General features: G+C 62.5%; 60 protein-coding genes and 1 tRNA gene. 32 read left to right on the top strand and 29 right to left on the bottom strand.

Annotation, left to right across the window (positions count from 1 at the left end; translation table 11 throughout):
- On the bottom strand, window positions 1-1449 hold a 1449-nt coding region (locus JST30_12265; GenBank protein MBS1715099.1), incomplete at its 3' end, for a hypothetical protein.
- Between the two features lie 104 nt (window positions 1450-1553).
- Here JST30_12265 and JST30_12270 point away from each other — a divergent pair.
- Entirely contained in the window at window positions 1554-2405 is an 852-nt protein-coding gene (locus tag JST30_12270) for an alpha/beta hydrolase (GenBank protein MBS1715100.1), read from the top strand.
- Here JST30_12270 and JST30_12275 read toward each other — a convergent pair whose 3' ends face one another.
- The 3 genes from JST30_12275 to JST30_12285 all read right to left on the bottom strand — a co-directional run bounded on the left by JST30_12275 (window position 2406) and on the right by JST30_12285 (window position 4812).
- A complete protein-coding gene (locus tag JST30_12275; protein ID MBS1715101.1) occupies window positions 2406-3026 on the bottom strand; it encodes a hypothetical protein in 621 nt (206 codons plus the stop codon).
- A gap of 40 nt (window positions 3027-3066) precedes the next feature.
- Window positions 3067-3492 carry a hypothetical protein gene (locus JST30_12280; protein MBS1715102.1) on the bottom strand — a complete coding sequence of 142 codons (426 nt, stop codon included), beginning with the start codon at window positions 3490-3492 and terminating at the stop codon, window positions 3067-3069.
- Between the two features lie 114 nt (window positions 3493-3606).
- Window positions 3607-4812, bottom strand: coding sequence for a hypothetical protein (locus tag JST30_12285; protein MBS1715103.1), 1206 nt, complete (start codon window positions 4810-4812; stop codon window positions 3607-3609).
- Between the two features lie 127 nt (window positions 4813-4939).
- Between JST30_12285 and JST30_12290 the strand changes: the two genes are divergently transcribed.
- From JST30_12290 to recO, 7 genes are read left to right on the top strand one after another with little or no spacing between them, the layout of a single operon-like run.
- Window positions 4940-5458, top strand: coding sequence for a hypothetical protein (locus tag JST30_12290; GenBank protein MBS1715104.1), 519 nt, complete (start codon window positions 4940-4942; stop codon window positions 5456-5458).
- Between the two features lies 1 nt (window position 5459).
- The gene (locus JST30_12295) at window positions 5460-5663 is read left to right on the top strand and encodes a hypothetical protein (protein MBS1715105.1); all 204 of its coding nucleotides are present in this window, start codon (window positions 5460-5462) and stop codon (window positions 5661-5663) included.
- Entirely contained in the window at window positions 5650-6627 is a 978-nt protein-coding gene (locus JST30_12300) for a hypothetical protein (protein MBS1715106.1), read from the top strand. The genes JST30_12295 and JST30_12300 overlap by 14 nt, the downstream gene beginning before the upstream one ends.
- Window positions 6627-7574 (top strand): hypothetical protein, encoded by a 948-nt coding sequence (locus JST30_12305; protein ID MBS1715107.1) that lies wholly within the window; start codon window positions 6627-6629, stop codon window positions 7572-7574. The genes JST30_12300 and JST30_12305 overlap by 1 nt, the downstream gene beginning before the upstream one ends.
- Window positions 7571-8536, top strand: coding sequence for a hypothetical protein (locus tag JST30_12310; GenBank protein ID MBS1715108.1), 966 nt, complete (start codon window positions 7571-7573; stop codon window positions 8534-8536). The genes JST30_12305 and JST30_12310 overlap by 4 nt, the downstream gene beginning before the upstream one ends.
- Window positions 8537-8540: 4 nt before the next feature.
- Window positions 8541-9305 (top strand): hypothetical protein, encoded by a 765-nt coding sequence (locus JST30_12315; GenBank protein MBS1715109.1) that lies wholly within the window; start codon window positions 8541-8543, stop codon window positions 9303-9305.
- Window positions 9295-10041, top strand: coding sequence for a DNA repair protein RecO (gene recO / locus JST30_12320; protein MBS1715110.1), 747 nt, complete (start codon window positions 9295-9297; stop codon window positions 10039-10041). The genes JST30_12315 and recO overlap by 11 nt, the downstream gene beginning before the upstream one ends.
- On the opposite strand, the gene JST30_12325 is transcribed toward recO, so the two are convergent.
- Genes JST30_12325 through JST30_12340 form a run of 4 tightly spaced genes read right to left on the bottom strand, consistent with a single transcriptional unit; the run spans window position 10038 to window position 14539 of the window.
- Window positions 10038-10835: an aldehyde dehydrogenase family protein gene (locus JST30_12325; GenBank protein ID MBS1715111.1), complete on the bottom strand. Its 798-nt coding sequence runs from the start codon at window positions 10833-10835 to the stop codon at window positions 10038-10040. The two genes, recO and JST30_12325, sit on opposite strands and share 4 nt — an antisense overlap.
- A 10-nt stretch (window positions 10836-10845) precedes the next feature.
- Window positions 10846-12360: an aldehyde dehydrogenase family protein gene (locus tag JST30_12330; GenBank protein ID MBS1715112.1), complete on the bottom strand. Its 1515-nt coding sequence runs from the start codon at window positions 12358-12360 to the stop codon at window positions 10846-10848.
- A 52-nt stretch (window positions 12361-12412) separates the two neighbouring features.
- Complete coding sequence (locus JST30_12335; GenBank protein ID MBS1715113.1) at window positions 12413-13777, bottom strand: hypothetical protein; 1365 nt, start codon at window positions 13775-13777, stop codon at window positions 12413-12415.
- Window positions 13778-13837: 60 nt separating this feature from the next.
- A complete protein-coding gene (locus JST30_12340; GenBank protein MBS1715114.1) occupies window positions 13838-14539 on the bottom strand; it encodes a copper homeostasis protein CutC in 702 nt (233 codons plus the stop codon).
- A 38-nt stretch (window positions 14540-14577) separates the two neighbouring features.
- On the opposite strand from JST30_12340, the gene JST30_12345 reads away from it, so the two are divergent.
- Window positions 14578-15786 (top strand): enterochelin esterase, encoded by a 1209-nt coding sequence (locus tag JST30_12345; protein MBS1715115.1) that lies wholly within the window; start codon window positions 14578-14580, stop codon window positions 15784-15786.
- Here JST30_12345 and JST30_12350 read toward each other — a convergent pair.
- Window positions 15783-16124 carry a hypothetical protein gene (locus tag JST30_12350; protein MBS1715116.1) on the bottom strand — a complete coding sequence of 114 codons (342 nt, stop codon included), beginning with the start codon at window positions 16122-16124 and terminating at the stop codon, window positions 15783-15785. The genes JST30_12345 and JST30_12350 overlap by 4 nt on opposite strands.
- A 101-nt stretch (window positions 16125-16225) precedes the next feature.
- Between JST30_12350 and JST30_12355 the strand changes: the two genes are divergently transcribed.
- Window positions 16226-16711, top strand: a complete 486-nt coding sequence (locus tag JST30_12355; GenBank protein MBS1715117.1) for a hypothetical protein — start codon at window positions 16226-16228, stop codon at window positions 16709-16711.
- A 74-nt stretch (window positions 16712-16785) separates the two neighbouring features.
- On the top strand, window positions 16786-17931 hold the full coding sequence (locus JST30_12360) for a hypothetical protein (protein MBS1715118.1): 1146 nt from the start codon (window positions 16786-16788) through the stop codon (window positions 17929-17931).
- A gap of 5 nt (window positions 17932-17936) precedes the next feature.
- Here the strand turns inward: JST30_12360 and deoC are convergent, their stop codons facing one another.
- A complete protein-coding gene (gene deoC / locus JST30_12365; GenBank protein MBS1715119.1) occupies window positions 17937-18851 on the bottom strand; it encodes a deoxyribose-phosphate aldolase in 915 nt (304 codons plus the stop codon).
- Between the two features lie 442 nt (window positions 18852-19293).
- Here deoC and JST30_12370 point away from each other — a divergent pair, with 442 nt between their 5' ends.
- A complete protein-coding gene (locus JST30_12370) occupies window positions 19294-19620 on the top strand; it encodes a PEP-CTERM sorting domain-containing protein (GenBank protein MBS1715120.1) in 327 nt (108 codons plus the stop codon).
- Window positions 19621-19643: 23 nt separating this feature from the next.
- Here JST30_12370 and JST30_12375 read toward each other — a convergent pair whose 3' ends face one another.
- The 4 genes from JST30_12375 to JST30_12390 form a co-directional block, all read right to left on the bottom strand.
- Entirely contained in the window at window positions 19644-20324 is a 681-nt protein-coding gene (locus JST30_12375) for a M48 family metallopeptidase (protein MBS1715121.1), read from the bottom strand.
- On the bottom strand, window positions 20321-20848 hold the full coding sequence (gene nusG / locus JST30_12380) for a transcription termination/antitermination factor NusG (GenBank protein MBS1715122.1): 528 nt from the start codon (window positions 20846-20848) through the stop codon (window positions 20321-20323). The genes JST30_12375 and nusG overlap by 4 nt, the downstream gene beginning before the upstream one ends.
- Window position 20849: 1 nt before the next feature.
- Window positions 20850-21080: a preprotein translocase subunit SecE gene (gene secE / locus JST30_12385; protein MBS1715123.1), complete on the bottom strand. Its 231-nt coding sequence runs from the start codon at window positions 21078-21080 to the stop codon at window positions 20850-20852.
- Between the two features lie 153 nt (window positions 21081-21233).
- The gene (locus JST30_12390; GenBank protein ID MBS1715124.1) at window positions 21234-22190 is read right to left on the bottom strand and encodes an ABC transporter substrate-binding protein; all 957 of its coding nucleotides are present in this window, start codon (window positions 22188-22190) and stop codon (window positions 21234-21236) included.
- 140 nt (window positions 22191-22330) lie between these two features.
- On the opposite strand from JST30_12390, the gene JST30_12395 reads away from it, so the two are divergent.
- Together JST30_12395 and JST30_12400 are read left to right on the top strand one after the other, a co-directional pair.
- Window positions 22331-23137: a dienelactone hydrolase family protein gene (locus JST30_12395; GenBank protein ID MBS1715125.1), complete on the top strand. Its 807-nt coding sequence runs from the start codon at window positions 22331-22333 to the stop codon at window positions 23135-23137.
- 38 nt (window positions 23138-23175) lie between these two features.
- A complete protein-coding gene (locus JST30_12400) occupies window positions 23176-23766 on the top strand; it encodes a hypothetical protein (protein MBS1715126.1) in 591 nt (196 codons plus the stop codon).
- Between the two features lie 9 nt (window positions 23767-23775).
- On the opposite strand, the gene JST30_12405 is transcribed toward JST30_12400, so the two are convergent.
- The gene (locus JST30_12405) at window positions 23776-24114 is read right to left on the bottom strand and encodes an MmcQ/YjbR family DNA-binding protein (protein MBS1715127.1); all 339 of its coding nucleotides are present in this window, start codon (window positions 24112-24114) and stop codon (window positions 23776-23778) included.
- 140 nt (window positions 24115-24254) lie between these two features.
- On the opposite strand from JST30_12405, the gene JST30_12410 reads away from it, so the two are divergent.
- Window positions 24255-25667, top strand: coding sequence for a M61 family metallopeptidase (locus JST30_12410; GenBank protein MBS1715128.1), 1413 nt, complete (start codon window positions 24255-24257; stop codon window positions 25665-25667).
- Window positions 25668-25669: 2 nt separating this feature from the next.
- On the opposite strand, the gene JST30_12415 is transcribed toward JST30_12410, so the two are convergent.
- The gene (locus tag JST30_12415) at window positions 25670-26140 is read right to left on the bottom strand and encodes a DUF1801 domain-containing protein (protein MBS1715129.1); all 471 of its coding nucleotides are present in this window, start codon (window positions 26138-26140) and stop codon (window positions 25670-25672) included.
- An 86-nt stretch (window positions 26141-26226) separates the two neighbouring features.
- Here JST30_12415 and JST30_12420 point away from each other — a divergent pair, with 86 nt between their 5' ends.
- Together JST30_12420 and JST30_12425 are read left to right on the top strand one after the other, a co-directional pair.
- Window positions 26227-27630: an MCE family protein gene (locus JST30_12420; GenBank protein ID MBS1715130.1), complete on the top strand. Its 1404-nt coding sequence runs from the start codon at window positions 26227-26229 to the stop codon at window positions 27628-27630.
- 15 nt (window positions 27631-27645) lie between these two features.
- Window positions 27646-28206 (top strand): 50S ribosomal protein L9, encoded by a 561-nt coding sequence (locus tag JST30_12425; protein ID MBS1715131.1) that lies wholly within the window; start codon window positions 27646-27648, stop codon window positions 28204-28206.
- Between the two features lie 4 nt (window positions 28207-28210).
- Here JST30_12425 and JST30_12430 read toward each other — a convergent pair whose 3' ends face one another.
- Together JST30_12430 and JST30_12435 are read right to left on the bottom strand one after the other, a co-directional pair.
- Complete coding sequence (locus JST30_12430; protein ID MBS1715132.1) at window positions 28211-29800, bottom strand: site-2 protease family protein; 1590 nt, start codon at window positions 29798-29800, stop codon at window positions 28211-28213.
- A 9-nt stretch (window positions 29801-29809) separates the two neighbouring features.
- Window positions 29810-30934 carry a 1-deoxy-D-xylulose-5-phosphate reductoisomerase gene (locus tag JST30_12435; protein MBS1715133.1) on the bottom strand — a complete coding sequence of 375 codons (1125 nt, stop codon included), beginning with the start codon at window positions 30932-30934 and terminating at the stop codon, window positions 29810-29812.
- 78 nt (window positions 30935-31012) lie between these two features.
- Between JST30_12435 and JST30_12440 the strand changes: the two genes are divergently transcribed.
- From JST30_12440 to trpS, 4 genes are read left to right on the top strand one after another with little or no spacing between them, the layout of a single operon-like run.
- Window positions 31013-31921, top strand: a complete 909-nt coding sequence (locus JST30_12440) for an HDOD domain-containing protein (GenBank protein ID MBS1715134.1) — start codon at window positions 31013-31015, stop codon at window positions 31919-31921.
- A 55-nt stretch (window positions 31922-31976) separates the two neighbouring features.
- Window positions 31977-33230, top strand: coding sequence for a diaminopimelate decarboxylase (gene lysA, locus JST30_12445; GenBank protein MBS1715135.1), 1254 nt, complete (start codon window positions 31977-31979; stop codon window positions 33228-33230).
- A 3-nt stretch (window positions 33231-33233) separates the two neighbouring features.
- Window positions 33234-33881: a site-2 protease family protein gene (locus tag JST30_12450; protein ID MBS1715136.1), complete on the top strand. Its 648-nt coding sequence runs from the start codon at window positions 33234-33236 to the stop codon at window positions 33879-33881.
- A 6-nt stretch (window positions 33882-33887) separates the two neighbouring features.
- The gene (gene trpS / locus JST30_12455) at window positions 33888-34895 is read left to right on the top strand and encodes a tryptophan--tRNA ligase (GenBank protein MBS1715137.1); all 1008 of its coding nucleotides are present in this window, start codon (window positions 33888-33890) and stop codon (window positions 34893-34895) included.
- Between the two features lie 3 nt (window positions 34896-34898).
- Here the strand turns inward: trpS and JST30_12460 are convergent, their stop codons facing one another.
- Both JST30_12460 and JST30_12465 read right to left on the bottom strand, forming a co-directional pair.
- The gene (locus tag JST30_12460) at window positions 34899-35768 is read right to left on the bottom strand and encodes a hypothetical protein (protein MBS1715138.1); all 870 of its coding nucleotides are present in this window, start codon (window positions 35766-35768) and stop codon (window positions 34899-34901) included.
- Window positions 35769-35780: 12 nt separating this feature from the next.
- A complete protein-coding gene (locus JST30_12465) occupies window positions 35781-36398 on the bottom strand; it encodes an HAD family phosphatase (GenBank protein ID MBS1715139.1) in 618 nt (205 codons plus the stop codon).
- A gap of 111 nt (window positions 36399-36509) precedes the next feature.
- On the opposite strand from JST30_12465, the gene JST30_12470 reads away from it, so the two are divergent.
- From JST30_12470 to JST30_12500, 7 genes are all read left to right on the top strand, one after another.
- On the top strand, window positions 36510-36962 hold the full coding sequence (locus tag JST30_12470; GenBank protein MBS1715140.1) for a DoxX family protein: 453 nt from the start codon (window positions 36510-36512) through the stop codon (window positions 36960-36962).
- Between the two features lie 173 nt (window positions 36963-37135).
- Window positions 37136-39439: a hypothetical protein gene (locus JST30_12475; protein MBS1715141.1), complete on the top strand. Its 2304-nt coding sequence runs from the start codon at window positions 37136-37138 to the stop codon at window positions 39437-39439.
- A 38-nt stretch (window positions 39440-39477) separates the two neighbouring features.
- Window positions 39478-40212 (top strand): hypothetical protein, encoded by a 735-nt coding sequence (locus tag JST30_12480; protein MBS1715142.1) that lies wholly within the window; start codon window positions 39478-39480, stop codon window positions 40210-40212.
- A 2-nt stretch (window positions 40213-40214) separates the two neighbouring features.
- Window positions 40215-41021: an SUMF1/EgtB/PvdO family nonheme iron enzyme gene (locus JST30_12485; protein ID MBS1715143.1), complete on the top strand. Its 807-nt coding sequence runs from the start codon at window positions 40215-40217 to the stop codon at window positions 41019-41021.
- Between the two features lie 14 nt (window positions 41022-41035).
- On the top strand, window positions 41036-41593 hold the full coding sequence (locus JST30_12490; GenBank protein MBS1715144.1) for a DUF1990 family protein: 558 nt from the start codon (window positions 41036-41038) through the stop codon (window positions 41591-41593).
- A 161-nt stretch (window positions 41594-41754) separates the two neighbouring features.
- Window positions 41755-41952: a hypothetical protein gene (locus JST30_12495; protein ID MBS1715145.1), complete on the top strand. Its 198-nt coding sequence runs from the start codon at window positions 41755-41757 to the stop codon at window positions 41950-41952.
- 54 nt (window positions 41953-42006) lie between these two features.
- A complete protein-coding gene (locus tag JST30_12500; protein MBS1715146.1) occupies window positions 42007-42786 on the top strand; it encodes a glucose 1-dehydrogenase in 780 nt (259 codons plus the stop codon).
- On the opposite strand, the gene JST30_12505 is transcribed toward JST30_12500, so the two are convergent.
- From JST30_12505 to JST30_12515, 3 genes are all read right to left on the bottom strand, one after another.
- On the bottom strand, window positions 42783-43430 hold the full coding sequence (locus tag JST30_12505; GenBank protein ID MBS1715147.1) for a PAS domain S-box protein: 648 nt from the start codon (window positions 43428-43430) through the stop codon (window positions 42783-42785). The genes JST30_12500 and JST30_12505 overlap by 4 nt on opposite strands.
- Before the next feature lie 135 nt (window positions 43431-43565).
- Complete coding sequence (locus JST30_12510; protein ID MBS1715148.1) at window positions 43566-44216, bottom strand: hypothetical protein; 651 nt, start codon at window positions 44214-44216, stop codon at window positions 43566-43568.
- Window positions 44188-44718: a PAS domain-containing protein gene (locus JST30_12515; GenBank protein ID MBS1715149.1), complete on the bottom strand. Its 531-nt coding sequence runs from the start codon at window positions 44716-44718 to the stop codon at window positions 44188-44190. The genes JST30_12510 and JST30_12515 overlap by 29 nt, the downstream gene beginning before the upstream one ends.
- 100 nt (window positions 44719-44818) lie before the next feature.
- On the opposite strand from JST30_12515, the gene JST30_12520 reads away from it, so the two are divergent.
- Window positions 44819-45232: a hypothetical protein gene (locus JST30_12520; protein MBS1715150.1), complete on the top strand. Its 414-nt coding sequence runs from the start codon at window positions 44819-44821 to the stop codon at window positions 45230-45232.
- Window positions 45233-45318: 86 nt separating this feature from the next.
- The gene (locus JST30_12525) at window positions 45319-46074 is read left to right on the top strand and encodes a hypothetical protein (GenBank protein MBS1715151.1); all 756 of its coding nucleotides are present in this window, start codon (window positions 45319-45321) and stop codon (window positions 46072-46074) included.
- Between the two features lie 82 nt (window positions 46075-46156).
- Here the strand turns inward: JST30_12525 and JST30_12530 are convergent, their stop codons facing one another.
- Window positions 46157-47971 carry a glycoside hydrolase family 32 protein gene (locus JST30_12530; GenBank protein ID MBS1715152.1) on the bottom strand — a complete coding sequence of 605 codons (1815 nt, stop codon included), beginning with the start codon at window positions 47969-47971 and terminating at the stop codon, window positions 46157-46159.
- Window positions 47972-48067: 96 nt separating this feature from the next.
- On the opposite strand from JST30_12530, the gene JST30_12535 reads away from it, so the two are divergent.
- Window positions 48068-48601 (top strand): GNAT family N-acetyltransferase, encoded by a 534-nt coding sequence (locus tag JST30_12535; protein MBS1715153.1) that lies wholly within the window; start codon window positions 48068-48070, stop codon window positions 48599-48601.
- Here the strand turns inward: JST30_12535 and JST30_12540 are convergent.
- The 4 genes from JST30_12540 to JST30_12555 form a co-directional block, all read right to left on the bottom strand.
- On the bottom strand, window positions 48598-49059 hold the full coding sequence (locus JST30_12540) for a DUF1801 domain-containing protein (protein ID MBS1715154.1): 462 nt from the start codon (window positions 49057-49059) through the stop codon (window positions 48598-48600). The two genes, JST30_12535 and JST30_12540, sit on opposite strands and share 4 nt — an antisense overlap.
- Before the next feature lie 126 nt (window positions 49060-49185).
- Entirely contained in the window at window positions 49186-49566 is a 381-nt protein-coding gene (locus JST30_12545) for a TfoX/Sxy family protein (protein MBS1715155.1), read from the bottom strand.
- 2 nt (window positions 49567-49568) lie between these two features.
- Window positions 49569-49949 (bottom strand): VOC family protein, encoded by a 381-nt coding sequence (locus tag JST30_12550; GenBank protein MBS1715156.1) that lies wholly within the window; start codon window positions 49947-49949, stop codon window positions 49569-49571.
- A gap of 18 nt (window positions 49950-49967) precedes the next feature.
- Window positions 49968-50462, bottom strand: a complete 495-nt coding sequence (locus JST30_12555) for a hypothetical protein (GenBank protein MBS1715157.1) — start codon at window positions 50460-50462, stop codon at window positions 49968-49970.
- Window positions 50463-50519: 57 nt separating this feature from the next.
- Between JST30_12555 and JST30_12560 the strand changes: the two genes are divergently transcribed.
- A complete protein-coding gene (locus tag JST30_12560) occupies window positions 50520-51374 on the top strand; it encodes a hypothetical protein (protein MBS1715158.1) in 855 nt (284 codons plus the stop codon).
- A 61-nt stretch (window positions 51375-51435) separates the two neighbouring features.
- On the opposite strand, the gene JST30_12565 is transcribed toward JST30_12560, so the two are convergent.
- A tRNA-Ala gene (locus JST30_12565) sits at window positions 51436-51512 on the bottom strand.
- Window positions 51513-51555: the final 43 nt, after the last annotated feature.

The following is a 51555-nucleotide window of genomic DNA, read 5'->3' on the forward strand; positions in this document are numbered from 1 at the left end:
GGCGCGGTAGACGTCTTCGGCTTCCTTAAAGCGGCCTTCCTTTAAGAGAAGCGCGCCAAGCGTGTGGCGGACCGGCTGGATCCAGTCCGGCGGTTCGGAGTAGTGCAGCGCGTCTTCGGCCTTGACGCCCGCGCGAAGGTGGGTGACGGCGCCTTCGACCGCGCCTTCCGCGACGAGGATCTCGCCGTTCATCAGGTGGGTGGCGACGACCAGGATGTCCGAAGCCTTGTTGTTCCCGAAGCCGGCACCCTTGAGCACGGGGTTCCGGCGGGCCATGTAGAACAACCGTTGCTCCTCACGGGCCTCTGCCGGCATCTTCTTCGCCGCGAAGGCCACGGCGCGTGCGGCATGGCGCAGGGCCCGGGAAAGAGGGAAGTGGTCGGGAAGCTCAGGGGAGGCGAGCACCTCGTCCCACTTGCCGAACCGGACGCGCGCTTCGAACGGCATCGCGAAGAAGCCGTCGAGGAACGGCGCCGCCGCCTTTTGGACGTCGGGCGGGACGGCCGCCACGAGTTGGTCGACCGCATCGATCGCAGATTGGCCCTGGCCGATCATCATCGCCGCGAAAGACAGCATGTGGTTGTTGTGGGCCATGTACATGCGGTAGATCGGGGCCGGCGTGTGGTTCGCGCGGTAGTCCTTGTCGACCCGCATCGCCCTCGCGTTGCTGTCGATCGCCTTGGCCCAGTCCCCCGTGCGCACATAGATGTGGGAGGGCATGTGGACGTTGTGGCCGAGCCCCGGTTGAAGGGTGAGGAGCCGGTCCGCGGCAGGCAAAGCCCGCTCGGGGTTCCGGCTCATTTCGAGGGCGTGGATGGTCAGGTGCAGGGCGAGAGGATGGTCGGGCTGGAGTTTGACGACCTTGGCGAGCGTCTCTACGATCTCCGGCGTTCCCGGGTAAGGCGTGCCGTCCGCGGTCCAGAGGTTCCACGGACGGAGGTCGGCCATGGACTCGGCGAAGAGGGCGCCCGCATCGGCGTCTTTCGGGTAGCGGTGCCAGACCTTCCGCATTTCAACGGCGAACGATTTGTCGAGCGGGTTGCGGTCGGCGGGCTGTGGCTGGGCGAACCGCACCGAAGCGGCGCGGACGAGGGCTTGATCGACGGGCCTGTCGTCCGCCATCGTCGCCCGGGCTTTGGCGAGGGCGTAGTAGGCTTCCTTTTCGTCCTCTGGCGGCACGGACATGTTGTTCATGTGCGGGCCGTTCGCCATCGCGAGACCCCACCACGCCATCGCGCACTCGGGATCGAGCTTGGCGGCTTGCCGGAACGAGCGCTTGGCTTCGCCGTGGTGGAAGGCGTAAAGCATATTGAGGCCCTGGTCGAAATACTTCTGAGCCAAGGGCACGGACGTGACGTGGCGGGTGTGCGGCCCGGTCCCTTCGAACAGCGGCACCGCGGGGCTGTCTTGGGCCGCGAGGAGCACGAGGGCTGAGATGAACGTGTTCATAGTCCTGTCCTTTACAGCATTGTAAACTTTCTTGGGCCTGTCCAGGACCTGACTTTAGTGTGTGCAAGTTTTTGACGAACGACGCGGGGCCGCTACAATAGGCCGTGCGTTTCTTGTTCGTCTTGGCGGCGGTTTGGCTTGCATGTCCGGTCCACGCCCAATGGGGCGTCGCCGAATCCCGCGACGTCGTCTACACCCAAGGCGGCGGCGCGCCCCAAAAGCTCGACCTCTTCGTGCCCGTTCCGATGACCGTCGCCAAACGGCCGGCGATCGTGTTCGTCCACGGGGGAGGGTGGAGCGGCGGCAGCAAGGCGGACTTCACCGACTGGGCGCGGTACTACGCGCGGAAGGGCTATGTCTGCACGTCTATCGACTACCGCTTAGCTCCGAGACACGTATGGCCGGCGCAGATCGACGACGCTCAGGCCTCCGTCCGCTGGATGCGCAAGAACGCGGCGGTATTGGGCGTCGACCCCGGCCGGATCGCGGCCCTCGGAGCTTCGGCGGGCGGCCATCTGGTCTTGCTGCTCGGGACGACCGAGACCCTGAACGACGCCGATCCCGATCTCCACGGCTACTCTTCGAAGGTCCAGGCCGTCGTCGACTACTACGGACCGACCGACTTCCGTTATCCGAAAGAGTGGGACCCGCTGGTGTGGGGGTTGATCGAATCGATGGTCGGGAAGCCGGTGACGGAATCGCCTTGGCTCTACCGGCAGGCCGCACCGTTGTCTCACGTCACGCCGGACGATGCGCCGATGCTCGTGTTCCAAGGGACGGTCGATCCGATCGTGCCGCCTGTCCAGAGCCGGCGGTTGGACGCCGTGCTGACGTCGCTCGGGATCGCCCACCAGTACAACGAGTTCCCTTACGAGGGCCACGGGTTCGGCACGCTCGAAGTGTTCTTCTTCTGTTTCTGGCAGACCGATCTCTGGCTGTCCAAGAACCTGCGCTGATCAATCGAAGTGCGTCTGGTTGCGGAGGAACTCGAACGTGCCTTCCTTGGGATAATCGTAACTCTCGCCGACGCCCCCGCCCGACCACTGGACCTTGCCCCAACGGTCCGACGCGAGCAGTTCCTTCAAGGCTGCGCGAGCGGTGTTCTCGTCGGGCACGGTCAGCTTCTCCTTGCGGAAAGCGCCGTTCTTCCGGCAATAGTCCACGTACTGCTCCACGGTCTCGGCTTTCCCGCTGAGCAAGTACGCGTTCCCGAGTTCGAACCAGACGCCGTCCTGTTGCGCCATCGGGAACTCTGGCCACGACGAGAGCGGCATCGAACGGTGGGGAAGCCGGATGACGCCTAACTTCGGGGCGCGCAGGGCCTTGCCGTTTCGCCCCGTGAAGAGGACGCGGCATAAGTGGCACGCACGGACGGCCGTCGCCATCGGCATGTAGTCGAGCTTTTGGCCACGGCCTCCCCGGACGGTCAGGTCGGCGACGGCCCTTTCTTCGCCCATGTCGATGTAGGCGTTCGCGGCCAGGGCGACGGACCCGCACGTCCACGACCGCTTCAGGAAGACGGTGTCGATCGGCCCGGACTGAACGGACAGGACGAGAGCGGCGACGAGCGGGGTCATCACCAGAAGGACGTGGCAATCTTCAACGAGGTTCTCGACGCTACTGCGCGGCCCACTGGCTCCAGACGCGGCCGACCTTGCCGTTGATGCCCGTCATCGTCTCCAGCTTTCCGGAGTAGTCGAACTTGGTCTCGACGTGGTAGTCCTTGGGGTTGCCCTTGCCCGTCGGGTCGTATTTGAAGTCCCAAAGGAACCAGTCGCCCTCGGTTTTACGGGAAATCTTGATCTTGTCCTCGATCTCGAGGAGCGTCGGCGTCTGGGTCAGGTACCAAGGATGGATCGGACGGCCGGACGGGTCGTTGCCGACGGTCTGCGTCTGCTCCTGCACCATCAACGACCGGAAGTACTCGCCCGCAGCTTGTTGGTCCTTGACCTCGTTCTTGGCCTTGTTGTCCATGAAGAACTTGAGGCCGACGATGGCCAGAACGGCGGCGACGACGTAGACGATGATGCGGGTGGTGTTCATCTGGCGGTCCAGGCGCATCTTAGCACCGCCCGTGCCGAGGACCGACCGTTCGTGAGAAAAACCGAAAGGGCCCGGCGTTTCCGGCCAGGCCCCTTTTCGTCCGGTCAATGGCCCTTAGTGCGCCATGTGGTTCAAGAGCTTCACGTAGCCGGCCCAGGCTTCGTCTTGGGTGGCTTGGATCTGGTCTTCGGGCAGTTCGAAGCCGAACTGGCCCGTGTCGCGAAGTTCGATGGCGTACGCGGGGACGTTGTACTGCGAGTAGATGTAGTCGTTGCTCGTACCGCTCGCCGTGTACAAGATCCACGAACACTGGCCCTGGTCATAGTTCCGGCCGAACGCGCTCATCGCCGTTTCCATCTCCAGGCCGTAGTTGTTGAACATGGTCTGGTCGGCGGGCCGCGTCGTCGTGTAGCTCCAGGGCCAGAGGATCAACTGGGAGAAGCTGTGGAAGTCGATGAACGCTCCGACTTTCGGCAGGCTAGCGGCGAAGTCACGGACGGCTTGCGTCTCGGGCTCGCTGAACGCGGCGGTGCCGCGGTAAGTCTCGGAACCCTTGTTCCCGCTGCTCCCGTCGTTGCCGCCCCAGCCCTTGGCGTAGTTCCGGTTCAGGTCGACGCCGAACGTGCCGCCGCCGTTGTTGCGACGGTTCTTGCGCCAGTACCGGTCGTTCGTCCACGTGTATTTGTATCCGTCCGGGTTCGTGATCGGGATGATCCAGAGGTTCTGGTTGACCATGAAGGTCATCGGGCTGGACTTCAGGCCGTCCAAAGTCGATTTGGCGAGGTGCATCATCACGCTGCCGCTGATCCATTCGCGGGCGTGGATGAGGCCGTGGACCACGAAGCTCGTCTTCGGCTTGCCAGGGATCTCGACGGGGAGGCCGAAACGGTAGGCCCACATCGCTTGTCCGTTGATCGAGGTGCCGATCTGCTTCCGGACCACGAACTTCGGGTTCTGCAGGCGCAGGTTCTCGAAGAACGCGAGGATCTGGTCGTGGTTGTAGTAGTGGAGCCGATAGTCGTCGACGGCGACGCCGAAGTCCCAACCGTGCCTTTGTTGCCAGTCGCGCGGATCCTCGAGCGGGCCGGCATAGGAGTAGCGGAACCCGCTCAGCTTCGACCAGTCCTGCGGCCCGACGATCACGTCCGCCTGTCCGAGGTGCAGGATACAGTCGGCGGTGTTGAGGTCGGAATCGGAAAGGCGCCGCAGGGTCGCGGCGTCGGGCACGTCGACCCGGACTTTGTTCCAGCCGGTCGCGACCTGTGCCCCGGCCCCCGCTGCGAGAGAAGCGAGCGCTAAGGAGAAGACAAAAGCACGCATAGCGCGTGAAGTGTACGACATCGGACAGAGATCGGCGCACTTCCTGGCAATCTTCTTAGCCTCGGCGTACAAGCGTTGAAGCCGTCTGACAAGCCTGTGTCCTCGCCTGCGGCTAAAATCGGACCCCATGCCCGAGCCGCTCGTATGGTCCGTCCGACTTTGGGAACGCGCGCCACAGAAGCGGTGGGTGGCGATCGTGGCGATGGTCGTCGCGGGTGCGGCGGGCACGGTGCTGTTGCACCACCTTTTGTTCGGGCTCGTCGGCGTGCTGGTCGTGCTCGTTTCCACCGGGGAGCTCTTCTTTCCTGCGAAGTACACGTTGGATGCGAACGAAGCGAGGCAACGGATCGGTATAACGGTGACGGCGATCCGTTGGACAGACGTCAAACGTCTGATCCCCCAACAGGACGGCGTGAGGCTGAGCCCGTTCGAGAAACCGGACAGGCTCGACGCGTTCCGTGGGGTTTTCCTGCGGTACGCAAGCAACGAAGACGCGGTATTGGGCAAAATACGCGAACTCTGGCAAGGCGATGCAAGCACTCTGGAAAGAAGGGCTGACGGACGGGCAGAAGACGGAGCTCGTGGAGAAGGTGGCCCAGGAAGTCCACAAACGCCGGTTGGAGACTCCGGCGATCCTCTTCCTTGAGATGCACAAGCCTCTGGCCGGGCTGGCCTCCCAGTCCTTAGTCGTGTTCTCGCCGTTCCTTTGCCCCTTCGTCGGATTCCAGAACATAGACGATTTCAGCCAGTTGGCGGGCGACCGCGCCGCGGTCGAGACCTTGATCCAACGCCTGGAGCAACTGCGGGAAACCCCGCGAGGAGACACTTCGAACCTCGATGCAATGGCATGACACGGGTCAGATCGGGATGTACGCGACGCTCCTTTTGGTCGCTTTCATCCTCTTCAACATCTATAAGGCCGCCCACAAGAAAAAGGACCTCTTCATCCGGAGGATCTCCGGCCTGAACGCGATCGACGACGCGATCGGACGCGCCACCGAGATGGGCCGGCCCGTCCTGATGGTCCCCGGCGTCGGCACGCTCAACGCGATCTCGGTCCAGGCCGTGAGCATCTTCGCCCACGTCACGAAGGCTGCGGCGCAGTTCGGGACGCCGATCCGGCTCTGCGTGGCGGACGCGGCGGTCTATACGGTCGCCCAAGAGGTCATCCGCGACGTCTATCAGAACCAAGGTCTGACCGAGCGGTTCGACACCGACTCCGTGCGCTTCCTGACCGACAGGCAGTTCGCGTTCGCGGCCGGCGTCAGCGGCCTCATCCTTCGCGAGAAGGTCGCCGCCGCGTTCTTCCTCGGGGAGTTCTTCGCGGAATCGTTGATCTTCGCCGAAACCGCGAACGGCGTCGGCGCGATCCAGGTCGCTGGTTCGACCGAGAAATCGCAGACCCCGTTCTTCATCGCCGCTTGCGACTACGTCTTGATCGGCGACGAGTTCTACGCCGCCAGCGCGTACTTGACCCGCCAGCCGATCCTGGTCGGAAGCCTTGTCGGCCAAGACTGGTGCAAGGTCGCGATGGTCGCGGTCGTCTTCTTCGGCTTCATGGCCAACAGCTACCAGCGCAGAGGTATGTCCGACAACCATCGGATGACCCTAATGGACGCCGAACCGGAGATCTGGAAATCGCTGTCGGAAGACGAGAAGAAGAAGTTCGCCACGGCCGAGGTCTGGAAGAAAGAGGAGAAAGCCGACCTCGCTCCGGCCGAAGACACAGGCCTTTATCGGGCCTTCAACCCTATGTACACACGCGAGTACCTCGACGTCAAACGGGAGCAGAAGCCTAAGGACGGTGTCCAGTGATGGACCTGCTCGCCCAGGCCGTCCCGCTCAACCAATGGGGCGTCCAGCCCTGGTCCGGTGAGATGTGGGGGAAGATCATCGTCGCCTTCGTCCTGTGCATGGGCGCCATCTTCGCCCTGACCAAGGCGCCGACCCGCCTGCGCAGGCCCGTCGTATGGACCTTCACGTTCGCGTCCGGCCTGTTCTACGTCCTGCTTTGGATCTGGCCACAGCCGGTGAACCGGGGCGACAACGATCTTCCGAGGGACGCCGTCGAAAGGTTCGGGTTCTTCCTTGGGGACACCTTGCCCCGCGTCGCGGACGTCGCGAACATCCTCACCGCGATCCTTCTCGGCCTCGGCATCTACTCGCTGCTCCGCATCCACCTCGGCCGCATCTTCAAACGGCAACAAGACCGTTTCTTCAGTTGGGTGTTCCTCGTCGCGATGGTATCGATCACGGTGGTCGGCTATCTCGACTGGACGATGCGCGAGTTCGGCGACAAGGAAGGGAAGCTGCTCGAAATGACGAACTGGCAGTTCCCGAACCTGGCGCAAAACCTGCTGTTCGACGGACTGCTGATGCAGATGGACTCCGCGATGTTCTCGATGATCGCGTTCTTCATCCTCTCCGCAGCCTACCGAGCGTTCCGCATCCGGTCGGTGGAGGCCACCGTCCTCATGGCCAGCGCCTTGATCCTGATGATCAGTCTGCTGGGCGGCGTGGTCTACGGGTGGAACCACACCGTGGCCAACATCGCGGCAGGCATGCACCTGCCGCACGCCGATCCGAGCATCAACGAGGCCAGCTATCTGAACTCCTTCAAGATCAGTTCGATGGCGGGCTGGGTCAAGAGCTTCCTCCAAGTGCCGGCCTTGCGTGCCGTCGACTTCGGGATCGGGCTCGGGGCGCTCGCAATGGGACTTCGGCTCTGGCTCGGGCTTGAAAAGGGAGGCGTCAGCGTATGACCCCTGAAAAGTCTCTGGTGGACAAGCTCCAAAACCTGGACCGCAGGATCCTGTATCTGATCCTCGTCTTCATGGTCACGATCCCGCTCCTCTTCAAGGTCTCGATCCCGGTCGAACCCGACGCGACGAGCAAGGCGTTCTACCACCGGGTGATGTCCTTGAAGGAAGGGCAGACCGTCTTCATCCAGTCTGACTGGACGATCTCGACCCGCGGCGAAAACGCCGGACACTTGGAAGCGCTCCTGCGCATCCTGATGTCGAAGAAAGTCAAGTTCGTCATCTACTCGGTCGGCGACCCGCAGGCCCCGGGCGTGTACCGGAACGTCATCCAGTCGATCAACGCCGAGCGGGAGAAGCAGGGACTGACGGTCTATAAGCCGTGGGACGACTACGTCGACCTCTTGTACTTCCCGAACGCCGAGGGTTCGCTCAACTCGATCGCCTTCGACGTCAAGAAGATCTTCGGCTCTCGGCGGGTCAAGGACCCGAACTCTGGGACGGAACGACCGGTCTTCGAATCCCCCGTCCTCAAGAACATCAACTCCGTCGGGGACGCAGGGCTCTACTTGATCGTCACCGCCTCCAGCACGGTCGACCGTGCGGTGGAACGGTTGAACGAGCGGACGAGCCTGGCCGTCATGTGCACGGGCGTCATCGGCCCCTCGACCTTACCGTGGTTCCAGTCCGGGCAGGTCAAGGGCGTCGTGATCGGACTCAAGGGTGTCTACGACACCGAGTACATGATGAAGCACGGATTGAACTATAAGGACGGGGACGGCCGGATCGAAGTGCCATGGCCAGGCAAGGAGGACAAGTCCGCCGAACCTGTCGCCGAAGGCACCCAGTTCGACCGAGGTTCGAAGTACTACCTGTCCTTCCACTTCGCGATCGTGCTCCTCATCCTCGCGGTCGTCGTCGGGAACGTGAGCATGGTGATGGCTCGCAAGGCGGGGAGGTCTTAAGGCGATGACCGAGCAACAACTCGCGCTGTTCAACTTCATCAAACTGTCCTGCGGCGTGGTCGCGACGATCGGACTGTACAGCGTCCTCTACAAAGAGACGAAGTTCTTCCGGTTCTTCGAACACATCTTCCTCGGCTTGGCGGCCGGCTATTCGGTCGTCGCGCTTTGGAAGGAGACGCTCTATCCGATGTGGTGGATCAAGATGGTCGGCCAACTCGACGAGAAGTCCGGGAACGTCGCCGTCCCGGCCTATTGGGCGTACATCGTCCTCTTGCCGATCGGACTCTGCGGCTACATGGTCTTCAGCAAGAAGCACAACTGGCTGAGCCGGATCCCCATCGGGATCATCATCGGTCTTTGGGCCGGCCAGCAGATCCAAATCTGGTGGCAGACCTATGGCCCGCAGCTCTATGCTTCGATGCAACCGGTCTGGCCCACGGGCACGGACAGCATCGTCAAACCGTTGACGGCAGGTCTGACTCCCGAAAGAGTCGCGGAGATCAACTCCAAGCTCTATCCGACTCAGGCGCTCAACAACCTGATCTTCGTCGTGACGCTACTCTCGGCGTTCACGTACTTCTTGTACAGCTTCGAGCTGAAGACCAAGTTCCTGCGGAACTTCAACAAGCTTGGACGCTGGATGCTGATGATCGGGTTCGGCGCGATTTTCGGATCGACCGTCATGGCCCGCTTCGCCCTCGTCATCGACCGCATGTTCTACATCGCGATCGAATGGGTGAGCAGTCTCAAGAACCTCTTTGGCGGCTGACGCCACTTCGGACGCGGTCGTGCTCCGCCGGACGGATTCCGGCGAAGCCGACCGCCGTCTGACCCTCTTCACGCCTTCGCTCGGAAAGCTCGACGTCATCGCCAAAGGTGCGAAGAAGGCAGGATCGCGCTTGGCGGGTTCGAGCGAGCCGATGGTCCGGGCCGTTTTCACCTGGGCGGAAGGGCGTCACCGAAGGTTCGTCACCCAAGTCCAGCCCGCTACCTCCTTTCCGCACCTCCGTGCCGATTACGACCGGACCGCCGCCGCCCTCTCGTTGCTCGAACTGTTCGCCGTCAGCACGCCGTTCGAAAGTCCGGTGGACGGGCTGTTCGAGATCCTTGTGACGACGCTCGAAGCGATGGAGGCGGCCGACGATCCGCTTCCGGCACTCGTCTGGGCAGAGGCGAAACTCCTTGACGCCGAGGGCGTCCATCCGGACTGGGCCGTGTGCGTCGATACGGGCAGCCCGCTCGTCGACAATCCCAGTTGGGTGTCGCCTACCGCAGGAGGCCCTGTGACCCAAAAAGGGGCCGAGTTCCATCCGGACGCCTTTCCTGCGAGCGCGGAAGTGCTCATCTCCCTGCGTCGCACGTCAGAACTGGAAGCCCCTCCCGACCGTCTCCGCTATGCAAGAGAGTGCCTGATCGTCTTGTTCCGGTTCTGGAGGCACACGCTCGGAGAGCGCTTACCCGCGTCGGAAGCGCTCGTGCATTCCCTGACGGACGGCACGGGTTAGGTGCCGACGGGGTGCCAGACGGACTTCGTCTCCTGGAAGGCTCCGACCCAGTGCAGCCCTTGGCCGCCTGTCCGGTGCAACGTGTCCCAGCTATGAACGCGCTTCAGGTTCTCCGTCGCGTCGCCGAGGTTCTGACTACCTGGCAAGACCATGGCCTCGGGAGCGCACACCGCGTCGACGTCCATGTGCTTGCAGAGATGGGGAAAGGTCTCCGACTGTCGCCCCGTCAGGATGTTGACGACGCCGGCAGGGACGTCGCTGGTCGCAACGATCTCCCCGAACTCGCAAGCGACGACTGCGGACTCGTCTGCGGCTAGGACAATGCACGCGTTCCCGCCCGTGATCGCCGGGGCCAAGGCGCGGACGACGCCCGTCAGACCCGACTCGGCGGCCGCGCCGACGACGCCCACGGGCTCCGGCACGCTGAAGTCGAAGTACGGCGCTGCGACAGGATTGACCGACCCAAGCAGCTGGGCGTACTTGTCCGTCCAGCCGGCGTAATGGACGAGCAGGTCGACGGCTTGTCCGGGGTCTTCGTTCCCGAGTCCCTCGAATTCGCCAGACCGCGCTTCGAGCATTTCGGCAAGACGATAAAGGATCTGCCCGCGGTTGTAGGCGGTCCTTGCCGACCAGCCGGGCCAGGCGGCACGGGCCGCTTTCACGGCGTCCCGGACGTCCTTGCGCGTCGCCCGTGGAGTGTTGGCACCGTCCGTCGGTAGTGTCCGTTCGGACTCAGAACGCACGAAAGCCCCTCCGATGAGCATCTTGTAGGTCTTGTTCACGCTGAGGCGCATGGGAACCTCCTCACTGCAGATACGCCCCCAAACCGTGCCATCCGCCTTCACGGCCGAAGCCGCTCTCTTTGTAGCCGCCGAACGGGGACGTCGGATCGAACTTGTTGAAGGTGTTCGCCCACACGACGCCTGCCCTGAGTCTGGAGAGCGTCGAGAAGATCTTGGAGCCCTTGTCCGTCCAAACCCCGGCGGAGAGCCCGTAACACGTGTTGTTCGCCTTCTCGACCGCCTCGTCCGGCGTCCGGAACGTCATGACGGCGAGGACGGGGCCGAAAATCTCCTCGCGGGCGATGCGGCTCGACTGCGCGACGCCGGTAAAGACCGTCGGGCGCATGAAGAACCCACGGTCGGGCAACGGACAGTCGGACTGGAACATACGGCAACCTTCGTCGACTCCGGAGGCCACGTATTCCTGAATTCGGGAGAGCTGTTCGCGGGAGTTGACGGCCCCGACGTCCGTGTTCTTGTCCAAAGGGTCACCGACGATGAGCGTCCGGATCCGGTCTTCTAATTTCCCGAGGAGCCTGTCGGCCACGCTTTCCTGTACCAAGAGCCTCGATCCTGCGCAACACACGTGCCCTTGATTGAAATAGATGCCGTTCACGATCCCTTCGACGGCCTGGTCGAGCGGGGCGTCTTCGAAGACGATGTTGGCCGCCTTCCCCCCGAGCTCGAGGGTCAGGTTCCTTGTCTTCGCCGATCGACGGATCGCCTTGCCGACTTCGGTCGAACCCGTGAACGCGATCTTGTCGACGCCTTCGTGGGCGACGACCGCAGCACCCGCGTCGCCGAAGCCGGTCACGATGTTGACGACGCCTGGCGGCAGCTCGGCTTGTTGAAGGACTTCGGCGAGCAAGAGGGCCGTGAGCGGCGTCGTTTCGGCCGGCTTGAGCACGCACGTGTTGCCGGCCGCCAGGGCCGGCGCGAGTTTCCACGCCGCCATCAGAAGAGGGAAGTTCCAAGGGATGATCTGGCCGCAAACGCCGTGCGGACGGACGTCGCTCCGACCAGGGAACGCAAACTCCAGTTTGTCGGCCCAACCCGCATAGTAGAAGAAGTGGGCGGCGGCCAAAGGCACGTCGACGTCGCGCGACTCGCGGATCGGCTTGCCGCCGTCCATCGATTCCAAGACGGCGAACTCACGGGCCCGCTCTTGTATCAACCTCGCGATCCGATAGACGTACTTCCCGCGGTCGAGCGCACCCATCTTCGACCAAGGCCCTTCGAACGCCTTCCGCGCCGCCCGAACGGCCCGGTCGACGTCTTCGAGCGTCCCGCGAGCGCAGTCGGCGATCTTGGTTTCGGTCGCGGGATCGATCGTTTCGAACGTTCCGCCGTCGGAGGCCGGGACCGACTCGCCGTCGATGTAGTGTCCGTTGACGGGCTTGATGTCAAGAAGGTCCGTTCCTTCAGGCGCAGGAGCGTACGCCCACTTGCCGCCAAAGTTCAGCTTCGGCGCGCCGGTCGCCTTGACCCCGTTTTGCACGGGCCGGCTTGTCTCGACGGTCCTCGGTTCCGTTTTCATCGTCCGCATCGGTCTGGCCCAATTTACCGGGTGCCGACTAAGTCGGTGCCGACTATGACCGTCGAGCTCTGATGTGTGGATAGGAAGCGACGATGTCGGACCGTTCGCTGCCCTCGTTCTCCCGTCGCGACAGCCCACCGTCGTCGGACATGTCGGGCCCTACGCTCCATATCCGGACACTGTTTTCCGTGGCCGAATAACGGAGCGGCTGCCCGTCGAACGGATCGACCGCATTGACTCCGGCCATGGCGAGGTCCTTCGGCCAAGAGCCGTGGGAGGCTTGATAGAGCAGGACGCCGGCCAAAGCTTTCTCGCTGAGATACGAAGCTTTCACCTTGACGATCGCGTCTGCGATCGGATGGAACTCGGGTACGAGGACGGCGCTCAAAGCGTAGCTGGGCTTCTGACGTACGGCCCAGGAGTTCTGGCGTCTGTCCAATTCGGCAGAGAGGCTTCTGAGATCGGTGCCCGGTTTCTGTGCCTCGCGCATCGCGTACGAGAAGTGTTGGAGGTAACGCGCCATATAGGCACGGTCCGTCTGCGACTTGGGTTTGCCCGAACCATCGAGCTTCTTCAGATCACTGTCCTTTGGGAGCTTGCAGCCTGGGTCGGCGTTTGTACCGCTCGAAAAGGAGGTCAGGCAAGCCATGCCGCCGAACGCCTCGAGGTTCCGGATCGTCGTGACGCCGAGAAACGCCTCGTCTCTCAGCATCTTCGAAAAGTCGAAACGGCCTGCGTCCTGCAACGCTTCGTCCGAAATCGTGCGCAGGGCAGGTGTCTTTCCTTTGGCGAAGGTGAGGCACTCGTCCGTGGCGTCCAGACAGATCGATTCGCATGCGATCCCGACCAACGTCGCGATCGGCCCGACCCGTTCGTCTCCGATCAACCGCGCCAGTCTTCTGCCGGCTTTCAGGTCGGATGCTGCGCTTCTGAAGTCACCGCGCAAAGCGCTGACCCGGGCGGACAGGGCCAGAGCCTTGATCAGGGTCTTCTCCCGTGCGAACTCGGGATACATTTCGAGAGGCCCACGTTCATAATCGTGCGGTCGAGAGACCGCTGGTTTGGTCGCCGCTTGGCGGACCAGATCGAGGCACGGCTTCAGTCTTCCGATGGACGCGGTCACGCTCGGATCGGCCGTAGGCGCTTCGAACATCCTCGTCATGACCTGCGAGCCGGCCCGGGTCTTTTCGGCTTCGAACACGGCGTAGGCCCGGTCGAGCAACGGCGCCGCATTATCCGACGCCGGGACGACGTCCAATTTAAGATCGGCGACCGTCGTGGGCACACCCGCCGCTATCGCCTCGTTCCATGCGGTGTCCAGTTCCTTGCTGGCACTTTGGACGTCCCCGATCTGGGCGCACCCTCCGCAGGCGGCAAGGAAGAGGACGAGCGCCCGGTTGCGGTCGTGGTTCCGCATGGACGGACTCTACCATCATAGACGCCAGAACGGTGCCTTTTCAGAACGTCCGACGGCGCTTCAGGCACCGATGGCCGTACGGACAGCCGCGATCCGCGAAGGCACCGCCTGGAAATCTTCGATTCCGCCGTAGCTCGGAAAACCCGTCGCGCGCCGGAACGAGAAGTGGAGCTCTTGGCATCCGCACTCTTCGACCAACCTCCGCGCATTGTGTTCCCGGACGCCTCCTCCGGCCAAGACCGTAAGCCGACCAGACGACCGACGGACAAGTCGGGTCAATCCCGTGATACCTTCGTCGACCGTGGTCGGACAGCCGCTCGTCAAGACTCTCACGAACCCGAGACCGATCAACGCATCCAGAGCAGTGTCCGGATCGGGCGTCATGTCGAACACGCGGTGGAACGCCACGGGCCTGCCTTCGGCGGCTTCGACCAACTCCCGGTTGCGGGACACATCGATGGTCAGACCGTGCCCGAGGACCCCAGTTATGACTTCGTCAGCGCCTGCTTCGAAGCACCTTCGGACGTCCCTGACGGCCGCCCGAAAGTCAGGATCTGGCCAATCGGGGCCCCCTTCTCGGGGACGGACCATGGCCACGATCGGAAGATCGATCCTGGCCCGGGCTTCCTCGATCATCCCTGGCGAAGGCGTAACGCCCCCGGTCGGCAAGGCGGCGCACAGCTCGATGCGGTCGGCTCCACCGGCTTGGGCGGCCACGGCCTCTTCGACCGAGGCACAGCACGCTTCGAGGAGAACGGACATCGAAGACAAGGTACCTTCCGCAACGTACAATCGACCGCATGTCGACGGCAGTCGCTTTGCTGGCCCTCTTGTCCACGTTCGCACCCATGGACTGGAACCCCGAAAAGCTCTATTCGGCGCTAACCGGTCACCAAGACCTGTCGGATCCGAAGACGGTCCAAGAGCTGACCACGTGGTTCGGCGGCGAAGAGAGTCTGGCCAAAGGTGCCCGCCCGATCGTGAAGGGCAGGCTCGTCGCCGTGGCGATGACCGCGCCTCCGGACACGAAACGCGCTTCGTTCCGGTCTGACGGGTCACCTGCTTGGCCGGACCTACACCAGAACGACATCGTCATCGAACTCCAACGCGTGGGGAAGACCCGCCTGTTCGTAGGGGCGTCGCCCGTACCGGACGGCACGTCGTTCGAAGGTCTGTACCAAGCCGACGACAAGACCGTCCGCCGGGCCGAGAGGTTCGAAGCGTACGAGACGCCACTGGAGGCCATGCCGGAGAAAGCGACTTCGAAAGGCAAACTCGTGCAGCGGAAGCGGATGACGAGCCAGATCTTCGGCGGCACATGGCACGACTGGTGGGTGTACACGTCCCCGGACTTCGACGTTCGAGCCGAATCGAACTTGGTCGTCTTTCAGGACGGGCAATGGGCGCACAGCTATGCGCCCACCTACTTCGACAACCTTTGCTCGTGGGGCGGCTTGAAGCAAACGGTCGTCGTCTGCGTCACGCCCGGAACGTTCCCCGACGGGAAATCGGACCGGAGCCGCGAATACGACACCTTGAGCGACGCTTATTCGCGCTTCCTTCTTGAAGAACTGCTGCCGCCCGTCGAAGCGGAGTTGAACGTCACTCAGGACCCGACGAAGAGGTGCGTCGCAGGACTGAGCTCAGGGGGCGTCTGTTCCTTCACGGTCGCTTGGAACCGACCGGACAAGTTCGGACTCGTCCTGTCCTGGATCGGGAGCTTTACGAACATCGCCTCGGGCGGAACTGGCAGAGAAGGAGGCCACAACTACCCGGCACTGATCCGCAAGACCGAGAGGAAGCCGATCAAGGTCTTCCTCCAAGACGGAGCGAACGACCTCGAGAACGAGCACGGCAACTGGTGGTTGTCGAACCTTCAAATGGCCAAGGCCCTGGAGTTCAAAGGCTATCCGGTCAAGAAGGTGTGGGGATTCGGCGGCCACACGGACCTCCAGGGCCGTGCGACCATGCCCGGTGCGTTACGATGGCTGTTCGGCGTGACCGGCTAACGCCTCCGTCGGAACATCATGCCGAAGAACAGCCCGAAGACAGCCGCTTTCGCCACGGACAGGACGGCACCGGGATCATAGACGGGGACGTATTTAGTCCCCGTCTTGGTCACTTCGATCGCGCCCATCGGCCTCGCCTCCAGCCCGCCTCCGCCCCCGCCTGCCGTCCCGTCGGTTCCGGTCTTGCGCCCCATGCCGCCGCCGAACCCTGCCGAGACGCGCGCGACCGGAATGAGCGTCCGGTCGCCGATGACGACGGGCTCACCGAAGACACGGTTCACATCGGCGGTCGATTCGAAATCTTTGTGCAGGGCGGAGAGCACGTCGGGGGCGTCCATGTCCCCAAGGACGCCGTGACCTCTGAAATCATGACGCGGCACGGCCCTTCTGGCCCTCTCCGCCCGCGCACGGCCGGCCGGCCGCGGCCCATACTCCGGTCATGAGAACGGCCGTTTTGGCGATCGGCATGGCGACGATCGTGTGCGCCGGATGCGCTCCTCAGGCAGCGCCCGCGGCCAAGCCCGGCCTGGTCGGGTCCTGGGTGGGCCAACCTGGCCCTGGCCAAGTGACGTTCGAATTCGAGGAAGGCGGCGGCGTCACCATCACGTCGATCGGGCAAGGCGGTGGAAAGACCGTGACGACCACGGAGGTCAAAGGGAAGTGGAAGGTCTTGGGCAAGGACGCGTCGCAACCGTCGTCCGTCGAAATCACGTACGAGGGCGGACGGTTCGTCTCGGGTAACGAGATGGCGAAAAAGCCATTCGAAGACAACATGGCCAAGAAGGCGGGGACGACCCTGGTCCTGTTGGTCGAATGGACGTCTGCGGACGTGATCCGCTTATCGCCACAACGCGGAAAGGACGCGTCGGGGCCCACACAAGACCCCTTGACGTTGACCCGGCTCGGGTCGGCCGGCAAGATCTGACCTGACGAAAGTCAGGGACGCGCCCGCACCAAGGTCAGGGTCCGGTACGACCGGACTGGGCCGAAACTGTCGGCATGCGCAAGCCACTCTTCTCGCTTCTGGCCGTCGTCGCGGCCGCTTTCGCACAAGCCGACATGATCGCGATCACGAGGACGGGGGACGTCATCGAAGTCGATCCGACGACGGGCGCGAGCCACGTCCTGTTCGCGACGCACCTCACCGTCAACAGCCTTGCCGCGACCGGCGCGACGTACCACACCGTCAGTAACGGAAGGCTGTACCGCATCAACGTCAACAACCAGACAGCCACCGCCGGAGCGAACTTGAACGCCGGGTCGAACGACGTCCGAGGCTTCGCCATCGACTCCAACGGTACAGGCTGGGCCGTCATCGACGACGGTGGGGTCGACAGCTTGTGGAAGATCGACCTTTCGAGCGGTATGGGAACAGACATCGGGACGATCGGATTCGACAAGGTCCAAGGACTTGACTGCGATTCCAAGGGCAGGCTGTTCGCTTACGACATCGACCAGGGCCTGATCCGTGTGAGCCGGGCCGACGGGCACGGATGGGACCTCGATACCGATGTCGTCGGCACGAACCTGCAGTCGATCGCCTTCGACGACCAGGACAACCTGTTCGGAACGTCTGACAAGCTTTACAAGATCAAGCCGACGAGCGGAAGCCTGAGCTTGATCGGCGGTGCACTCGGAGACGTCCGCGGCGTCGAGGTCCCCACGAGCCCGCTCTACAACGTCATCCCGTCCTCGCTCGTGGTGAAGCTTGGAAAGACCACTTCGCTCTTCGCCCAGCACGTCCGGGAGGACGACGGCGTGGGACTCGTCGTCTGCAAGTTCGTCGTTCCGAACGCGTCGACGCCTCCGATCCAGGTCGAAGTGACGGGCCACTCGCCGTTCACCCTCTTGGACGGCATGCAGCTCCTCGTCCGCCAGCGGATGAACTCTGGAGGACTGTACAAGTCCTTCATCGATGTCATGAACTTCCAGACAGGCAAGTTCGTGAACGTCGCCGACCTCACTGTCGGATCCAGCTACAAGACGGATACGATCGACGTCCCTGGCTTCCTCGACGACTTAGTGAGCCCGACCCATGACATCGTCATGAGGTACCGGGTGCGCGCCACCGGCCCGACCGCCGTGCAGCTCTACTGCCACGACATGGACTGGGTGGCCTGGTTCTTGACCCCCCGGATCCTTTGAGACTTTCAATCTAAACTGAAATAGTCCGGGCCTTGATAGCGCCCGGACCTTTCTTTTTCCAATTGCATCAAGAGGTCGTTCAAGAGCGCCGAGGCGCCGAACCGGAACAGGTCCGGTGTGAGCCAATCGTCGCCTAGGGTCTCGCTCAGCATGACGAGGTAATGCAGCGCCTCTTTGGCCGACCGGATGCCCCCGGCCGGCTTCATGCCGATCCGCAGCCCCGTCTCGAAGTAGAAGTCCCGGATCGCCTCGAGCATCACGAGCGTCACTGGCATCGTTGCGGCCGGTTGGACCTTGCCCGTGCTCGTCTTGATGAAATCTGCTCCGGCTTCCATCGCGAGCCGGCTCGCCCGCCGGACCGAGTCGTACGTGCCGATCTCGCCCGTCTCGAGGATCACTTTGAGGTGTGCGTTACCGCAAGCTTGCTTAACGGCCGCGATCTCGTCGAAGACCACGTCGTACTCGCCCTCAAGGAACGCTCGACGGTTGATGACCATGTCGATCTCGTCCGCGCCCATGTCGACGGTCTCGCGGACGTCCTGGAGACGTATATCGAGGGGGTACTGCCCGCTCGGAAACCCCGTCGCGACCGCCGCGACCTTGACTCCGGAACCCTTGACGGCTTGGACGGCGACGGGCACCAGGTTCGGGTACACGCAGACCGCCCCGCAGTGCACGTCGGACGCGTCATCGGGCCGGACCGCCTTCCGGCACATCTGACGCACCTTTCCCGGCGTGTCTTTGCCTTCGAGCGTCGTCAGGTCGCACATGGACACGGCCATCAGTAGGCCTTGGACTTTGGCTGCCGCTTTGATCGACCTTTTCGTGAACCGGGCGGCACGCTCCTCGACGTTGACCTTGTCGACCATGGCATCGAGAAAACCCCGGTCGCGGGCCGAGCGGAGTTGGAGGGCGGGCATGACTCGATTGTACTTGGACTCGTTCCGCGCGTAACCCTTGGAGTCGGCGAAGGCTGTCGTACACTGAATCGTGCGCGCCCCGCTCCTCCTCGCTTATTGGTCGTTAGCCGCGACAGCGCGAGCCACGGTCTACGATTTGACCACGGACTGGGTCGACCAAAATCCCAACGGGTCTTGGAGCCTTCAACGTTAGAACCTAGGTCTTGCCGAGTCCTTCACCGTCGATGCGGCGTTCGAGACCACATGGTCGCATCCGCAGACGGTCTGGGGCGAAGGCGGCAACGCTGATTTCGTCTACAAGTACAACGGTTTTGGAGACGTCGGGGACTGGGTCGAAGGCGACATCGTCTACAACTCTGGTTTCGAAGGCCGCTCCAATACGTCGTTTCGCTTTACGGCCCCGGTCTCGGACTTCGCCGACCTCAGAGGCACCGCATGGATCGTGAGTCAGGCGCAAGGGCTTTACCAGGAGTTCAAAGTCCTGCACAACGGAGTCGAACTGACCAGCGTCATCACCGATGCGGACAGGGACCACCAGACGTCGGTCGCCGACGGAACGGGTGGCGCGTCGGTGCTCTCGGGCATTTCGGTGGCCGCCAGCGACACGTTCGACATCGCGGGCGGAATAGGACGGTCCTTCCGGAGGTCGGGCCTGACGTTCTCGGTCGAGCTTGTCCCAGAACCGTCGAGCATGGCCCTGTTCGGCTTAGTGACGGCGGGGATCGCCGCGCGCCGGAAAGCCGCGAGGCCAGAACGGGTCTGTGGATAGCGTCGCCTAGCCTGGGCGCTGGGCTACCAGGCGTCGAGCTTCAGGAACCGCTCGTTGTCGCGCAGCCACTTCTTGTGGACCGCATAGTCGGGACAGTGTTCTCGCACGATCGCCCAGAACCGTGGAGAGTGGTTCAGCTCTTTGAGATGGGCCAGTTCGTGGACCACGACGTATTCGAGCACGGCAGGCGGGGCCATGAGGAGCCTCCAATTGAACGTCACCGTGCCCCGCGAAGTGCACGCGCCCCACTTCGTCTTCTGGTCTCGAAGGGAGACGCTCTTCGGCACCAGCCCCATGAGTCGGGACCATTTCGTGACGGCTTCCATCACGTCCAGCCGCGCCAGTCCCTTGAGGGCACGGGTCAGGGCCTCTCCAGTGACGGTTTCCGACTTCAGGAGTCCGCAGGCGACCGCACCGACCGGCGTCCACTCGCCTCGAAGGAGCATTTGACCGTCTGGCGGGCGGTTTGCGGCGTGCAAGGTGCGCCTTCGCAAAGCCGACACGAGCCAACTCTCGTGTTGCCGCACGATCGTTTCGGCTTGACGGAAGGACGTCCGCAACGGGAGGACGACTTCGGCCCCGGCGTCCGCGACCCGGATCCGGACGCGTCGAGCTTTGGCCGACCGCCGTACGGCGACAGGAACGTTCTCACCGTCGACGACGACGATCAATGGGGTTTCGAAGCCAGGTTTGGCCCGCGTCACATCTTTTCGACTTGCTCGAAGTCCAACTCGACGGGCGTGTCACGCCCGAAGATGGAGATGAGGACCTTAAGCTTTTCGCGCTCAGGATTGACTTCTTCGATCTTGCCCGTGTAGTCGGCGAACGGACCTTCGACGACGCGGATGACCTCGCCCTTATTGAAGGCCACGCGAGGCGCTTCCTTATTGGCTTCGATGTTGGTCATGATCCGCCGGACCTCGTACTCTTCGAGAGGGATCGGACGGTTGCCGCTCTGCACGAACCCGGTGACGCCGGACGTGTTCTTCACGAGCTTGTACGTGTCCTCGGTCAGGTTCATCAGGACAAGGATATAGCCAGGAAAGACTTTCTTCTGCACGACCATGCGCTTGCCGGCGCGCGACGTCAGCTCTTGTTCTGTCGGGATGAGGATGTCGAAAATGTCGTAGTTCCAGACGCCCTCGACTTCGGCGCGACGCTGGAGGAGGCCGCGGACCTTGTTCTCGTGGCCGGAAATGGTGTGGACGGCGTACCAGGCTTTAGCCACGTTACTTGCCTCCGATCCCGATGATGTGGAGGATCTGTTCGAGCACGAACGAGAGTCCGGTAAGGACGAGCGCCAACATCACGCAGATACCGAGGACGACTCCGGTGAGACGCGTCGTCTCGCTCCGAGTCGGCCACGTCACGTGCTTCATCTCGCGGAGGACGTCGCGGTAGAACCCCGCGATCCCTCGCCCGCGGATGTCGGGTACTGGGGCTGTCGGCTTATTGCTCATAGGGTGTCCAAACTGCTCCGGCCGTCCGTCGCCTTTCGGCCGTAGGGGGATGTAAGGAAGTGTACCATGGCCTTCCCGGACGCGTTCCCACCCTGGTCAAAAGGGGACCAATGCTCGGCGGGGAAGCGACCGGGCCGCCCCGCCGGAGCGTGGTCAGTACTTGCGGCCGGGAAGTTCTTTGGCCGCGACGGTTTCGTCGAAGATGCCGTCTTTGATGATCGTCCGTTTCGGCAGTTCCTTCTTGGCGAGCACGGCTTCGACGGCGTCGAAAAGCGGCGGGCCGAGCAACGGGTTGCATTCGACGCTACAGTTCAATTTGCCTGCGACCATGGCCTCGAAAGCGCCCTTCACACCGTCGATCGAGACGATCACGATGTCCTTGCCCGGCTTTTTGCCCGCCTCTTCGATGGCTTGGATCGCTCCCAGGGCCATATCGTCGTTGTGGGCGTAGAGAGCGGTGACGTTCGCCCCTTCAGGACTCTTCAGGAAGGCCTCCATGACCTCCTTGCCCTTGGCGCGGGTGAACTCGCCGGTCTGCGAGAACACGACCTTCATGTCCGGGTACTTCGCAAGTTCTTCGGCGAAGCCCTTCTTGCGGTCGTTCGCCGGCGCGCTACCAGGCGTGCCCGTCAACTCGGCGATCACGGCCTTGCCGCCCGTCTTTTTCGACAGCCACTCGGCCGCCATCCGGCCCTCGGCGATGAAATCCGAACCGATAAAGGTCACATAGAGGTCTTCGGGAACGTCCGGGCGGCGGTCGGAGACGATGACGGGAATGCCAGCTTCCTTCGCTTCCTTGAGGACCGGCTCCCACCCGGTCTCGACGACGGGGCTGAACGCGATCACGTCGACCTTCTGGGCGATAAAGTTCTTGATCGCCTTGATCTGGTTCTCCTGCTTCTGCTGGGCGTCGGAGAACTGGAGTTTGATGCCTCGCTTCTCGGCTTCTGACCGGATCGACTCGGTGTTCGCCGTGCGCCAGGCACTTTCCGCCCCGATCTGGGAGAACCCGACCGTGATGGTCTTCGACTCGGGCTTTTGCCCGTCGACCGCCGGTTTGTCGCCGGCCGCTTGACCCTGTCCTTGGTCGCCACAACCCGCCAGGGCCATCAGCGAGACCGCGACGAGTCCCGCGAACGCCGCAAGGGATGACTGTTTCATCGCGGGACAGCATATCCCTCGCCGCACCCCGAATGCGCGACGAGCCCGAACATGGGCCGAAGGGACGGCGTTGTATCATCCACAGGAAGATGAAGGTTTTCGCGACGTTGACCGCCCTCTTGACCGTTCTGTGCGCCGCGCCACCTGCAGGAGCGCAGGATTGGGCCAAGAAGAAGCTCGAAGCATCGGGCCGGCACCAGGAATGGGTTTCCGTGAAGCACGGGGACCGAACGCTCAAGTGCTTCGTCGTCTATCCAGAGTCCAAGGGTAAGGCGACGGTCGTCGTGCTGATCCACGAGATCATGGGTCTGACCGACTGGGTCATGTCCGTCGCCGACGAACTGGCCGCCGAGGGTTTTATCGCCATCGCCCCCGACTTCTTGAGCGGCATGGGCCCTGGCGGTGGACGGTCGGACGCGTTTGAGGACGTCGGGAAGGCCCGCGAAGCCGTCAGCGGACTTCCTGCGGCGCAAGTACGGGCGGACCTGGACGCTGCAGTCGAGTACGGCAAGACGTTGGACAGCTCGAACGGTAAGGCTGCGGTCGCCGGCTTCTGCTGGGGTGGAAGCCGGTCGTTCCAATACGCCACCGAACGTCAAGACCTGGGTGCCGCCTTCGTTTTCTACGGCACGGGTCCCCGGGACGAGAAGTCTGTCGAAGCGATCAAGGCGCCCGTCTACGGGTTCTACGGCGGAAACGACAACCGGGTGACGTCGACGGTCGAAGAGTCTTCGAGCCTCATGAAAGCGGCTGGAAAAACGTACAGCTCCGACGTCTACGAAGGTGCGGGCCACGGTTTCATGCGTTCCGGCCAGCAACCGGACGCACAAGAAGCGAACAAGAAGGCCCGTGACGCGGCTTGGGCCAAGATGCTGCAAATCCTTCGCGCGTTGTGACGCTAACGGCGTGCCCGATCTGTCGGTAGAGTCGGAAGATGACGCCTCTCCTCTTCGCCCTGGCCCTGTCCGTCGGCACTGGGCGTCAAGAAGCTCCGGAAAGCTTGAAGGCCCTCGCCCGATCGCTCAGCGGTCAGGGCCTTGCCGTCTCGGTCGGATCCGACGTTCGGGGCGGCTGGGAGCTGTGGGTGGAGTCCGAAGGACCGGTCGCCGACGCCACGATCAAACGGGTGACAGGTCGGAGAGACGTCGGCTCGATCCGGTTGCTCCAGGGCGGGTTCGGGGATGCCGGCGTCCGGTGGATCAAGGAGGTACCCCGACTCCATACCGTGGTGCTGGTCTCTGACCGACTGACCGATGACTGCACGACACCGCTCTCCGGGTTGAAAGCCCTTGTGAAACTGGACCTGAACCGCGCCCGGTTGACGAAGTCCGGCCTTGCCCGACTGACGCGGATCAAGACTCTGGAGCGGCTGTACCTCTACAACGCACAATTGCCTCCGAACGACCTGCTCGTACTGGGCACGATGCAGCGCCTGAAGGTCTTATCCTTGCCGAAGTCCGTCCCGGCGTCGGTGATCCGGCGACTCCGTAAGAAGTTGCCGAAGACCGACATCGACCAGATCTGAACGGCGGGACTAGCCCGCTATCGCGAGTTCGCGTTCCTTGGGAGTCAGTTTGATCGCCCTCCTGGCCGTCTCCGCCAGTTCGACGAAGTCCTGCTCGTCGACGTGGTCCAGGGAAACGCTGAGCCAGTACCAATTGGCGCTCCGGGAGTGGATGGCGTAGCGGTCGGGTTCTTGGAGGGCCAAGACCTCGGCGGCTCCACTGGACAAACGGAGCACCGCCCGGCCATCGGCCGGCCAAAGGGTGGCAAAAATCTTATTGACGTAGCGAAAGTCGGGGTGACCGTGGTGCGATCCCTCGACGGCGCCTGGCAACGACAGCAAAATGCAACGAGCTTGTTCGGGGCTCATATCAATCCTCTCGCAGACCGCCCAACGGCGGCCTCCATCTGGTTTGACTCCTCATCGGTCAAAAAGGTGCCCGCATTTTTACGACTTGAGTGAAAAAACGTTCATTCTTCGTCTCAAGGCCACCTGGGTAGCATAGGGCCTTGCGCCCACTGCTCTTTTTGACACTGGCCACCCTCACGACCTTCGTCCGAGCCGCCGAATACACCCTCGAAGTCCGGGAAAAGGACGCCGTCGTCGGCATCAAGGTCGAAAAGCCGAGCGAAGAGTTCAGGATGCCGGCGTGGATCCCGGGCGACTACGAACTGTTCGATTACGGCCGTCGCTTGTCCGACGTCCGCTTTTACAAGGGTGCCAAGGAGGTGCCCTCGATCCGTGGGGACGACGTCAACCTTTGGACCGTCCCGGGCGGGGCCGACCGCGTCCGTTACGTGGTCTCTCCGAGCATGGGGAACTTCAGCCCCAACTTGCAGATCCGGGCGAACGAGGTCTTTGTCAACGGGGGCGGAGTCTTCGGCTGGTTCGAAGGGCACGCTCACGAACCCGTGAAGCTCCATCTGCCGGCAAAGCCCTGGACTCCAATGGACGTCACCGGGACGACCGTCCAAGCCCGCGACTACGACCACCTGATCGACTCGCCGATCGTTATCGGTCCCGACGTCAAGGTCGCGAACGGCATCGTCCATAACCGGACGCACCGGGTCGTCGGGTTCGGTCGGAACCAGAACGTGGACATGGACCGCTTCCTGGAAACAGGGATGGCCGCCGCAGATCAGGCGTTCCGGCTCTTCGGCGAGCTGCCGTACAAGTCTTACACGTTCTTCCTCGACTTCGGCGGCCGTGGCGGGGGGCTCGAACACGCCGATTCGACCCGCATCGGCCTGTTCCCGTCGTCGGACGCCAAGCGGTCGTACGGCATCCTGTTCCACGAGTACTTCCACTGCTTCAACGTCAAGCGGATCCGCGCCGCCTGTCTCGGGCCGTTCGACTACACCAAACCCGCAACGACGTCGACCCTCTGGTGGCTGGAAGGCGTGACCGACTATTACGCGTCCAAGCTGGCGACCAGGGCCGGGCTGATGACCCGGGACCAGTTCCTTGGCGAAATCGGTTCGGGCGCCGAGAGCGTGTCCCGTGGCGCCTATTTGAAAGTGTCTGCGGAGACGGCGAGCCTCCGGGTCTGGGAGGGTAAGGGCAGTTTCGGTTTCGGAGGGGCGAGCTACTACGAAAAAGGCAACGCCGTGGGGGCGTTCCTGGATCTCGCCATTCTCGGGCGGACCGGCGGCAAGAAATCGCTCGACGACGTCGTGCGGGCGCTCTACAAAGAGACGAAACCTCCCAAACCCGGCTACCAAGACGGGCGGATCCGTGAACTCTGCGTCCAGATCGGTGGGGACGACCTTGGCCCGCTCTACGACGCGGCCGTCAAGACAGCGTCACCGCTCCCGTGGGATTCGGTGCTGCCTCAGGTCGGGCTCAAGAAAGAGGGCCGGACGGTCCAAGCCGACGTTCTCGCGAGCGACGCCGCCTCGAAAGTCCTTCAGAACTGGCCGTAGGTTCAGCGCTTCTTGCGCTTCGACGGCGGAACGGAGGCTTCATAGACGTCGATCCAGTCTTGGACGCTGAGGCGGCCGACCGTTTTCGCGACGACGTCCAAAGCGAGATCGTCGAGCCTTTTGAACCGGACGCACGCCTTTCCCATGTCGAGTTTCTTGCCTGCGTCCTTGAACCCTTGGACGAATTCCTCTTTGACCGGCCCCTCGCCGTACGCGCACATCAGGTAGAGCGACATGTGGTTCTTCTGAGAGGCCAAGCCGCCGAAAGGTAGGGCCTGCTTCGGGTCGCAATGGTAGCCGGAAGGATAAAGGGAATGTGGCACGTAATAGCCGATCATCCCGTACTGCATCCCTTCTTCGAAGCCTTCCGCGAGGTTGTCCAGGATGACTTTACGGACGGCGGACAGGGCTTCGCGCCGGTCGTCCGGTAGGGAAGCGAGATACTCTTCGACGGTTGCGGCGTTGCTCTGCACCCCTGGGTTGTACCTGCGCAGATCGCGCAAGACGCAACAGGCCGCACGGCACTTCTACCGTGTCCTTGTCCGTCTAGAATGCTGTGATGCAGTCGGCGTGGAAGGTCGGGCTCTTCGTGGTCGTCTTCGTGGGCCTCCTCCTCGGAGCGTACGCCGTGCTCGAAAAGAACCTTTTCGCCAAGCCGACAGAACGCTATTTCGCCGACTTTGCGGACGCCGGAGGCGTCGCAACGGGCTCGGCCGTGTTCCTTTCCGGCGTCCAGGTCGGCCAGGTCAAGGACGTCCGGCTGCTCGGGCCGAAGCAAGCCCGCTTGACGTTCGACCTCGACAAAGGCACACAGATCCCGGCCGGAAGCACGGCCCAAGTCCCGATGTCGTTCATCTCTATCGGTGACACGCGGGTGTTCATCGTCCCTCCGGAGAAGGTCGACGGATATCTCCAGCCTGAGGCGGTTCTGGCGGGCCGGCTCGGTTCGCCGCTCGAGGGACTCGCCCCCGAAGCCGGCAAAACCTTGGAAGAGCTGAACAAGACGATGGTCGCGGTGCAAGGACTGCTCGAGGACAAATCCCTTAAGCACGACCTTCATGCCCTGATGAACTCGGTGACGGAAACATCGACCAAGTTCGGCGGGGTGGCGGACCGGATCGACGGCCTGATCGCTTCGAACGAAGGCCGGTTCAAAGGGCTCCTGACGTCGACGGCGGGAACCCTGGAGAACATGCGGCTCGTGAGCCTTGAACTCCAGAAGTTTGCGGCCAGTGGCCAGCTTCAAGACAAGACGACGGCCCTGCTCGACAACTTGAACGAGACCGTCAAGAAGGGGAACGCGCTCGTCGGAGACCTCCAGTCGTTCGTCAACGACCCCGACCTCCGAGGTTCGTTGAAGGGAACGATGGAGAACGTCAAGGTCATGAGCGAATCGGGCCCCCGTATCGCGGCCGATGCTGAAGTCATGGCCAAGAACGGGGTCGAGATCACCGCCGAGACCAAGGAGCTGATGAAAAAGGCGAACAAGCTCGCCGACCAGGTCCAGGAGATGATCGAGAAGTTCAACGGCACGATCGACAAGATCGGACAGGGAGGAAAGAGTTTCGCGAGCGGGTTGGAGTACGAGGCGACGCTCACCCAAGAATCCTCGCCCGGCCGACTCCGCGCCGATGCGAACGTCTTCATCCCGATCGGAAAGGACAAGGTCATGATCGGCCTTTTCGACGCCTTCGAGTCCAACAAGATCAATTTTCAGATGGTCAAGAGCTTCGGCCCGAACCTGGGCCTTCGGTACGGGGCGTACGCCAGCAAGCCGGGTCTTGGGGTAGATTATTCGCTCGCGCCGAGGCTAGGCCTTCGCGGGGACGTGTTCGGACTGAACGACCCCCGCTTCGACCTTCGCCTCAACTATCAGGTCGGCCCTGGCGCATACGGTTGGGTAGGCCTGAACAAGATTTTCGAGCGGAACTCGCCGTCGGTCGGCGTGACGATCCGCAAGTAAGCGAGGAATTCGGGAATGAAGGTCATCCTAAAGCAATCGGTGCCGAAAGTCGGCAAGGAAGGGCAGGTCGTGAACGTCAAGAACGGTTTTGCCCGCAACTACCTCTTTCCGCAAGGGATGGCGATCGTGGCCGACAAGAAGCAGCTCGGCGTCTTGACCCGGCGCAACGCCAAGATCGAGGCCAAGTTGGCCGAGACCAAGAGCGAAGCCGACACCATGCGCGAAAAGCTCCACGGTCAGGTGCTCAACATCGAAGGCCACGTCGGGAAGGACACGGGCAAGCTCTTCGGGGCCGTCACGTCCCAGGACATCGCCGACGCGATCAAGTCCCAGTTCGGAGTCGATCTGGACAAGAGGATCGTCCTCTTGAGCCAGCCGATCAAGCAACTCGGCAACCACACCGTCGACATCGACGTCCACCGTCAGGTCGACATCCGCATGACCGTCCGTGTGTTCGACCCTGAACTCGTCGCTGCGGAAGCCAAGAAGGCGGCGGAACGCAAGGTCATCCAAGCCGCCCCGGCCGAGACCGTTGAAAAGGTCGAAGAGTCGGAAGGCGAAGCCGTCGAAGCTTGACGCCTCAGCGGCCCATCGCCATCTTTCCGATGTCGAGGGTCACGACGCCGATCACGAGCACCATCACGAGGAACGCCCCGATGGTGCTCAATTGCATTTGAAGCTTCAGACTGAGGCGACGGCCGCCTCGTAGGAGTTCGGCGAACGCCACCATCATCTGTCCGCCGTCAAAAGGCACGATCGGCAAGAGGTTCATGACGCCGAGCGAGACGCTCAACATCGCGGCGACCATGAAGACGGCGGGCGGGCCGGCTTTTCCAGCGTTTCCGATTTCACGGGCGATCGACGCAGGGCCACCGATGTTTTCGGCCAGCGTCTGGGGTTTCGAAACCGACTCGGCCAAACCTGCGACCAGGAGGACCGGGTACTTCACGGCGGCGTCAAACGCCTCGACCGGTGCCAACGGCTTATGGTCGAAGACCGGCGACATCTGCAGTTTCGCCTGGATCTTCTTTTCCGACGATGGTTTGTTGTCCTCTTGGAGCACCGGACTCGGCGCCTTGTCGACCACGGGCGTCACGTTCGCGAACAGGGTCTTGCCGTCCCGTTCGTAGGTCAGGCGTACAGGTACCGGCTCGTAGCGCCCGTCCTTTTCAGTAAAGCTGACACGGACGGTCTTGACGAGGTCGTAGAACGTCGCGACGGGTTTTCCGTTCGCTTCCAGGATCTTGTCCCCGGGTTTCAAGCCGGCCTTTGCTCCGGGCCCGTCGGCCGTGAGCGACCCGATCACCGGCGTCGTCCTCGGCACCAGTTCACCGTTGATCGCCAGGACCACGGCGAGCAACAAGACCCCGAAGGCGATGCTGAAGAACGGTCCAGCGAACAGGACGGCCAGTCTCGCCAACGGGGGTTTGCTATAGAAGCCGCCTTCGATCTCGGTCTCGCTGCCGTCTTCCTTCGGGTGCATGCCACGGATCGCGGCGAATCCGCCGAGAGGAAGGCACAACAGGGAGAACTCGGTCCCATGCTTGTCCGTACGGCTCAAGAGCGGCCGGAAGAGGACCGGGCGCTTCTCAGGGCCCATCGGTCCGTCCACAAAGATCTGTCCTTGGCCGTGCTTCTCCTCTTCACCCTTGTGCAACACCGGATGGTAATAGACGAAGAGGAGGCCGATGACGGCGAAGATCGCGAGGAGGCCCACCGTCTGAAGCGGGCCCATACCCTTGCCTCCCGTCCCGACGAAACTCAGGACGACGGCGACCAACCAAGCTTTGGCGACCGTTCCGACCGTCGACGCCAGAGGAAGACGGTAGACGTTTCCCAATCGCGTCGCGATCCAGACCGGCAACACGGCTCCGAGAACGGCAAGGGAAGCGTAAGCGCCGATCAAGTTCTGGGCCGACATCGCCCAGGCCAGGCTCACCCCGGCAACGGTTCCGACCGCGGCCAGGATCCACGGACTGGCCATCGGTTTGGCCCCGAGTTCGGACGGTCGCGTCTTGCGGATCCCGCCCATCATCACGGCGAACGCATCGACGTGCATCCCGCATGCCCGTGCCACCCAAAAGTGTCCGAGTTCATGGACGGCGACAAGGATAGGGAGGATCGCAACGATCAGCAAAGCAGTGAGAAGCGTCTCGATCAAGGGGCCCATAGGCTGTCCTTATTCTAACTGCAGAACCGAACGGACCGTTTCCCGGGCCCACGCGTCCGTCTGGAGCACGTTCTCCAGCGTCGGATCGACGGGCGTATGGCGCGAAACGGTCTCGGAGACCACGTCCGCGATCTGAAGGAACCCGCACCGACCCTTCAAGAAGGCGTTGGCGGCTTCCTCGTTCGCTGCGTTCATGGCACACGGAGCCGTCCGGCCGACTTTTGCGCTGTGCCGGGCGATCTCGAGACAGGCGAAGGTCGACGTGTCCACCTCTTCGAAGGTGAGCGGCCCGCTCTCGACCGGGTTCCACCTCTTCAACCCTCCAGGTGTCCGGTCCGGATAGAGAAGGGCGTATTGGATCGGAAGACGCATGTCCGGCCAGCCGCATTGGGCCAAGACGCTCGTGTCTTTGAACTCGACGAAGCTGTGGACGATGCTTTGCGGATGGACGACGACGTCGACCTGACCGATGTCGAGGCCGAACAGCCAATGCGCTTCGATGACCTCGAGACCCTTGTTCATCAACGTCGCCGAATCGACCGTGATCTTGCCCCCCATCCTCCACGTCGGGTGGTTCAGGGCTTCTTCGACCGATACGGAAGCCAACTCGTCCCGCTTCTTGCCCCGGAACGGACCTCCGCTCGCGGTCAGGACGAGCCGTGCCACTTGATCCGACCGGTAGCCTTGTAGACACTGGAACACGGCGCTGTGCTCCGAATCGATGGGCGTCATCACGAGCCCCTTTGAACGGACTAGAGGCATGACGACCTCCCCTGCCGCCACGAGGACCTCCTTACTGGCCAGAGCGATGTTTTTCCCCGCTTCGATCGCCGCCAACGTCGGCTCCAGTCCGATCACTCCGGCCACGGCGACGACCACGATGTCGGCTTCCGGAAGCGTGGCAAGGTCGACGACGGCCTGGGGACCGCCCGGTACGCCATAGGCTGCAGCCGCAGGAGCGTCGAGAAGCGCCAGTTTCGCTTCAGGAAACTCCGCCGCTTGCGCGGCGAGCGCCTCGCCGTTCCGGTGAGCGGAGAGCCCTATGACGTCCAGCCTTTCGGGATGCCTCCGGACGATGTCCAAGGTCTGCCGTCCTATGCTCCCTGTCGAACCTAAGACGACGACCCTTTTCACCCCCGTTTTGTACCTGATTGAAAACTCGCGGCCCTGGTCGGTAAGAAGTGCCCCGCCAAGCGCCGAAAATGACAATGTATGTCCGATTCGAACTGGATGCACGTGGCCCCGCCCTCCGTAGACTTTGACGCCCTCCTGGCGAAGTTCCGGTCTGCGGAGAGCTTGCCGGACCTTCCGGCTTCGGCCCTCCAGCTTTGCGACGCCATCGACAAGGGCGACGCTGAGACCGGCCAGCTCGAGAAGATCATCCTCAGCGACCCCGCCATCACCGGGAGCGTGCTCAAGGCCGCCAACAGCGCCCTTTACGGCGGGAAGTCGAACAACGCTTCGACGGTCAAGGGCGCGATCTTGCTCCTCGGGCAAAAAGCCATCCGGAGCATCGCCGTCTCGGTCTGGGTCCAGTCGCTCGTCCACCAGTCGAAGGGTTCGCCGAAGTTCGACCCGGCCAAGTTCGCCGCCCACTCGATGTTCGTCGGCTTCCTCAGCAAGTATCTGCTTTCGACCGTCACGAGGACGAAGTCCGTCAAGAGCGCATGGACTCCGGACGAATTGTTCGCGGCCGGCGTCCTGCACGACCTTGGGATCGGGCTCCTCGCCTCGATCGACGCTAAGCTCTACGAGGCCGCCCAGTCGTTCGCCGCCGCGAACGGGAAGTCGTTGAACCAGTCGTTCCTTGAAGTCACGGGCCGCTCGGTCGACATCCTCAGCGTCGCCGCTGCACAAGCCTGGAAATTGCCGGACCTGTTCGTCGACGTGCTCATGGGCCAATCCGAGCCGCTGCTCGCTGATAAAGAGGTCGACGCCCTCTGCTGCGTCAATTACGCGGAGTACCTCGCCCAGCGGACGGGTTACGCCCTCAGCGACTGGCGGGTCGAGGCCGTGATCGAGCCGGAGGTCGAAGAACGGGTCGGACTGAGCCCGGACGACGTCTCCGACGTCCTGGAACTCGTCGCCGGTCTGACCACCGAGTTCGTCGCAGCGGCGTAAACCCTGTCTGGGGCCGACCCCGCGAATCTGTCGGGAGCGGAGCATAATCCGCCCCATGTCCGCGACCGTGGCCACCGACCGTCTGATCCTCTCGGACGAGCAAGCCCACCGCCTGAGCGAACAGTTCGGCACGCCCCTGTACGTCCTCGACGAATCCCTGCTTCGGGCCAGGGCGCGCGAGTTCGTATCGGCATGGCCGGGCGAGGTCTCGTTCGCGACCAAGGCAAACTCGACCTTGGCCGTGGTCAAGATCGCCTACTCGGAAGGGTGTACGGTCGACGTCGCGAGCGAAGGCGAACTTCGTGCCGCGCTCAAGGCCGGCGTTCCGGCATCGGCGTGCCGGCTCCACGGGAACAACAAGAGCGTGTCCGAGATCAAGTTTGCCGTCGAGTCCGGCGTCGGCAAGATCATCGCTGACGCGTTCGAGGAGCTCGAGCGTCTCGCTGCCTTCCCACGGCTACCGGACGTCCTCCTCCGGATCGCCCCAGGCGTCGACCCCAAGACCAACGCCAAAATCTCGACCGGTCAGGCCGATACGAAGTTCGGGTTCGGGCTCGACCAAGCCGAGCAGGCGCTTGTGCGCGCTTTAGAGCTGAAGCTCCCTGTGATCGGGTTCCACTGTCACGTCGGGTCCCAGCTCATGGACGCCGAGTCCCAAGTGAACGGGGCGAAGACGCTCGCTTCCTTGGCCGTCGACATGAAGGAGAGGCACGGATGGTCCGCGTCCTTCCTGAACGTCGGAGGCGGACTCGGCGTAAGGTACTCGGAAGGGGACAGACCGATGCCCGTTAACGAATTCTGCCGATCGATCGCAACGGCCGTCCAGGAGACCGTCCAGGGACGCTTGGACCTGAACCTCGGCATGGAACCGGGCCGCGCCATGGTCGCCGGCGCGGGAGTCACGCTCTATGAGGTCGGGGTCGTGAAGCGTGCCTCGACAGGCCGAAAGTACGTCGCCGTCGACGGCGGACTGAGCGACAACCCCCGGCCCGCGTTCTACGGGTCCAAGTACGAACTCGTCTGGCATTCGCGAGAGAGCACAGGTTCCGAGACTGTGACGGTGTCCGGCAAACACTGCGAAACCGACACGCTCTTCCCGGACGTGCAAGCACCGGCGGGCGTCGAAGCCGGAGACATGCTTCAAGTCCTCGGAACAGGCGCTTACAACTCCGTCATGGCGAGCAACTACAACCGGCTCCCAAGGCCGGCGGCCGTCCTTCTACGCACCGACGGGAGCGCCGTGGTCGTCCAGGAGCGGGAGACGTTCGAGCAAGTCCTGCAGCGCGAGAGACTGCCGGAGGGGCTCTGACCCATGCCCCAATTCGATTTTCAGTCCCTGATCTCGATCCTGATCGTGATCTTCTTCGCGATCGGACTTCACGAATACGCCCACGCGAAGATCGCCGACGCGGCGGGCGACCCGACGCCCCGTTACTACGGTCGGGTGACCCTCAACCTGTTCAAGCACTTCGACCCGCTCGGGACGATCATGATCGTCCTGACCGCCCTTTACGGGTTCGGAATCGGCTGGGGTAAGCCGGTCCCGATGGACCCTCGCAAGATGGGCAACCCTCGGTGGGACCACTTCATGGCCGTCGCAGCGGGGCCGATCTCCAACCTGATCCAAGCCGGAGTGTTCTCGTTGGCCCTCAGGTTCGTCCCCGGCTTGATCGACGCGCCCTTCTTCGGCAACCTGCTGATTTACGGCGTGATGATCAACATCGGGCTGTTCTGCTTCAACCTTCTCCCCCTCGGGCCGCTCGACGGCATGTGGCTCCTCGGGACGTTCCTAGACGAGAAGGCGCGCCTCGCCTGGACCAGGTGGAACCTCACCATCGGGCAGTTCGTCTTCCTCGGCCTTGTCCTTGTCGGCCAAATGGTGCCGGAACTGAACCTGATCTCCCGCGTGATCCGGCCCGTCATGCAGACCCTCTTCAGGTTCCTGATGGGAGTACCATAGGCTCCCATGGACGGGGACAGACGGATCCTGAGCGGGATGCGGGCCACAAACTCGCGGCTCCATCTTGGAAACTATGAGGGCGCCCTGCGCAACTGGGTCAATCTTCAAGAGCGGTTCAAAGTCTATTGTATGGTGGCCGACTACCATGCTCTGACGACCATGGGCGAGATGCCGCCCGACCTCCGTTACAACGGTAGGGAAGTCGCCAAGGACTACATCAGCGCCGGGATCGACCCGGAGCGCTCGACCGTCTTCCTCCAGTCCGACGTCCATCAGCACGCCGAGCTCCACCTGATTTTCAGCATGGTCACCGGGCTCGGCAAACTCGAACGCGTCCCCACGTTCAAGGAAAAGAAGGACGAACTCGCCGAAGGCCGCCCGGTCTCCTATGGACTCCTCGGATATCCCGTCCTACAGGCCGCCGACATCCTCCTTTACAGGCCCTACGGCGTCCCTGTCGGCCGTGACCAGGCGCCCCACCTCGAACTTTCGCGCGAGATCGGACGGTCGTTCAACGCGGCATTCGGCGTGGACGTGTTCCCCGAGTTCAAAGACCTCATCGACGAAGACGACCTTCGGGCGAAGGTTCCCGGTCTTGACGCGGACGAGAACGGCCAACTCCGGAAGATGAGCAAGTCCTACGACAACTGCATCTACCTCACCGACTCGGCCGACGACGTCGCGACTAAAGTCAAAAGCGCGTTCACGACCCCGACGAAAATGCGGAAGTCCGATCCCGGCGTGCCGGAAGGGTGCGCCGTCTGCCAGTACCTCAAGATGTACTCGCCGGGTTGGGAGACGCAGTGGGACGAAGACCGTCAGGGCGTCCGGGGTTGCATGCAGAACAAGGCCGAGCTCACTGAAGTCTTGAACACCTTTCTGGAACCGATGCGGGAACGCCGCAAAGCGGTCGACGACGGTGCGATCGAGGCGATCCTGCAGCGCGGGGCAGAAGAAGCGTCCGACGTCGCTTCGGACACCATGCGGCTCGTCCGCGACGCTATGAAGATGTAGGCCTTACCGGTCGAGGTTGATCGCTTTGGCCAGTTCGGCAAGTTGTGCTTCGTCCAGACCGACCCTCGTCCTCAAGGGACCGTCCTGCTCCAAGATTGCAAGGACAAGGTGTCCGGGATCTGTCGGCCTGCCTTCCGCAAGCTCGGACGCCCTGGCCAGGGCGCCTTGGAGGGAAAGTTCGACGACCGTAGCGTTCTCGACCCGCTGCACCGACTCTGCGACGACGTTGTTGGAAAAGTCCTGCGCGTGCACCCCGACTGAAAGGAGCGCTTTGGCCAAGCGAGGGCTATGGTCCATGACCGCGAGCACGAGCATGCAGGTGCGCGTGGTCGATTGGAGGGAAAGGAACATCGAGAACGTGGCGTCCTGGCGCTTGATCAGGCCGAAAGCCTCCTTGATCCGTTTCATGGGCGTCTGCGGCCTGGGGAAACCCTTGGGAGGGTCCTTACCCCGGACAACGGCCACTGTCGCCCTTGCCCGTTCCATGGTGAGATCCATTTTCTCTAGCATGCGGCCCGCCAGTCCGTCATGCTCGCGGATCAAGCCCAGTAAGAGGTGCTCGGTCCCGATGAACTGATCGTTCAATTGTCGGGCCTCGTCATAAGCGAGATCGATGACGCGCTTGGCCCGGGGAGTCAGCGTCATGTCTTGCGATGTTCGAGGCTCCCCACGCGGCAGCATCCGCAACACCTCCGTTCTCACCAACGCCAGGTCGATTCCGACGTCGTGCAGGACCCTCGTCGCCGTACATTCCTCCCTCACCAGTCCAAGGAGAAGGTGCTCGGTGCTGACGTACCCCTCGCCCACCCCTTGTGCCTCTTCTTGAGCGAAAAAAACGACCCTCCGCGCGTTTTCGCTGAACCGCTGCCACACGGGGGCATTGTATCAGTGCGAACTTCGTAATAGGGGCGCGAGACGTCGGGCCAATGCGTCGGCCGATCGGAAGAGATGTCCATTAAGACCGGCGCTCTCGGCACCGAGAACGTTGGCTTCGAGGTCGTCGACGAACAGCGTCCTGGACGGCACGGTTCCCAGTCGTCGGCACACTTGGGCGAAGATGACAGGGTCGGGCTTGCAGGTCCCGAACTGCGCCGAACACCAGATCTGGCTGCCAAAGATCGGGACGACTTCTGGGAACAGGACACCGATCTCTTCGATAAGGAGGTGTCCGTTGTTGGTGAGGACCGCGACAGGCACACGCTCCGCCGTCCGAGCGGCGATCTGCAAGACGTCGGGGTGCGGGGTCATGCCGGACCGGCGGTAAGCGACCCAGTCGGACCGGGACAACGTCTTTCCGACCCTGGCTCCGAACTCTCGCAGATACTCGGCGGCGTCGAGTTGACCCCGATCGGCGCGGTCTTCGAAACCGGAGCCCCAGATCGCAGCGACGACGTCGTCGGGAGTAAGGCCCGAAACTCCGGATAAGTGCCCGATCCTGGCCTCGTCGTCGAGACGGCACAAGACTCCGTCCAAGTCGAAGATCACTCCGTCGATTCCGGCCACTCCGGCACAGGATACTGGGCCCCCGATCGTCGGAGACGGGGCCACGTCCGTCGAGCCGAAGGGAACGCTGAAGCCGGTTTTGGCGAGTATCGGACGAGAGAGTGCGCGGAAATGAGCCGACAGACCGCTATCGACGTCACATTGTCCTTGCTACGGGTCGTGGCCGGACTCCTCTTCTTGCAGGCCGGTGGCTCGAAGATCTTCGGATGGTTCGGCGTCCTGCCAAAGGACATGTATCCGAGCGGGACCGTTCCGTTCTTGTCCCAAGCCGGGATCGGCGGAGCGATCGAAGTCGTCGGCGGTTTGCTCTTGATGTTCGGGCTTTTTACGAGAGTCGTCGCGTTCGTATCGTCTGGGGAAATGGCCGTCGCTTATTTCCAGTTCCACCAGCCGAACGGGTCGTGGCCGGTCCAGAACCAGGGACAACAGGCCGTCCTCTTCTGCTTCATCTTCCTCTTTTTCGCGGCGTACGGGGCGGGGCCTTGGAGCCTTGACGCTCTCATGGCCAAGCGCTCTCGTCGGTCTAAGAAGGTCGAAAACGACGATTTCGCTCAACGTCTTTAGCCGGCTGGGCGAATCCTGTCCGTTTTTGTCATATCATGACGGTACTTTCTTGGAGGTTCCTCATGTGGCCCGCCGTATTGACTTGTTCGTTGCTCGTACACCAGCCGTCGCCGTCCGGACCGACACCGGTCGTGCCCCGATGGAAACTGCCGGCATACTTCCGTCCGTCCGCAATGCTCCGTGAACGCGAGGGTGGAGAGTTCGAGGAAGAAGCGCTCCTAGCCGAGGCGTATCGTGCGAAGTCGTGGCCCGGCCAACGGCCGAACCGCGAGAACATCAAGATCGCCCGTCGGATGAAAGCCGAAATGAAGGTCGGCGAAGGCCCGTCCGGCGGGCCACCGCCCGCGTCCCCTTGGGAGTACATCGGCCCCACCAATCTCTTGAACGACGGGAACGACTACGCCTTCGGGCCGTCGCCTGTCAACGGGCGCGTCAACTGCGCGGTCTACGACCCCTTTGACCAAGAGACGATCTACGCGGCATCGGCCATGGGGGGCGTCTGGAAGTCGGAAAACACCGGTGTGAACTGGACACCGCTGTCCGATTCCTGGGACCAGCTCGAAATGTCCTGCATCGCGGCCAACCCGATCATCCAGGGTCACTTTTATGCCGGGACAGGCGACGAAACGGGATCCGGCAATTACGATTACGGTGCCGGAATCGGGGTCATGGTGACCAAAGACAACGGTGCGACATGGACGCAGAGCGGGTTTCCCGGCCCGTTCTCCGAAACGAAGATCGCTGATATCGTCGCCGATGCTCAAGACCCGGCCCGCATTTTCGTCGCGGCCGGAGGCGGCGACGACGAATGGGTGAAGCTCTATATGTCGCCCGACGAAGGGACGACCTGGCAGGTCTCGTTGAACGTGTTCGCCCATTGGTACGACCTTGACGCCGTAACGACGACTTCGGGCGGCGATTACATTTGGGCCACCGGAAAGCTCCAGGACGGGACGCTGACTTTACGGGTCACCACCGACCACGGTTCGACCTGGACGAACGTTCCGCTGCCCTACCGAGGCACGTCGAGCGACCGGCTCTATGTCGCCGGTTCGAAAGTCAACCCCGCCAAACCGTACATCTACTACACCGGGTCTCAACGTGTCTACGCCGGCGGTGCGTTCCTCGGAATGTGGAGCAACATCACGGGCGACTTGCCGACCGTGAGCGACGGAGTCTGGGCGCAAGCTTCCTACAACAACGGTCTGACGTGTTTCAAGCGGACGTTCGGCGGGACGACCGACGCGCTCGTGGTCAACAACTGCGACTCTTATATCTCAAAAGACGCGACCGGTACTTGGGTGGCCGTCGCGAACGGTTACACCGGCGACGACACTGCCCACGTCGACCATCACAACTTTACTCCGCACCCGGTCGACCCGAACCAGTTCCTTCTGTCCACCGACGGCGGTGTGACACGGTGCATCTATAACCCGGCCACGAACACCTTCGCCACGGTGCAGACCAGCAAGAAGCTCGGCTGTACGCTCGTGACGAGGATCTCGGTCGACGCGACCGTACCGACCGGGATCATCGCGGGCCTGCAAGACAACGGTTTCGCACGTTGCGGGGTCGACGTCTTGAACTGGGACAACCTGCTCGGAGCGGATTGCGGTCACTCTGCGATCGACCAAGAAGTGCCGGGAATCCAGTACATGATGCCGCCGAACTTCGACAAGGACGATGAAGGCGAGGGTTACATCTGGTTCACGAGTAACGGATGGGCCGACCGCGAGGAGCTTTGGATCAACACTCTTGGCGAGAAGCACCGGAACAGTCCTCCGATCGTCTTGGACCCGAGTTCGCAACGCACCATGTACTGTGCGACCGACTACCTCCACCGCTACGACTTCGTCACGAAGCAGTGGGAGACGAAACTTGGAAACCAACTCCTCTCCGTAGAGGGCCATGTCCGGCATCTCGCGGTGGCACCGAGCGACTCGGACCGGATCTATACGGTTTCCGGCGAGGGCGAGGTCTGGATGAGCAAAGACCGGGGCGACAGTTGGGCGCCGATCCACACGGGGACACCCGGGCTCCCTGTGGAATCCATAGGTCACGTCTCCGTGGATCCGAACGACAGGAACCGGATCCTCGTCACCCTCGAAGGAACGGGGCTGACGGGCAAGCTCTGGGAATGCCAGAACACGACGGCGGCGACCCGCGTCTGGTCGGACCGGACGGGCACCGTCGCCGGGAAAATGCTGCCAGTGGCGCCTGCCGCCGCCATTGCGCGGCATCCTGACAACCCCTCGAAAGTGTGGTTCGTCGCGAACGAACTCGGCGTCTACCTCACCCGCGACGAAGGGAAGACCTGGGAGGACTTCACTCCTAAGGGCCAGTTCCCGGGGGTCGCGGTGTCAGACATGGTCGCTCATAAGTTCACGAAGACGTTGATCGTCAGTACCTATGGGCGAGGGGTCTGGAAGCGGTCGATCAAGCGTCTCCCGATGCCGCGGCCCTGGTCGAGAGGATGAGCGGACTCCCGAGGAAGCCGAACGGTAGAATCGGCGCCATGGGTTTTCGCCTCCGGACCGGAACGTTGATCCTCCTTACGGCCTTTGCGGTCTCGTCCTTCGCCCAAGACGATCCGAAGCCGTCACCGGAAAGCGACGCGTACCACGCGTACCGGCACCAGTTGACGCAACCGCTGTACGGGACTGCGAAGGTCAAGTCCCTGATCGCAAAGATCAAAACCGATAGGGAAGACAACCGGGTCATGCCGGACTCGGTGTACAAGAAGCTGACCTTTCAGGAGAAGCTCACCTTCGTCCTGCTCCACGGCGAGGACTTCTCGCAAAACTGCGACATGATGCCGCGGATCCTCGACGAGCAGAAAAAGATCTTCCCGTACTTCCCGAGCCCGTTCGGCGACGAATCGGTCTGGAGCGAGCGGCAACGGGGCTTCCTGACCGCGAACAGGGCCAAGGTGGTCGCTCTCCTCCGTGAGACGATCCGGACTCGAAAGCGGGTCGGGGTGAACGTGAAAGCCGTCATCGCGACGCTCGACGCCAAGGAACTCGTCCCCGATGTCGTCAAGGTCTATAAGGCCGACAGGAAGGACCGCGACATCCTGACGCTCTTGATGGTCCTGATGGGCGCATCGAAGTACGGTCCGTTCCTTAAGACAGGGCTCTACAGAGACCTCTACGGCGAGGAGGCCGGCTATCAGGCCAACGTGCCCTTCGATGCTAAGACCGAGGCCCAGATCCTGACCCTGGCCACGGCGTTCGCCAAGTCGGGCCGGTGACGATGATCGCCCTGACCGTCTGGGTCATGGGACTCTCCTCGATCGGACCCGAGTTCGTCCGAGTGCCGGCCGGGGAAGTGCGCCTAGGAAAGAAAGGCAACGTGGCCAATCCCTTGCGGACGGTCCGGATCGGCGAGTTCGAGATCGCAGCGAAGGAGACCACCAACGCTCAATTCGCCGCGTTCGTCAAAGCGACCGGGTACGTGACCGACGCCGAGCGCTCCCACAACGCAATGGTCTTCGAACCGGGGTTGCCCGAATTCCGTTGGATCAAGGACAAATCGGCGGACTGGCGCTTCCCGAACGGAAGGTCCCGCGACTCGGTGAAGGGAAAGGACGGCCATCCTGTGACCTCGGTGTCCTTCCACGACGCCTCCGAATACTGCCGCTGGGCAGGCTTCCGCCTTCCCACCCTTGACGAGTGGGAAGCCGCGTGCCGTGCGGGCACGTCGACGGACTGGTTCTTCGGAAGCGACGACGAGCGGATCAGGGAATACGCCAACGTCTGGCACGGTCGCGACCACTTGACCGCCGACCGCTCCGACGGATATATGACGACGTCCCCGGTCGGGAGCTTCAAACCGAATCCGATCGGGCTCTACGACATGTACGGGAACGTGTTCGAGTTCTGTACGGGCCAACTTCCCGGAGACGGCCCGCGCACCGTCCATAGCCGAGGAGGGTCATGGTGGTGCAGCAAGCGTTCGTGCTGCTTCTTCAACTCGGCCGACATCGGCAAAGTCGACCGTCACGCCTCGTTCAGCAATCAAGGGTTCCGGGTCGTGCGGCTCACTCTGACCCGTCGATAGGGACCGACGACACTGTGGACGCAGACCGACGGGAACAAGCTCTACGACGGGCCGAGAGCGCGCGTACGACGTGGAACCTTGAGTCTGGGGGCCGCCGGGCCTGGGTGTGTTTCGACGACGACGTGACGTTCGACCTCGGACCTGATCCCGAAGGTGGCCGTTTCCTGGAAATCTCGGACCGAATGGTGTCCGGTCGCACCTATCTCCCTGACGCCGTCCAAGTGTTCGGGCGCTTCATCGCCGAGCAACGGGACTTACGAGCCGGGGACAGACTGCTCCAATCGGCTCCGCTCTTCGGACGGTGGGGCGGGCCTCTAATGACGTCCGCAGTCGAAATGGCCGTCGTCGAACGGGGCGAGACTCGCTGCCGGATCGGATACGTCACGACCGAGCGGCACCATGCCCGGGGAGGATGGTCGGCGACGTTGGACAGCCGCGACGGCCGTCTGTCGCTCCGCGTCGTCAGTACGTCAAACCCCAAGTCCTGGCTCTTTTGGCTGGGGCTCCCTATCGGACGGGCCCTTCAACTCCGCGCCAGACGCCGCTCGGTCGAGGTCTTCCGGTCCCTTTGACCTTTACGCGAGCCCGGTCGAAAGGGGCCGGTAAGGATGCCAATACCGGATGTCGGCCCCAGACCGCTGTCAGCATTTCCGATGACCCATAACCCGCGACTGGTGCGCGCCTTTCGGAACGGATACATTGTCGTTAGGAATCAGGCGTCAAGGAGAATGATATGTCTCATACGCGCAAGAAAGGCGGACAACGCAAGGACAAGAAGGTCGAGCGGATGCACGAAGCCGAAGAATATCGGCGCTCCATGTCCGACGGGCCGAAGCCCACGACCGATCAGAAGGACATCGTGGGCTACAAGTCCGGAGGGCCGAGCGACCGGAACCGGGAACCACGGCCGACCCAACCTGAACGCAGGTGACTGCGCCCGGCTCCTTACGGAGCCCGGCGCGGCCCGTCGTCCGAGAAAGCAAGAATGAAAAACGGAAAGGGGCGGATGAACGGGAAGGTCGCGGTCGTGACCGGTGCGGCTTTGGGGATCGGGCGCGCCTGCGCACAGATGCTTGCCAGGGAGGGTGCGTCCGTCGCCGTGACGGACCTTTTGGACGCGGAGGGCCAAGCCGTCGTCAACGAAATCTGCAACGAAGGGGGGACAGCCGGCTATTGGCACATGGACGTCACCGACGAGCAGCAGGTCAGCGACGTGATGGGCATGGTGCGGTCGCGGTTCGGTCCGGTCACTGTGCTGGTCAACAACGCCGGCATCACGGGCGAAGACAAGTCGACCCACGAGTTCACCACCGAGGAATGGGAGGAGGTGATGGACGTGAACGTCAAAGGGGCCTATCTGTGCATCAAGTACGCCGTTCCACAAATGATCCGCAAGGGCGGGGGCAGCGTCGTCAACGTCTCATCGGTGTACGGGATCGTCGGCGGTCCGGGCTTGGCCGGTTACCATGCTGCCGAAGGTGCGCTTCGGTCGATGACGAAGACGGACGCGGTGACGTACGCCCCTCGACAGGTCCGGGTGAATTCCGTTCATCCCGGGGTCATTTGGACCCCGATGGTCGAGGGATTGATCGCTGCCGAAGAAGACGTCGTCCATGAGCGGGCCGAACTCGGGGCGAAGCACCCGTTAGGACACGTGGGCGAGCCCGACGACGTGGCCTTCGCCGTGCTTTACCTCGCGTCCGACGAAGCCCGCTTCGTCACTGGCGCCGAACTCGTCGTCGACGGCGGATACACGGCCCGTTAGCCCGGCGGGCTTTCGACCGGACGCACGATGCAGATCACGACCGTTCCACGGCTCGTGTTCATTGCGGACAGCGAGGCCCGGATCGGAAACTCGCTTCCGTCCTTGTGCATCGCAGGCGTCTCCAAGTGCTGACCCATCGGTCGGCGTTGCGGGTTTTGGAGGTACGAGACGCGGTGCTCACCGTGCGCGGCACGGAACCGCCGGGGCACCAGTTCCACGAGATCGTGCCCAGTCAGCTCGTCCTTTCCATAGCCGAAGAGGTCTCGGGCCGCAGAGTTCATGTATTCGATCCTGCCCTCGGCCGATACGACGAGCATCGCGTCCGGCGCTTGTTCCAACAGCTCGTTATAGAACGGCAATTCGGATGCGTCGAATTTGGCCTGCAGGGCCTTCACCAGGTGTTCGTTCTCCCGGCGGAGTTCTTCGACCGCCGCTTCGCGTTCGGCCTTGAGCATGACCGCGACCAGTTCGGTCCTACTGAAAGGACCGAGCTTCATCCGGACACGGCCCCAATACGTCGCCACGGTGGCCTCGCTGATCCCCAGTTTATAAGCGATGGCCGTATCGGTCAATCCCTCCGAAGCGTAACGCAAGAGCTGCTGTTCGCGTGGAGAGAGTTCGGGTGTCGTTCGGTCTGTGGTCATGTTCGTTCGAAAAGTGACCGGTACTTCAAGATTTTACACTTTTCTTGCAGCATTGGGTGATCGCGACGAAAAAGACCGGCCCCATACGGCATCCAAGGGCCAGATTTTAGACGATAGAAGACGCGACCGGCCCGCTTAAGCGGCCTTTCGCTGGGCCACGTGCTTCAAAACCGATTGGGTCTCGTCTTTGAACGTCGCGAACGCCGTGTCGATTTCGGCCATGACCTGGTTGACCTTGTGGGACGTCAGTTCCACTTCGTGGGCGACGATCGCGAAGCCCCGACCGGCGTCGCCCGCCCTGGCCGCCTCGATTTTGGCGTTCAGGGCCAGAACGTGCGTGTTCTTCGTGATTTCGGAGATGTTGTCGATCGCCCGAGAGATCTGTCCCGCCGAGTCGTGGAGGGCGTGTTCGAGGTTCAGGATCATCTCGCCCCGTTCCTGATCGGTAGCGGCCAGTCGTGTGCTCTGCTCGTGCATGTCGGTCAAGGCGCCGTTCAACAGCTTGGCGCCCGTACGGAACGTCCCGCTCATGCCTCGTTCGAGGACTTGCCGATAGTATCGCCCCGTGCTCGCGGCTTGCAGACTGGCCGTCGACTCCCGGACGTAGACGTCGGTGCTGTCGAGGAGGCTGTTGATGGCTTCGGCGATCCGCATCAGCCGAGGATCGTCACACTGCCCTAAGATGCGAGGTTCAAGGTCGCCCTTGGTCGCCGCGTCGCAGACGCGGGTGATCTCGTCGAGCAAGGCGGTCGCTTGATCAGCGGATGACGGAGAAGATGAACTCATCGTAGGTGACCCCCTGGGATTCGAGGAACGCGCCGAAAGCCTGCAGCGACCGCTCGAGCCCGACCCTGGGTTCGGCGTCTTGCTCCAGACTGCGGAGCTTCGCGTAAACGGGTTCGACGGTCGCGACCGACGCCGGCTCCGGATACCGCCTGTTCGAGTGGTAACCGATGATGTCGCCCTTGGGCCCGTAAGTCGGCGTGACATGGGCGAGCACCCAATAATAGTCGCCGTTGCGGGCCATGTTCTTCACATAGGCGAAGACTTCGTGCCCTTCGCTGATCCGGTTCCAGAGGAACTTGAACACGCAGCGCGGCATGTCCGGATGGCGGATCACGTTGTGGGGCGCACCGATCAGTTCATCGAGCGAGTACCCGGCGATCCGGCAGAAGACCGTGTTCGCGTACGTGATCAAGCCCTTCGTATCGGTCTTGCTGACGATGACCTCTTCTCGCCCGATCGACCTCTCCGTCCGCGTCGGCCGGGCCGCGCGGTGCTCCCGCATCAGTTCGTTGACCATCGGCTCTCTATCGATAATCTTCGGGAGGCGGGCCGCACGTCTGAAGGGAGACTTCTCCCCAAGACCGGCGTAAGAACCAACGACCATGGAGCGCCAGACCTTTGTTCCGATGCTGAGCTACGAGGACGGGCACAAGATGATGGATTGGCTCGCTCACGTTTTCGGCCTCGAGATCAAGGAACGTTGGACGTCCGACGACGGTTCGTTGAGTCACGGGGAGCTTGAAGCCGACGGGCAGGTCTTGATGTTGGCGACCCCGACGCCGCTTTATCTGTCACCGTCGAGCGTCCGTTCCCGGTTCCCCCTTGCGGCCCGAGCCGGGGACACTCCGTACGTGATCAACGGCGTCCTCGTCCGTGTCGGGGACGTCCGCGAAGTCTTCGAGCGCGCCGTCGCTGCGGGCGCCGTCGTCCTATCGCCCATCGAAGAAGGGTTCCCCGGCACAAGGTTCCGGATGGAGGATCCCGAAGGACAACGTTGGTTCGTTATCGAGGGGTGAGGGCGTGCCAAGTCGGGCCGTCGACACCGATCCCGGTATTTGTCCTGATCGGTGGAACTTCTCCCGGTGGAAGACAAATCACTGTCATGAAGGTCTTGAGCATCCTTTCGTTCCTCTTCGCAGCCGTTGCGAGCCATGCCGTCGGAATCGGCGTCATCGGTGGAGGGGGCGGAGGGGGCGGTGACGACGAATGCGCACCGATTTCCGCTACCGTCTACGCCAACGACCTTGTGACCTTTACCGGCACCGCGGTCAATGGTGCCGACCAGGTCAAGATCGAGATCACGACCCCGGGTGACGACGACGTCGCGACCCTGACCGTTTCGCCTGACGTCAACGGTAACTTCTCGGCCGCCTGGTTCCCGCCCGTCGACGCGACCTACACGGTCCACGCATCGACCTATCTCAATGGATTAGAACTCAGCTGTCAGACGGTCGCGTTCGTCAGTGCAGTCCGGCCGGACGCGTTCGGAAAGATCACGGGCGGCGGCTGGTACGAACTCAACGGCGGCAAGGACACCATGGGTTTCGTCGCACAGGTCCTAGGAAACGGCAGCGTGCGCGGAAACTGGGAGTTCCAGGACCACTCAGGCAGCAAGAACTTCAAGAGTTCGTCCGTCGATTGGGTCTACGCCCCGAGCTGTAGCGAAGGTTTCTTCAGCGGCTACTGCAAACTGAACGGTGTCGGTAACCTCCGATTCTTCGTCCACGTTTTCGACAACGGCGAACCGGGAAGCTCGGACTTCGCCGAATTCAACGTGTACGATCCGAACTCGGGGGCTTTGGTCTACAGCTACAGCAAGACGTTCAGCAAGGGCAACGTCCAAGTCCACTGCAAGTGACAAGAGACGTTCTTGCTCAAGCGGCCCCGTCGAACATGTCGACGGGGCCGCTGTGTTTTCAAGAAAAGGGGATCTGCCGGCCCTATCGCCAGATGGCTTTGAGCGCCGTCACTTGTGCCGACTTCACGTTCGCCCGTCCACCGAGAACGCTCACAGTGATCCCCTCGCCGTCGAAAAGCGCGTACCGGGTCGACGAGAGCTCGCCATGGTTGACGAACAGCTCGATCGATCCACGGTCGATCAGCAGCTCAAGGTGCCGGACCGGTCGGGCGACGCGCCCTTCTGCCGTCCCGTTCGTCACGCCGTCATCGGAGACGGTCACCTTTTGGCCCCGCACGTCGAACTCCAATCGGGCGCCTCTGTCGAGGGAAACGTCAAGGACGAGCCGGAATGCTTCTCCCTTGGCCGCGAGCTTATGGGGACGACCGGGTTCCAAGGTGACCGGCCCCGCCGACTTCGATCGGCCATGGAGCAAGGACAGCTCCTTGATCGGCTCTCGGTGGAGGCGGAAGCCTTCGGACGTCCGGTGCAACGTCAAACGGCAAGGGAACGACACCTGTTGACTGAACGGCATGTTGGGAAAGACCGATCCGCGCATCCAGGCGGCTTGGATCCGCCTCCCGTCGCCCGTCTCCGTATTCGCCCACGTTTGCGTGGCATAGAAGTTCGGGCCGATGTCGCAGACTTGTCGCTCTCCTTCTTGGACGAACCGTTTTCCGTCGAACGTACCGACCGAATAGTGCCCGTTCCCCTGGACGACGATCCACTTCTTTGTTCCGGGTTCGCCTTCGACCGGCAGTTCGAACATGTCGGGGCACTCGAAACTGTCCGGAATCGGATGACCCGTGTCGGTCCAATCGGTAAGGTTCGAGGAGTTCAGGACATGGTAACTGCCCTCCCCGTACATGACCATGACCCAATGTCCGCCCGGGCCGTACCAGAACACCTTGGGATCGCGCTCCGCTTTGAGGAGGAACGGGTTCTTGGGGCCAGGCTTCCACGAGCGGCCGTGGTCGAGGCTGTAGCTGAAGCACTGGCTCTTGTTGTCGAACCGTGACCAGAACGCGATCATCGGGACGTGTCCGTCCTTTCCAAGTCCCGACGTGTTGTTTTCGTCGATCACGCACGTCCCGGACTGGACGCCGCTTCCCAAGGACTCTTCAAAGAAGGCGGGCTCCAGCTCCTCCCAATGGACCAGGTCCTTACTGACGAAGTGGAGCCAGCACGTCGCCCAACGCTGGGCGAAGAGGTGGTACTCGCCGTCGTAATAGATCAGGCCGTTCAGGTCGTTGATCCACCCTTCCTGGTGTTCCACAGGGTTGAGGCGCCGCTCTTTCCAGTAGCGGGCCGTCACGTGGACCAACGGCCGGAGCGGTTCTTGATAAAGCGGTCGGTCGAAGTCGCTCATTTCAGGTCGGTCGGTCTGGACCAAGTGATCGATGTTGACATGGCCCCAGTCTCCTGTAGCCCGATCGACGATTTCGATCCGAGCTTTGGCGCCGCGAAACTCCTTGACGTCCCAGTCGGTCGGGGCCAGGACGTCGCTCCTGTGCCCGGCCGCTGTCCGTACGACACGACCCTTGACGATCAGGTTGATGCAGGTCTGACCGGCCATGTCGCCACCGCCGATCCGGAAAGCGATATGGCGCCTTGCGATCTGAAACTCGGGTGACGTCAAGGTTCCCGTGGGCCGGTCTCCTTCCAACTCGCTCGAGGCCACCGCCCTGTCTCGATTGTTCCGGATTTCGAGCTCGACGAGCTTGGGCCCAGAGGCCGGTCCGAGACGGAACGCGTCTCCGGACTGGGACCAGTTCCCGTACGTTCCGGTGTCGAAGACCGACAAGGGCAAGTCCGCCGCCCTCCCAAGGGCCTGGACGACGAGGGCGACGAGCAGCATGGCCCCCGATGGTACTTCGTCCACCGTGCGCCGAATGACGGTGCGCTCGTGGCCCTCGCGAGTTCGCCCGTGCCAGGGGCGTCGGTATCATGGGCCGTGGACGTTCCGGCGACGATCCTAGAGTCTGAAAGACTCGTGTACAGAAGGCACGTCCCTGAGGATCTCGGCGCCTACTGCTCGATGATGGCGGATCCCGAGTTCCGACGCATGAGCGGCGGATTGCCGTTGACCCGCGAACAGGCAGAAGAATCGTTCGGGCACGTCATGCAGGGGGAACATGACGATCCCGGTCCCATGAGGCTCTGGGCGACCGTATCGAAAGCGGACGACACGTACATCGGGAGGTGCGGCCTTTATCGTCCGGAGCCAGGAGGCTCCAGCGTCGAAACAACGGGCGTCCTCGCCTACTGTATCGCTCGACCCTATTGGGACCAGGGCTTCGCGACCGAAGCGGCCCGTGCGTTCGTCCGCTACGGGTTCGACGTACTCGGACTCGACCGGATCGTCGCCGGAACGAGCCCCACGAACAAAGCGTCGAACACGATCCTTCGACGCCTTGGCATGGTCCGGAACGCTGGATCGGGGCCGGCCTTCGACACTGTCCTCGTCAACCCGGCTCTCGGACTCTAGACCGCCGCGCCCGATCGAGATCGGCCCTCGTCATGTCCGTCGGCGCCGAACCCGACTTTGACGGCTTCCAAGAGGACGTCGGTGTCGATGTCCGCTAGGCGCTTGAACTTGATGCAGTAACCCGTCACTGCGGCCTTACCGATCCGGTCCGCGAAGGTCTTCGCCAGGAAACCCTTGTCGTCCAGTCCGAGCACGTAGACCGAAATGCCGCCCGTGTTCGCACTGAGGCCGATCCGATAGAACTCCTTGGTCGAGCCGTCGGCGTACCGGATCGTGCACTGCCCGTAACCGATGTTCGGATTGGCGACCACCTTGCCTTGGGCGTCTCGACCGTCCGTGAACCATAGCCTGCAGCCTGGGCTCGCTTCTTGAAATCGGGCGTGAAGCCGTTCCATTTCAAGCTGTTTCGGTGCGGTCAGCGATTCCAGGTAAGCCCGGATCTGGTCTTCAGTGTTCATGGTCGTCGCGGTTCGGCACTCAGGCCCAGCTAAAAGATACTGATCCAGGTTATGCACGAACTTGGGTCCTGCGTGCTTGAATGCTTGTCGGACCCGAAATCGGTGCGCACGCTTCGGCCGCTCTTGTCAGGTCGATTTCGACGTGGACCGCTTTTTCGGAGTTTTGGCCAGCATGTGCTTTCGGACAAAGCTGGCGCTCGTTTCGGCCCAGAACAAGACGTCCGACGCCTTATCGAACGTCCCCTCGACCAGGTAGGCGAAATTCCTCAAAGGTCGGCCCGTAAAGTCCATCGGTGCGACCCGACCGGCCTGGAATTCGCGGGAATAGTCCTCGTCGCTTATTCGGACGACGAGCCTGTCTCTTTCAATGCCGACGAGCATCTTGCCGTTGAGGGTGAAGCACAGGCCGCCGAACATTTTCGTCTCTCCGAGCTTCTCCCCTTCTAGGAGAGCGAGCGACGGCACGACCGCGCGTATCCGGTCTGCGAGCGCGGGGTTGAACGGCATGGTCAGACGATTTTCATCCCGACAGGAGGGACAACGTCTCCGACCTGCTGATAGAACCAGAGCTTGATGCCGTTGTTGTCCTCGACGATCGTGACCCGGTCTCCCCACCACATGTCCTCGAGCGGAGTCGGGTCCAAGCCCGAAGCGGTCAGCCGGTCCCTGTACGTACGAACGTCAGAGACCTGAATGTAAAACTGGGTCGCGGGAATCCCGGGCGTCTCTTCAGAGGCCCGATTGAACATCAACCGCCCTCCTTCCATCAAGACCGTGCAGAACTCCAACAGTCCGTCGTTCCCGACGACGGCCATGAGATGGTCGAACCCAAGTTTTTCGACGTAAAAGTCACGAGTGTCGTCGACGGACGTCACCGAAACGATCGGCATGACGGACGCTTGCACGGTTCAGTCCGCCTCCGGAAGCCAATGGAAGTCGACGTCGCCACGGACGGTCTGGATGTAGTTCAACTGCCCCGAGTGGTACATGGTGTGCCAAACCGCCAGATTGGCCATCCCCAGCGGGGTGAACGGGCCGACCGGCGAAGGGAAAACGTCCGCGACAAAGTCGCCTTGGTAGTTTTGGACCGCGGCAGTGAATTTTTCAGCGTGGATCCTCAGGGCTTCAAGGGCAGGCGCCTTTAGGCAGAAGTCTTTCGGCGCCCTGACCCATCCGCCTTGGGGCCCTTCGATCTGGGACGGACCGTCGGTCAGCAAGCCGGCGAAGGTGTCGAAAAACCCTACCATCTCGTAGACGAAGTCGAACCCACAACGGGAGGCGCCGCCACAGCAGGCTGCCAAGTCGTCGTCGCTCATCGAGCGAAGGTCTGAACCGAAAAGCTGAAGCGAGAAGGCCAGGCGGTCGAGAACGTCCTTCCTGGGGTCGAAGGCAGAGGTTGTCATGCCTGAATAGTTTTCCTTGCAACAAGGTGCATAATCTACTACCGTAGGGAGTAGCTTTTGAAAGATTTTGAGGTCCTCGCGTGCGTCGGACTGACACAGTACGAGCGCCAAACATTGATCGCGCTCCTTAAGCGCGGGGTCGCAGACGCGGCGACCCTGTGCACGGACGGCGATGTCCCGAGTTCAAAAATCTACTCGGCCACGGAGAAGCTCGCCAAGCTCGGCCTGATCAGCGTCCAGCGGTCCCGTCCACGACAATTCGCCGCGCATTCCGTCGAGGACGTCGTCGGGCGGATTTCAGAGATCGTGCACTCTCAGGCAGAAGCACGGGCGGAAGAGGCCGCGGGCCTCGTGGCCGCGATCAAACGGGCCCAAGGAGCCGACCAGCCCGCGTCCGCCTTCACCGACGTAGCGATGGGTGCGTACCAGCACGTGCAACGGCACTTGACCCTCTTGGCGTCCGCGTCTTCGGAGATCGTCTCTTACCTGGAATCGCCCGACCTTGACGCGATCCGGAAAGCGAAGGCCGAGGGAGTGAACGTGCTCCGCTCGGTCCGAAAGAACCTGGAGTCGCGGGGGATCGCACACAGGATCGTCTTCGGCTTCGGGCCTCGCGATGCGACTGGGTTAAAGGAGTTCTTGAGGGAGTTCAGGGCAGAGCTACGTTCGACGACCGGTGTCCGCTATGCCGGGTTACTCGGCCACCCGTTCCATGTCGTGGACCGCGAAACGGTGATTTTGAGCCTGGACAACCCGTTCCTGTCCGAACGCCGTTTCGGTTCGTTGATGATGAGGTCCAAGGAGCTAGCAGACCCCCTGGCACGCGGTTTTGAAGGGCTATGGCTGAAGAGCATGAAAAGCCTTCAGGAAGTGGACTTCGATCCTCGTGTCCGCTTCAACCGAGACGTGTGACCGCTTGTCGACAGCGGCCATGGGCGTGTGCCCAGATCGCTGAAACGGCTTGAAAGGGGGTTGGTACTCTCCACGGGATTCGAACCCGCGATCTTCGCCGTGCGAGGGCGCTGTCCTGAACCGCTAGACGACGGGAGCGCCTGGGGCCGAGAATGTACCCCGGAGGCTGGACGCCCGGTAC

The sequence above is a fragment of the Armatimonadota bacterium genome, from assembly GCA_018268395.1.
Taxonomy (GTDB): Bacteria; Armatimonadota; Fimbriimonadia; order Fimbriimonadales; family Fimbriimonadaceae; genus JAEURO01.

Bases quoted from the DNA above. Each gene is read 5' to 3' on its own strand.
- JST30_12485 (MBS1715143.1), top strand. From the start codon at position 40,215: ATGATCGCCCTGACCGTCTGGGTCATGGGACTCTCCTCGATCGGACCC.
- JST30_12555 (MBS1715157.1), bottom strand. From the start codon at position 50,462: ATGACAACCTCTGCCTTCGACCCCAGGAAGGACGTTCTCGACCGCCTG.
- JST30_12525 (MBS1715151.1), top strand. From the start codon at position 45,319: ATGAAGGTCTTGAGCATCCTTTCGTTCCTCTTCGCAGCCGTTGCGAGC.
- JST30_12285 (MBS1715103.1), bottom strand. From the start codon at position 4,812: ATGCGTGCTTTTGTCTTCTCCTTAGCGCTCGCTTCTCTCGCAGCGGGG.
- JST30_12545 (MBS1715155.1), bottom strand. From the start codon at position 49,566: ATGCCGTTCAACCCCGCGCTCGCAGACCGGATACGCGCGGTCGTGCCG.
- JST30_12500 (MBS1715146.1), top strand. From the start codon at position 42,007: ATGAAAAACGGAAAGGGGCGGATGAACGGGAAGGTCGCGGTCGTGACC.
- JST30_12275 (MBS1715101.1), bottom strand. From the start codon at position 3,026: ATGACCCCGCTCGTCGCCGCTCTCGTCCTGTCCGTTCAGTCCGGGCCG.
- JST30_12400 (MBS1715126.1), top strand. From the start codon at position 23,176: ATGACGCCTCTCCTCTTCGCCCTGGCCCTGTCCGTCGGCACTGGGCGT.
- JST30_12430 (MBS1715132.1), bottom strand. From the start codon at position 29,800: ATGGGCCCCTTGATCGAGACGCTTCTCACTGCTTTGCTGATCGTTGCG.
- JST30_12470 (MBS1715140.1), top strand. From the start codon at position 36,510: ATGAGCCGACAGACCGCTATCGACGTCACATTGTCCTTGCTACGGGTC.
- JST30_12280 (MBS1715102.1), bottom strand. From the start codon at position 3,492: ATGAACACCACCCGCATCATCGTCTACGTCGTCGCCGCCGTTCTGGCC.
- JST30_12450 (MBS1715136.1), top strand. From the start codon at position 33,234: ATGCCCCAATTCGATTTTCAGTCCCTGATCTCGATCCTGATCGTGATC.
- JST30_12530 (MBS1715152.1), bottom strand. From the start codon at position 47,971: ATGCTGCTCGTCGCCCTCGTCGTCCAGGCCCTTGGGAGGGCGGCGGAC.
- JST30_12340 (MBS1715114.1), bottom strand. From the start codon at position 14,539: ATGTCCGTTCTCCTCGAAGCGTGCTGTGCCTCGGTCGAAGAGGCCGTG.
- JST30_12390 (MBS1715124.1), bottom strand. From the start codon at position 22,190: ATGGCCCTGGCGGGTTGTGGCGACCAAGGACAGGGTCAAGCGGCCGGC.
- JST30_12515 (MBS1715149.1), bottom strand. From the start codon at position 44,718: ATGCGGGAGCACCGCGCGGCCCGGCCGACGCGGACGGAGAGGTCGATC.
- JST30_12540 (MBS1715154.1), bottom strand. From the start codon at position 49,059: ATGAACACTGAAGACCAGATCCGGGCTTACCTGGAATCGCTGACCGCA.
- JST30_12295 (MBS1715105.1), top strand. From the start codon at position 5,460: ATGCACAAGCCTCTGGCCGGGCTGGCCTCCCAGTCCTTAGTCGTGTTC.
- JST30_12505 (MBS1715147.1), bottom strand. From the start codon at position 43,430: ATGACCACAGACCGAACGACACCCGAACTCTCTCCACGCGAACAGCAG.
- JST30_12440 (MBS1715134.1), top strand. From the start codon at position 31,013: ATGTCCGATTCGAACTGGATGCACGTGGCCCCGCCCTCCGTAGACTTT.
- JST30_12330 (MBS1715112.1), bottom strand. From the start codon at position 12,360: ATGAAAACGGAACCGAGGACCGTCGAGACAAGCCGGCCCGTGCAAAAC.
- JST30_12345 (MBS1715115.1), top strand. From the start codon at position 14,578: ATGTCGACGGCAGTCGCTTTGCTGGCCCTCTTGTCCACGTTCGCACCC.
- JST30_12495 (MBS1715145.1), top strand. From the start codon at position 41,755: ATGTCTCATACGCGCAAGAAAGGCGGACAACGCAAGGACAAGAAGGTC.
- JST30_12290 (MBS1715104.1), top strand. From the start codon at position 4,940: ATGCCCGAGCCGCTCGTATGGTCCGTCCGACTTTGGGAACGCGCGCCA.
- JST30_12405 (MBS1715127.1), bottom strand. From the start codon at position 24,114: ATGAGCCCCGAACAAGCTCGTTGCATTTTGCTGTCGTTGCCAGGCGCC.
- deoC (MBS1715119.1), bottom strand. From the start codon at position 18,851: ATGCCCGCCCTCCAACTCCGCTCGGCCCGCGACCGGGGTTTTCTCGAT.
- JST30_12350 (MBS1715116.1), bottom strand. From the start codon at position 16,124: ATGGACGCCCCCGACGTGCTCTCCGCCCTGCACAAAGATTTCGAATCG.
- lysA (MBS1715135.1), top strand. From the start codon at position 31,977: ATGTCCGCGACCGTGGCCACCGACCGTCTGATCCTCTCGGACGAGCAA.
- JST30_12550 (MBS1715156.1), bottom strand. From the start codon at position 49,949: ATGCCGATCGTTTCGGTGACGTCCGTCGACGACACTCGTGACTTTTAC.
- JST30_12475 (MBS1715141.1), top strand. From the start codon at position 37,136: ATGCTCCGTGAACGCGAGGGTGGAGAGTTCGAGGAAGAAGCGCTCCTA.
- JST30_12520 (MBS1715150.1), top strand. From the start codon at position 44,819: ATGGAGCGCCAGACCTTTGTTCCGATGCTGAGCTACGAGGACGGGCAC.
- JST30_12360 (MBS1715118.1), top strand. From the start codon at position 16,786: ATGCGCAAGCCACTCTTCTCGCTTCTGGCCGTCGTCGCGGCCGCTTTC.
- JST30_12335 (MBS1715113.1), bottom strand. From the start codon at position 13,777: ATGCGGAACCACGACCGCAACCGGGCGCTCGTCCTCTTCCTTGCCGCC.
- JST30_12355 (MBS1715117.1), top strand. From the start codon at position 16,226: ATGAGAACGGCCGTTTTGGCGATCGGCATGGCGACGATCGTGTGCGCC.
- JST30_12325 (MBS1715111.1), bottom strand. From the start codon at position 10,835: ATGCGCCTCAGCGTGAACAAGACCTACAAGATGCTCATCGGAGGGGCT.
- JST30_12310 (MBS1715108.1), top strand. From the start codon at position 7,571: ATGACCCCTGAAAAGTCTCTGGTGGACAAGCTCCAAAACCTGGACCGC.
- JST30_12395 (MBS1715125.1), top strand. From the start codon at position 22,331: ATGAAGGTTTTCGCGACGTTGACCGCCCTCTTGACCGTTCTGTGCGCC.
- JST30_12420 (MBS1715130.1), top strand. From the start codon at position 26,227: ATGCAGTCGGCGTGGAAGGTCGGGCTCTTCGTGGTCGTCTTCGTGGGC.
- JST30_12510 (MBS1715148.1), bottom strand. From the start codon at position 44,216: ATGAGTTCATCTTCTCCGTCATCCGCTGATCAAGCGACCGCCTTGCTC.
- JST30_12300 (MBS1715106.1), top strand. From the start codon at position 5,650: ATGCAATGGCATGACACGGGTCAGATCGGGATGTACGCGACGCTCCTT.
- JST30_12315 (MBS1715109.1), top strand. From the start codon at position 8,541: ATGACCGAGCAACAACTCGCGCTGTTCAACTTCATCAAACTGTCCTGC.
- JST30_12305 (MBS1715107.1), top strand. From the start codon at position 6,627: ATGGACCTGCTCGCCCAGGCCGTCCCGCTCAACCAATGGGGCGTCCAG.
- trpS (MBS1715137.1), top strand. From the start codon at position 33,888: ATGGACGGGGACAGACGGATCCTGAGCGGGATGCGGGCCACAAACTCG.
- JST30_12425 (MBS1715131.1), top strand. From the start codon at position 27,646: ATGAAGGTCATCCTAAAGCAATCGGTGCCGAAAGTCGGCAAGGAAGGG.
- secE (MBS1715123.1), bottom strand. From the start codon at position 21,080: ATGAGCAATAAGCCGACAGCCCCAGTACCCGACATCCGCGGGCGAGGG.
- JST30_12480 (MBS1715142.1), top strand. From the start codon at position 39,478: ATGGGTTTTCGCCTCCGGACCGGAACGTTGATCCTCCTTACGGCCTTT.